Genomic DNA, 57,671 nt, shown 5'->3' on the forward strand with positions numbered 1-57,671 from the left:
TCGGAGATCTCTTCGAGCTTCTCGAGCCTTTTGATGTACGTTTCGAGCGTTTCACGGCGCGCGCCCGGTCTTGCTGCAGACAGCGCATCAGCTGCGCCGACCAGCATAGCGATGACCGAAGTCGCTTCACAGTCGCCGTGATGCGAGGCGATACTGTTAATGACCACCGGATGCTCCTTGTACTTCTTGGCGATCTCAACGCCAATCTCGACGTGAGAGCCTTCCACTTCGTGATCCAATGCTTTCCCGATGTCATGAAGGAGACCGGCACGTTTCGCCAATGTCACGTCTTCTCCGAGTTCTCCTGCCATCAGTCCGGCGAGGTAAGCCACTTCCATGGAATGCTTGAGCACGTTTTGACCGTAGCTTGTACGGAATTTGAGTCGGCCCAAAATTTTGATCAAGTCGGGGTGAAGTCCGTGTACGCCGGTTTCGAACGTTGCTTGCTCCCCGTATTCGCGGATCCGCTCGTCGACTTCCTTGCGGGACTTCTCGACCATTTCTTCAATGCGGGCCGGATGGATTCGTCCGTCCGCTACAAGCTTCTCAAGGGAAGTTCGGGCGATTTCCCGACGAATCGGGTCAAACCCGGACAGAATGACGGCTTCCGGCGTGTCGTCGATGATCAAATCGATACCGGTGAGCGTCTCCAGCGCCCGGATATTGCGGCCTTCGCGGCCGATGATCCGGCCTTTCATCTCTTCATTCGGAAGCGCTACGACCGATACGGTCGTTTCGGCCACATGGTCGGCCGCACAGCGTTGAATAGCGAGAGTGATGATTTCTCTGGCCTTTTTGTCGCCTTCTTCTTTGGCTTGCTGTTCGATTTCCTTGATCAATTGAGCGGTTTCATGGCGAACTTCCTGCTCTACGTTGGTCAAAATGATTTGTTTGGCATCGTCCATCGTCAACGCAGAAATTCGCTCCAGCTCGGCAACTTGATCTTTATAAATCTGATCAATTTGCGTTTGGGTTTCTTCGATTCGTTTCTCCTTGTTGGCGACCTGCTCCTCTTTTTTCTCAAGAGATTCTAATTTTTTATCCAGCGATTCCTCTTTTTGCAACAATCGTCTCTCTTGTCGTTGAGTTTCATTTCGACGGTCACGAATGTCTTTTTCAGCTTCGGTTCTGAGCTTGTGAATCTCGTCTTTCGCCTCCAGAACCGCTTCTTTCTTCAGTGCTTCTGCCTCTTTACGGGCATTTTCCTTGATCTGCTCGGCAGCATGTTCAGCACTGGAAATCTTCGCCTCTGCAAGGGACTTGCGGATAAAATAACCGATCCCGAAGCATAGAGCACCAACAACGAGAACGACTATGATCCAGATGACTGTCATAGGCATCCAGTTCACCTCCTCGTTGTTTCTCCAAGGGGTAAGCTTGGGATAATCAGGTTGTTTAATCCATTCTACAAGCGCTAGTAAAAAGTAAAAATTGGCGATTTTACTTTGTTCGAATCTCCCTCGGGCTGTTCAGGAAGATTCTGTGTATCGCATTTACATGATTATTTTATCTTTTGACAAAGAAGCTTGTCAAGGTGTTCGGTCCGAATGAATCGATATTCCGCCCGTCGCATGATTACGTTTTCCATATTTGCTAAAATTGCTCTTCCTCCGGGAACATCTCTTCGTCCCAATCCCCCTCCGGTCCTTTTCGAGGCAAACGCGCCAGCACTTTGCTAACGACCGTTCCCGGATAGCCCCGACGCTGCAAGAAACCGGCAATTTTCCGCCTTGCCTTCACCGGATCTTTCTCCAACTCCGAACGATACCGTTTCGAGGCAAGACTGTATGCCATCGCAAATTCAGTTTCTTCGTCCACCTGCTCCATCGCCGCTTGAATATGATCTTTTCGAATTCCTTTTTGCTGCAGCTCCTGCTTGATCCAATGCCGCCCTTTTTTTTGCGATTCGAGGCGCTGTTTGGCGAGCTGTTCGGCAAATTGCTCGTCGTTCAAGTAGCCTTCCTTCGCCAGACGCTCAACCGTCGATGCCGTGATTTCCGGCGTGTACCCTTTTTGCTTTAGCCGGGCCTTCATTTCATGTTCGGAGCGGAGCCGGCTGGACAGCAGACGGATCGCATCCAAATAAGCTTTATGCGCTTCGTCCTCGGCCAATATCTGCTCAAGTTGCGCCGCTTCGACGGCTTCGCCTTTGAGCAGCCTGTGCTTGATCATCAAGTCCTCATGGACCGAGAACGCAAAGGTCTCGTCGATATAAATGTTATAACGGTGCGGCCCCCTGCGCTGCCGTTCCACCTTCGTAATCAGCCCTGATTGAAGCTGCGGCCTTTCCTGCTCGGTCATGAATCCAAGTACCTCCCTTGAAAATGGCAAAGGCACCTTTAATCTGGATTAAAGGTGCCGGAACGTTTATTCTTGCTCTTCAAACAGCGCCAATTCTTCGTCTTCTTCGTCGTCATCCGTATTCGGCCCTACTACCGGAATCAGGTTGCTATTCTCGCGAATTTTCTTCTCGATGACATCCGCAATATGCGAGTTTTCCTTAAGGAACTGCTTCGCATTTTCACGTCCTTGGCCGAGACGGTCGTTATTGTAAGAATACCATGCGCCGCTCTTCTGGATGACATCCATCTCGGTGGCGATATCGACGATACTGCCTTCCCTGGAAATGCCTTCGCCGTACATAATATCGATATCCGCTTGCTTGAACGGAGGCGCTACTTTGTTCTTAACGACTTTGATCCGGGTCCGGTTACCGACCATATCATTGCCTTGCTTAATCGTCTCTACGCGGCGTACGTCAAGCCTGACGGACGAATAAAACTTGAGCGCGCGGCCCCCTGGAGTCGTTTCCGGGTTGCCGAACATAACGCCGACCTTCTCGCGCAATTGGTTGATAAAGATAGCGATCGTTTTTGACTTGTTGATTGCCCCGGACAGCTTCCGCAGCGCCTGCGACATAAGGCGGGCTTGCAAGCCGACGTGGGAGTCCCCCATCTCGCCTTCGATTTCGGCCTTCGGTACGAGAGCCGCAACCGAGTCGATGACAATGATGTCGACCGCGCCGCTGCGTACCAGCGCTTCCGCAATTTCCAGCGCCTGCTCGCCCGTATCGGGCTGGGAGAGAAGCAACTCGTCGATGTTGATGCCAAGCTTGCTCGCATACAACGGGTCCAGCGCGTGCTCCGCATCGATGAACGCCGCGGTGCCGCCGATTTTCTGAACTTCGGCGATGGCGTGAAGCGCTACCGTCGTTTTACCGGACGATTCCGGTCCGTACACCTCTATAATTCTACCTCGCGGAAATCCGCCGATACCCAGGGCAATATCCAAGGCCAGCGATCCGCTCGGGATCGTCTCTACCTGCATGTGGGTCGATTCGCCCAATTTCATGATCGAACCTTTCCCGAATTGCTTTTCAATTTGACGAAGGGCATTTTCCAAGGCTGCGCGCCGATCTGACAAAAGAATCACGTCCTTTTTGATTTATCTGCTGATACCATATTACCGTGTTTTAAATCGGCTGACAAGCATTTTTCCGAACATACATTCGCTTGCTTGGCAAAAGAAAAACCGTAACACGTTTGGTTCAAAATGTTACGGTTCTTCCGCTAACATCTATTATACTTTATTCTGGGTATTCTGGCAACTATGATTTTATCGTTTTCCACAAATGATAGAGTGCGCTTTTCGCTGCCCGCAGCTTGATCGTTTCGCGGTTGCCGGACAGCTGGAGCTTGACGGCAAAGACTTGACCGCTCCGGTGCGCGAGACCTACGTAGACCAAGCCGACCGGCTTGTCTTCCGTCTCGCCCGGCCCTGCGACGCCGGTAACCGATACGGCAACGTCCGCTTCCAGCAAACGAAGCGTATTGCGCGCAAGCTCCGCCGCGGTCTCCTCACTGACGGCACCCGGCGCGTCCGGTCCTTCCAACAGCTCCATCGGCACGCCAAGCAGCTTATGCTTTAATGCCGAGGAGTAGCAAATGACGCCGCCCAAAAATGATTGCGAGCTCCCCGGAACGGCTGTCAGCAGATCGCTGAGCAGGCCCCCCGTGCAGCTCTCGGCTACGGCCAGCTTTTGCCCGCTCTCCGCAAGCATATGCAGCACCTGCTGCTCCAGGGTAAGGTCCTCCGCCGCGTAAATATGCTCGTCCAGCCGGCCCCGGATTTCCGCTTCCAGCGGACGCAGTCTGGTCATCGCCTCGTCAGGCGAAGAAGCGCGCGTCGTAAGCCGGATCGCCACCTCGCCCTCCTTGGCATACGGGGCGATGGTCGGGTCCGTCTGGGCTTCGATTAAATCGATCAGGGCATGCTCCAGTGCCGACTCTCCGATCCCCGCGAACTTCAGCATGACCGAGTAAAGCGGCTGCACGTGATCCATCTTGGACTCAATCCAAGGCTTGGCATACCCGTCGAACATCGGCTTCATTTCTTTGGGCGGGCCGGGCAGCAAAATGTAATGTGTACCCTCGTGCGTCACCGCAACGCCTACCGCAAGCCCCGTATCGTTCGGCAGCGGATCGCTTTGCTCCAGCATCAGCGCCTGCCGCGCATTGCTTTCCACCATCGGGATGCCCCGCCGCTGGAACATCTCGGTCATCTTATTCATTGAAGGCTCATGAATGACAAGCTTTTGCCCGAGCACCTCGCCCAGCATGTCCTTTGTCAAATCGTCCTGCGTCGGTCCGAGTCCGCCCGTGCAAATAATGAGATCCGCACGGCCCTTGGCGAGATGCAGCGACTCTTTGATCCGCGAGACGTTGTCGCCGACGACCGTCTGGAAATAAACGCCCACGCCGATATCCGCAAGGCCTTTGGCTAAGTACTGCGCATTCGTATTTACGATTTGTCCCATCAGCAGCTCGGTGCCGACGGCTATGATCTCAGCTCTCACGGTACGCCTCCAAACAGCACAAAAACAATAGGCTTTCCCTACTGTTTTTGATCGCTAAAATTAATGACATGCTTGTTTTTGATAAAATAGTCGAAGCCCGAATAAATCGTAATGATAGCGGCAATCCAACTGGCCACGATATCAAAGCGGAAGTTGATGAACGCAAACGGAAAATTGTTGATAAGCAGTGCGATAATGGCCGTAATCTGCGCCGCCGTCTTCCATTTCCCCCATTTGCTGGCCGCTATGACGGACCCTTCGAGCAAAGCGATTTGCCGCAAGCCGGTGACGGCGAACTCGCGGCTGATGATCACAATGACGATCCAAGCGTCAACCTTGTTCATTTCAACGAGCGAGATCAATACGGCAGACACCAAAAGCTTGTCGGCCAGCGGATCGAGAAGCTTGCCCAAATTGGTGACAAGCTTCCGTTTTCTGGCGATATATCCGTCCAAACTGTCGGTGCTGGCGGCTATGATAAAGATCAGCGCCGCGATAATCTGGTTGTACGTAATGCTGAACTGCTCGATGCGAATGTGCGGAAACTTAACGTTGACGAGCAGAAATAACATGATGATCGGAACCAGAAATATTCTCACCAGAGTGATCCGGTTGGCCAGATTCATGCCACGACCTCCCCGGACAAGTCAAACTCGAAGGAGTGGGTAATGCGAACCTTGGCAATTTCGCCGATTTTGAGCTCCCCGCCGCCGACAAACACTTCCCCGTCGATCTCGGGAGCATCGTACTGCGAACGGCCGACGTAGACGTCGTTGCGCCCGTCGTATTTTTCGATCAACACGTCGATCACTTGACCGATCCGCTCGCCGTTGCGCTCGTTTGCAATTTCGCGCTGCAGCTCCATGAGCACGTTCGAGCGGTATTCTTTGACATCGTCCGGCACTTGGTCCGGCAGACGGGAAGCCGGCGTATCTTCCTCCTTGGAATAAGTGAACACGCCTAGACGGTCGAATTTCACTTCGCTGATAAACGATTTCAGATTCTCGAAATCTTCTTCCGTTTCTCCTGGGAAACCGACAATAAGCGACGTGCGAAGCGATACACCCGGAATGCGGTCACGGATTTTGCGGATCAGTTCCCGTGCGTCCCGCTGACGTCCCGGACGCCGCATCCGCTTCAAGATGCTGTCTTCACTATGCTGCAAAGGCATATCGACGTATTTGCACACTTTAGGGTTGTTCGCGATGACGTCGATCAGCTCGTCCGTAAAGAAGCCGGGATACGCGTAATGCAGCCGCACCCATTCGATGCCCGGCACGGCGCTTACCCGGTTCATCAGCTCCGGCAGCATGAACGTATCGTACAGATCTGTCCCGTAGTTGGTCGAATCCTGCGCGATCAGGCTGATCTCCCGGACACCCTGCGATGCCAACTGGGCCACTTCGTCAAGAATCGATTCAACGGAACGGCTGCGGAACTTGCCCCGCATGATCGGAATGCTGCAGAACGTACAGGCGTTGTCGCAGCCCTCCGCAATTTTCACATAAGCCGTATAGCGCGGAGTCGCCATTCGTCTCGGCAGCTTTTGCTCGTAGTTGAACACCGGATTGCCGACCATTACAGGCTTGCGGCCGACCAGCGCCTGGTCGATAATGTCGTTGATATTATGGAAATCTCCGGTGCCGACGATTCCGTCGATCTCCGGCATCTCCTTCATCAACTCTTCCTTATAGCGCTGGGTCAGACAGCCCGATACGATCAGCGCCTTGAGACTGGCCGTCTGCTTCAGCTCCGCCAAATCGAGAATCGTATTGACCGATTCCTCTTTGGCCGCGTCGATAAAGCCGCATGTATTTACAATAATGATGGTCGCTTCTTCTTTATCGTTCACCAGGGAATACCCGCGCTCATGCACAAGCCCGGACATGATCTCCGAATCGACCAGGTTCTTCTCACATCCTAAGGTAACCACTTTCACTTTCTCTGTCATGTCTAGAATCCTCCACCATGGTTAGTACCTTTTACTACTAAACGGTTTGGTTCAAGTATAATATACCGTGTGAAAAGGTGTCAAAAGCAGCAAAAATACCTTACGGACCCGTTTCCGTAAGGCAGCCGAACCGTTCTTTGGCCTTACCTGAAATTGATAAACTGAAGATCGAGCGAAAGATCCGCCTTCCGGAGCAGCGCCATCACCTGCTGCAGGTCGTCTTTGCTTTTTCCGGTTACCCGAATTTGGTCCCCTTGAATCTGGCTTTTCACCTTCAGTTTGGAATCGCGGATCAGCACGTTGATTTTTTTGGCGTTGTCTTGATCGATCCCCTGCTTGACTTTAATCCGTTGACGCACCGTACTGCCTGCGGCGGGCTCGACCTTGCCGTAATCCAAATTTTTAAGCGATATGCCGCGCTTCGCCATCTTGGACTGCAAAATGTCCAATACGTTTTGAAGCTTGAAATCGTCGTCGGAGATGACCATCAGCTCTTCTTTCTCCAACGAGATGCTGCTCTTGCTTCCTTTGAAATCAAAGCGTGTCGCGATCTCCTTTTCCGCCTGGTTTATGGCGTTGTTCATCTCCTGAAGATCCAGCTTCGATACGATATCAAACGAGTTTTCACTGCTCACAAAATCCGCTCCCCTTTCATATCTAAATTCCACGCCCTCTATTGTAACAAAAAAGACACCCTCAGCACAAAGCTTTCGCGTGTCTTGAAGCCGTATTGTTCGAATGCGCCGAAAACTTAAGCGTTGTCGCTATCGGCCTTTCGGCAAAACATGTCAAGAAGACCCAACAGGATGTGGGCCAAACCGAAACCAAAAAATGCCGTAGCCCCAAGCATCCGGCGTCAAATACAAGCCGAGCATGCTGAACAGGACGCCAAGCCCGGCAACCATCCAATTGGCAGTTATGTGGCACATCCTTCAGGCAAAAGTTAACAGATGTATACGATGTCCAGTATTTCCGTTTTGCCGGCGGTTTATGCTATGACTTTTGAATATCGACTTGAATTTTTTTCACGTTCGGCTGATCGCCTACGACAACCGGCGAGCCGTTAACGCTCAACTCGACGGCATTGGCTTTTCCGAAAATCAAGAAAGCCGTATCGGTCAACTCCCACGTTTTCGTTTCCCCGTTTTTGAACGTCATGGAGTCGATCACCGTTTTATTCGGGCCAGGCGGCGAATCGACTTCGACCCAGCAGGAATCCCCGGTCACTTTCATTTCGATTTTCAGCTTATCCGTACCCGTAACTGCGTAATAATCGGTTCCCCGCTCGCTTTTGACCAGCTTGACCTCCGTCGTCGGAGGCGGTGTCGGGGGCGGCGTAGGCACCTGCACCGGCTTGTTATCCACAAGCGCTCCATTCGTTCCGTTAGCTCCATTCGCTCCGGCATTTCCGGGATCGGGCTTCTGGGCGGCGGGCTCGACCTTTTCGGTAATTTTCTTCGGCAAATCTTTGGTCGCATCATTTGTGTTGCCGGTATAGCTTTGGCTCATGTAGTAATAGATGACCCCAAGAATAAGCACGATGAAGGAAATGACCATCACATTGGACGCCCACTTCCCGAGCCATTCTGTATTGCGGGTGGTCCGCTTGGTGCGGATCGGTTCGATTTGCTCCGGCTCCGGTTGCGGGATGACATTCTGATACATGTTCAATACTTCATTCGGGTCTAGCCCCACCGCTTCGGCATAGCTCTTTATAAAAGCCCGGACGTAAAAATTCCCGGGCAGCACTTTATAGTTGCCGTCCTCAATCGCTTCCAGATACCGTTTGCGAATCTTGGTTGTTTCCTGCAAGTCATCGAGAGATATTTTCTTTTCGACTCTGGCTTTTCTTAGCAATTGACCCAGATCGGACACGTGGTCACCCCTTTCCGACGCTCAGAACCTGGACAGGGCATTAATATTCGTCAAATCCGGCAGTGAACGTCTCGTATGTAATTTCTTCGTCCGGTGTATTTCTAAGCTCCACGATGCAGTCAAAATGATCGTAGGTGTACTGCGATTCCCGGATGAAAATATCCGGATGCTCGATCACCTTGGTGGAAGGCATCGCCATTATTTCCTGCAGCAGCATATGATGCTTTTCGTTGGAACGGAGCGTCGAGACGATCCCGTCGATAATAAATACGTTGTTCGGATTCATTTCATCCTCGGAAAGCTGGCTGCGCACGGTTTGGCGGAGCAAGGTCGAAGAGACGAACGTCCACCGCTTGTTGGAGCAGACGCTTCCGGCGATAATCGACTCGGTCTTGCCGACGCGAGGCATCCCGCGCAGCCCGACGACATGGTTGCCGTCACGTTTGAACAGCTCGCCCAGAAAATCGACCAAAAGTCCCAGTTCGTCCCTGGTGAAGCGGAACGTTTTCCGGTCATCGGAGTCCCGCTCGATATAGCGGCCGTGACGGACGGCAAGAATATCGACCAGCTTGGGCGGGCGCAATGCCGTTATAGTTATATTATCCACTTTTTTCAACATTTTACCCATTAATTCAACTTTTTCTTCATCGTTCGTCTGCAAAAGCATGCCGCGGGTACGGTTATCTACCCCATTGATGGTGACGATATTGATATCGAGCATCCCCATCAGGGAGGCGATATCCCCGAGAAGCCCCGGACGGTTTTTGTGGATGCGGTATTCCATGTACCACTGCTTGATTTCGTTTGATTCGATTATCATCCGTCGTTCTCCGATCCTAGGTTTGTGATTGGTTACAAAAGAATTCTACAATATTCGATAAAATCCTCCCCGTTTCAGGGCATAAAGTCACAAATTTTTATTGATTTTCGCTTCGGCGTCCGAATACGGCTGAATCCCCGGCGTCCATGCTTTTTTGGCCAACATGTCTTCGATGGACGCAAGAATTCCTCCCCACTGCAGCTCAATGCCGGTAGAGGCCATATTGATCACCGGAACCTGCATAGTCTTCAATTTCTGTAATTGCGCCGCTTCCAGCGGAGCGAATACTGCGATCCACGCGGGCCCATGACTGTGTACCTGGAATTGAAACTGCGTATACCAGCCTTCGGCGTCGGCCAAATTGATATATTCCGCTTCTTCGGAAGGCGCCCATTCGGACGGAATCGGGTAAGCCGAAGTCGTCACCCATTCGATCGCCCGGCCATTATCAAGCTGCAGCCCTACCCATTCGCTCCATTCCTTCCGGAACCGGTCCTCCGGGACCAGCTTTACCATGATGTTGCTTCCGCCTACCACCGGGGATTGCCTCGCCAGTTGGTCGTCCAGCATCACCCACTTACGTTCCGGGATGCCCGCGGCGGCCGGAAGCGTATTTTGTACTAAATTATGTCCGGCAACAAGGATATAGTCATAAGATCTGGTTTTAATTTTGGACAGCTGCTCTTCGGTCAGCGCGGTCGTATTGTCCATCCATTCGAAGGCCGTCTGCTTTTTATCCCGCCAATTGATGAGTGCCGTTTGCAGGGCGGTTTTCACATTGTCCGGCATTTCCTGCCCCGTTACGACGAGAATCGACGATTTTGCTTGAAGCAAGGCAGGATCGATCGCCGGGATGTTCTTGCCGCAGCCGCTAAGCAAACCTAGAATGCCTATTCCTACAAACAAACGTTTCAGCTTCTTCACTTGCGGTTCAACCTCTTTCTCCCGTTCGTCTATACCAGTATATAAGAAAACCGGCCGCGAAGCCAATGCGGCAAGCGGCCGCAGCAGGAAACAAGAGAAAAGCCTCCCTGGAAAGGAGGCTCATGTAAAATTCCGGATAATTAATGATGTGCTTTAGCCAGTTTGACCATTGCCCGTGCCAGGACCTTGCGCTCTTCTTCGTCGCATACGTCCCACAGATCTTTCAGTACGCGTTCTTCTTTATTTTCCGGATCGATTTTGTCAGACAAAAATTCACCGATTTGAAAAGCCAGCTGCGAGATGGTCTCTTCCGTCATCCCTGCCCGTTCCGCTTGCTCTACACGCTCTCCCAAAAATTCTTTCCAACGATCGAACACCTTGAGCATCGTAGCCATGTATGCATCCTCCTTATCGAAATGAATGTCGTTACGACGTTAATGTTTGCATTTCGGTAAGGATTTATACGGGCCGTCAGGTCAGCCAGCCCCCGTTGGGACTGATGATTTGACCCGTGATGTAGCCGGATTCGGGAAGCGCAAGGAAGTAGACAAGCGACGCGATTTCATCGGGCTTGCCGAAGCGGCCGACGGGAATATCGTTCTCGATCATCTCTTTCTCCCGCTCGTCAAAGCCTGCCATCATCAACGTATCGACCGCGCCGGGAGCGACGGCGTTCACGGTGACCCCGGAAGGGGCAAGCTCCTTCGCCAACGCCTTCGTAAAAGCATTGATGCCGCCCTTGGCGGTCGAATAGGCGACCTCGCAGGAAGCGCCGGAGATGCCCCAAATTGAGGATACGTTGATGATTCTGCCGTACTTTTGACGGATCATCGCCGGCATAAATTGACGCGTCATCAGAAACGCGCCCTTCAAATTAATGTCCATGATTTCATCCCATTGGGACTCCTCCAGATCGGAGAACAGGCCATAGTGGGAAATGCCCGCATTGTTGACCAAAATATCCGGAACGAGATCGTGCTGCGCCAGCTTTTCCTGCATCCGTTCGATCTGCTCCCTCGACCGCAGGTCTGCCGTTACCGTTAACACGCGGCTACCCAGCTTCATACAGCTGCGGGCCGTTTCGTTCGCCCCTTCGTGCGAATTCAGGTAATGAATAACTACATTCATGCCGACCGAAGCAAAGCGGCAGGCGATCGCGGCGCCAATCCCGCGGCTCGCCCCCGTGACGAGCACCGTTTGCTCCGGAAACGGCTTGCAATGACTAGGTTCCATTCGCTTCACTAGTCACAATGGAAGCCGCCAGACGGCTCCAATCGAAATGCGCGCGCAGCCGCTCGTTCACATCTTCCAAGGTCAGCTCTTCATACACCGGCAGGATATCGAACAAATCGATTCCCTTAAACCGGTACTTCGTAAATTCATTGGCGATCGCTTCAGGCGAATTGAGTTGGCGCAGGAAAGCGCCGATTTTTTTCTTCTTGCTGCGCTCGAAATCGGCGGAGGCAATGCCGTCCGTTTTTATCCGGTCGATTTCTTCCTGCACGCGGCCGATCAAACGTTCGGGGTCTTTCGTATCTCCGCCGATCACTGTGAATGCATAATTTTCGGCAATATTATACTCGGAGCCGAAGCTGTCGGAAATCAGCTGCTCGTCGTACAGCTTTTGATAAATCGCCGAGCTGGGGCTAACCAGCACGTCAAGCAGCACCTTCATAGTCAGCTCCCGCTTCAGCAGCTCCCGCCCCCGCAAAGACTGGCCCGGCTCCTTGCAGCCGAACAAACACTTGGGCAGCGAGACCGGCAGCACGGTCACTTTGCGCGCGGCCTTCACTTGGTGCGGCTCGTCTTCAAAAAAACGATTGATCGATCCCTGCGGCCTGAACGTTTTCCCCGCCTGGTTCTGTTTGACGAGTTCCATAATTTCTTGCGGGTTGACCCCGCCTACGACAAACAAGCTCATATTGCTCGGATGATAAAACGTATGGTAACACTCGTACAGCATTTCTTTTGTAATTTCAGCGATGGATTCGATCGTTCCGGCGATATCGATATGTACCGGATGCTTATGGTACATCGTTTCGATCAATCCGAAATACGCCCGCCAGTCCGGATTATCCCGGTACATATTGATCTCCTGACCGATAATGCCCTTTTCCTTCTCAACGTTCGCATCTGTAAAATACGGATTTTGCACAAAGTTAAGCAGCGTCGACAAGTTGTCCTCGATGTGCTCGGTCGCGGAAAATAAATAAGCCGTGCGGTCGAAGCTTGTGAACGCATTGGCGGAAGCCCCTTGGGCAGCGAACACGGAAAAGATGTCCCCTGTCGGCTCCTCGAACATCTTGTGCTCCAAAAAGTGCGCGATGCCGTCGGGCACTTTGCGCCGCGCTTCGCCTTCGACCTGAAAATCGTTATCGATTGAACCGTACTTTGTCGTAAAGGTGGCATACGTTTTCTGGAAGCCTTCCTTCGGTAAAACAAAAACGCTCAGTCCGTTCGGAAGTTCTTCGGCGTACAGCGTTTCCTTCACATGCGGATAAGGGATCGTGCGCATTTATTGCCCCCCTTTGTTGTCACGTAAAAAATATATCGTATCCAGTTGCACCTGGCGGGCCATCCGGCGGATCTGCTCTTTGTCCGTTTGCTCCACCGCTTCGATCAATGCCGGAACCGTACGATCGGCGCCGGACAGACGGTTGTTGAAATCGAAAGCGATCAACTCGAAGGCCGAATCCTGAAGCTCGCGCAAATGTCCCGTAATCATCGCTTTCGTCTGCTGCAGCTCCGTATCGCTGATTTGCCCCTCTTCCATCGCTTTCAGCTGCTCCTTAATAATCGAGACGGCCTTCTCGTAATTTGCGATTTCGATGCCCGATTGGATCGTCAGAATTCCTTTGTGCCCGTCCAAGCGGGAGGAGGCGTAATAAGCCAAGCTCGCCTTTTCGCGGACGTTGGTGAACAGCTTGGAATGCGGATATCCTCCCAAAATACCGTTATAGAGCAGCGCCGAAGGGTACGAATCGTCCGCATACGAGGTTCGCACGCGAAGCCCCATATTCAGCTTCCCTTGATTGACATCGAGACGCTCGACGACTTCCTTTACTTGACCGACACTGCGGTGCTCGGCTCTGAGTGAGTAATCCGAAGATCGTTCCTTTCTGGCAGCAAAATAGCGCTCGATTAAGGGCAGCACCTGTTCCAGATTCGTATTGCCTACCACATAAATATCAATCGGCGACTGCCGCAGCAGGGCTTCATACCGTTCGGTTAAACCTTCAGCCTCAATCGAAGGGATACGGTCGATTGCGCCGAGCGGATGGAGCCGGTAAGGCTCGTTGCTGCACATTTCGGCGATGCACCGTTCCGCAGCATAGCGGATTTTGTCGTTAACGATGGATTCCAACCGCTTCTGCAGCGTCGTTTTCTCGGAATCGATATATTTGCGGACCAAGGTTCCGCCTTCCATCGCCGGCTGTGTAATCGCCTCACCCAAAAATTGAATGGCTTGATCAAGCAGCGGCTGCGGACTGGAAACGAAATCGTCCTGAATGACATCCATGCGGAATTGAAGCATCTGGTAATCCCCGCGCTTGTACACGTCAAACCCGAATCCGGCCCCATACAAATCGTCCAGCTTCTCGCGAAACTGCTTCGTTTCCGGGTAGGCCTTGCTGCCGCGCCGCAGCACAAAAGGAATAAGCGCGTTAGGCGTAACCGTATCCTCCTGAAGCGGACTGCCCACATAGACCGATAATGCATAAGTTTTGAACTGCTCCGTCGGCAGCACGTGCACACGCACGCCCTGCACCGTTCCCCGTTCGAATTGTATTTGCTTCAAAGACGAAACAACTCCTCTCATCATCATGGCTTCACTTCCGCCTTCCCGGGTATATTCCATTATATTCCTCTATAAACAGAAGAAGCAACCGTGAAGATGGTTACTTCTACTACATGCGCTATTTGCAAAAAATATGTTTGCCAATTTGTTTGACTTGCGGACGGGACCAAATCCACTTGGACGTGGCCGTTACCGGGTTGAAATAATAAATGCATCCGCCGGAGGGGTCCGACCCGTTCAGCGCGTCTTGAACCGCCTTGCGGGACGTTTCGTTCGGCGTCAGCCATATTTGTCCGTCCGCTACGGCCGTAAACGCTCCAGGCTGGAAAATGACGCCCGAGACCGTATTTGGAAAGCTTGGCGATTTGACGCGATTGAGAATAACGGCGGCAACGGCGACTTGGCCGATATACGGCTCCCCGCGTGCCTCGCCGTGTACCGCATTCGCCATCAAGTTCAGGTCCTCTTCGGAAAGACCGAGCCGATTGGAACGCGGTATGCCAGCGTTCGCCGGCGGCGCAACGCTTTCAGGTGCGACTCCGCCTTCGGCGACTTGCCCTCGTCCGGCACCTGTTACCCAAGGAGGCAGCTCTTCGGCTTTCGCCTTCCATCCTTTCGTCGCTTCCCACAGCTTCAGCTTCGATTTGTCCCCGGCGATGCCGTCGACCTTCAACCCGAATTCGGACTGGAACCATTTGAGCGACTTTAAGGTCTGATAGCCGAAATCGCCATCCACTTTGCCGTAATAAAACCCGAGATGCTTCAAACGGCCTTGGAGCTCGTAGACGTCGGCTGTGCCGGACGCTCCGTAGCGGATTTCGTTCTTGCTGAATGTCTGCTGCACCTTCAGATGCTGCTTGAGCTGAAGTCCGGCGAACAGAATAAATACCAGGCCAAGCGTAATGAAGATCAATCGTTTATTCATTCTGGCAACCTCACCTTTCCCGCCTTCGTTGCGGCAACCTTTTTAAGGTTATTATGAGAAAGGGAGTCAGCTTCTATTCAGCCTAAACTGGGAATCGCTGGGCCTGGATAATACATTCGGAAGCCGCTCAGGAGCTCATTCGGTTCATTTGATACTGCTCAAGCGACATCAAGACTTCACGCGGCTTGCTGCCCTCGTACGGACCTACGATGCCGCGCGCTTCCATCGTATCGATCAACCGGGCGGCACGCGTATAACCGACGCGCATGCGGCGCTGAAGCAGGGATACGGACGCTTGCTTCGCTTCAAGAATAATTTGGACCGCCTGATCGTACAATTCGTCCTCAAACGTTTCCGTCTCTTCTTGCTTATCTTCGACATGCGGAACCATGTCTTCCACGTATTCCGCCTGCCCCTGGGTCCGGACGAAGCCAACGACCGCTTCCACCTCCTGATCGGAGAGGAAGGCTCCCTGAACCCGGACAGGCTTCGAAGCGCCCATCGGCAAGTAAAGCATATCTCCACGGCCAAGCAGCTTCTCCGCGCCCGCAGAATCAAGGATTGTCCGCGAGTCTACCTGCGAGGAGACGCCGAAAGCGATCCGCGACGGAATGTTCGCTTTGATAACGCCGGTAATGACGTCGACCGACGGCCGCTGCGTAGCGATGATGAGGTGGATGCCTGCCGCACGCGCCATCTGGGCAAGGCGGCAGATCGCATCCTCCACGTCGTTGGCCGCAACCATCATCAGGTCGGCCAACTCGTCCACGATGACGACGATATAAGGCAGCGGTGCCCCCGTCTGCGTTTCTACCAGCATCGAGTTGTAGCCTTCGATATTGCGCGTCCCGCTTTTGGAGAAAAGCTCGTACCGCTTTTCCATCTCCACGACGACTTTTTTGAGCGCAAGCGAGGCCCGCTTCGGATCGGTTACAACCGGAGCCAGCAGGTGCGGAATGCCGTTGTAAACGTTCAGCTCGACCATCTTCGGGTCGATCATCAGAAATTTGACTTCATCGGGCTTTGCTTTATAAAGAACGCTCGTGATGATCCCGTTAATACAAACGGATTTCCCCGAGCCGGTCGCCCCTGCGACGAGCATGTGCGGCATTCGTGCGAGATTGCCGACGATCGGCTGCCCGGAAATATCGCGTCCCAGCGTGATGGACAATTTGGACGCCGCGTCCTGAAAGGCCGGGCTTTCCATAACTTCGCGCATCGTGACCACGGATACCTCGGTATTCGGCACCTCAATCCCGATGGCGGACTTGCCCGGAATCGGCGCTTCCATACGGATATCCTTTGCAGCCAGAGCGAGGGCGATATCATCCGTCAAGCTGACAATGCGGCTTACCTTCACGCCGACGTCCGGCTGAATTTCGTAACGGGTAACTGCAGGGCCGCGGACGACCTCCAGCACCTTTGCTCGCACGCCGAAGCTTTCGAGCGTCGCTTCCAGCTTGCGGGCAACCGCCTTGTAATCCAGCGAGTCGCTTCCTTTGCCCGAAGCGGGCTTGGCCAGCAGCTGCAAGGAAGGCAGCTCGTACGGGATAGCGAGCGGTTTGTTTTTAATGTCAAAATCGTCCGCACCTTCCGCTCCTTCTTGCTCCTTAGCCACCGGATCAGGTTTGGGGTCTGCGGCATTCTCAGCGGAAGCGGGGCTATCGGATGTGCGCGCCGCTTCCTGATGAACCTGCTCTTGAAAATCGCGGATAACCGGGATTGCCGGTTCATGATCTTCTTCGTAAGGGATATGCTGCTCCGGGAAGTCCGAATCGTTGTCGTATGAATCCTGCCCCGCCGAATAGACCGTGACCGTTTCTTCTTCCTTTTCCGGTTGAACGCGCCCCTTTTTCGGCTTCCCCTCCGCCTTGTTCTTTTCCTGCGTTTCAGACGGATTAAGCAGCTCGAAGAACAGACTGCGCATTTTTCCCGGCTTCCGTTCCTTGCGCTCCGGCTTCAACGTCTCTTCGTCGAACTCGTCCTCCGGCGGCGGCACATAGACCGCTGCGACCGACGGCTTCTTCTTGCGCTGCGCGCTCGCGGCGGCCGCCTTCGCGCGGTTTCTTTCCAGCAGCTTGCGCTTTATGTATTGGCCAAGCAGCGTCTCGGCAAACGGCTTGCGCCCGCTGAATTTGTTCATGATATCGCCGACTGACAATCCCGTAATGAGAATGAATCCTACGACGAACAGCGTGTATTGAATTAGACGGGCGCCCAGGTTGCTGAACAAAAAGTGCAGCACCGCATAGAGCACCGCCCCGATCATTCCCCCGCCGACGCCGTCGGTCAAGATCGCCATTCCTTTTTCCGTCGGATCTAGTCCGTCTACCATGCTCGCCCAAGTTTGGGACAGCACTTGGCCTTCCGTGAAATTCCCTTTCGGGTAAAGCTGCGAGAACAGGCTGATATGGCTCATCAGCAGCAGCGACAGGATGATCAGAAGCACCCCGAGCTTGCGGTGCGTCCGCCACACCGGCCATTCCCTTTTCATCATCGCGTACAATCCGGCGTATATAAACACGAGCGGAATGAGAAAATCCCAAGTTCCGATCACAAACCGAAACAGATAGGTCAACGAACGGGCTACCGAACCTTCACGGGATAAAGCGATGATCGAAAAAATCAAAATAACGATGCCGTACAGTTCAAATTTGAGATTTGATTTGATTCCCTTGCCCTTTTTCCTTTTCCTGGCCAAGGCCGCTCACCCCCGAGCCTTCATTATACCATAAACTGGGGTGAAGCTAAACGAAGAATGCGAAAATATATTCCCCTCCAGAAAATCAGGAGCGAGAAATCGTATCGATCAGCTCTATTCGCCGGCTTCCCGTACCATCGGCTGAAACTCGATCATTCGTCCGGGAGCGTATTGGGGGTTCAAAAAATCCTGCGGGTTGCAACTGATCAGACGGACGATCTTTGCCTGTTGTGCGTTGACCGGCTCAACCTGCATCCTGACCCCGTTCATTACAATATCGACGGTAGACGACTTCATCGCTTCGATTCCTTCGTAGACGGTTTCCAGCGGCAGGATCGAATAATGAATCATTGGATCATGCCTCCTCCATTGCCGGCGCGCCGCTCGTCGATCAGGGCGTTGAGCTTGCGGATGGCTTCCCCAATGCCCCCCAGCGAATCGATGAGTCCGTATCTCACGGCATCCGCACCGATGACCGTCGTACCGATGTCGCGCGTGAGCTCGCCCGTTTTGAACATCAGTTCTTTGAATTTTTCTTCGTCTACCCGGGAATGCCGGGTGACGAACCGGATAACCCGCTCCTGCATTTTGTCCAAATATTCGAAGGTCTGGGGAACGCCGATCACCAGACCGTTCAGACGGATCGGATGAATGGTCATCGTCGCCGTTTCGGCAATGATCGAATAGTTGGCCGAGACGGCAATCGGAACTCCGATACTGTGCCCTCCGCCGAGTACAAGCGTTACCGTCGGTTTGGACAACGTAGAGATCATCTCGGCGATTGCCAGCCCGGCTTCCACGTCTCCGCCTACCGTATTCAAAATAATAAGCACGCCTTCGATTTTCGCGTTCTGCTCCGCGGCTACAAGCTGCGGAATCAAATGCTCGTATTTGGTCGTCTTGTTTTGCGGCGGCAGAACGATATGGCCCTCCACCTGCCCGATAATGGTCATGCAAAAAATGTTGGATTCAGTGGTAGGCGCGGCTGTCTGCCCCAACTGCTGAATCGCATCGACCGTTGCGCTTTTGCGTCCTTCTTCCGTCGTCGGCGCTTGGGGCGGCTGCACCGGCTGCTGCTCTTGTTTATCATTGGATTGCATGAAGAACATCCCTCCGTTAGCTGAAATGTCCTTGTTAGTATGGTGCACCCGTGCAAAACTATGCGGGTCCGAGCACGGATATACGAAAAAAGACCGCGTAACCGTGAGGAGATTTCCCCCGCTTACGTGGTCTTTGCAAAAAACGCTTCTTATACACTCTATCCTCAAGTGAGTTCGTATGACTGGTGGGAAGTTTTACACTTCCATGATGATTGGCAAAATCATCGGTCTTCTTCGGGTTTGCTCATATAAAAATCGGCCGAGTGCGTCTTTGACATGGGTTTTGAGTGAAGCCCACTCATTGACATTTTCGTTCATTAAGCGATGGAGCGTGCTTGTCACGATCCGGTTCGCTTCTTCCAGCAGTCCTTCCGACTCCCGTACGTATACGAAGCCGCGGGAGATGATGTCCGGACCGGACAGAATCGTCCCGTCCTGCTTACTGAGCGTTACGACGACGACCAGAATGCCGTCTTGGGACAACAGCTTGCGGTCGCGCAGCACGATGTTGCCTACGTCCCCGACACCGAGACCGTCGATGAGAACGTTGCCTGCCGGTACTTTGGAACCTTTGCGGGCAACGCCGTCCTGAATTTCCACCGTATCGCCGTTATCGACGATAAAAATATCTTCGCGGGCGATGCCGACCGATTCGGCAAGCATCCCGTGCTGGCGAAGCATCCGGTACTCCCCGTGAATCGGGATAAAATATTTCGGACGCATGATATTCAGCATCAGCTTTAATTCTTCCTGGCTGCCGTGTCCGGATACGTGTACCCCTGTGATCGAGCCAGGCCCGTAAATGACATGTGCGCCTATGCGCATCAATTCGTCCACCGTACGCCCTACATACCGTTCATTCCCGGGAATAGGCGTAGCGGCAATGATGACGGTATCGCCCGGCAAAATGTCCATCTTGCGATGCGTGGAGCGGGCCATCCGGGTCAGCGCCGACATCGGCTCGCCCTGGGACCCTGTAGATAAAATGGCTACACGATCGGCCGCGAGTTTGTTCACTTCCTCCGGTTCGATCAACATGCCATCCGGAATACGCAAGTAGCCCAGTTCGCTGGCGATGCTCACGACATTCACCATGCTCCGCCCGATCACGGTCAGCTTGCGGCGGGTCGATTCGCACGCGTCAATGACCTGCTGAATCCGATGAATGTTGGAGGCGAAGGTCGCGATAACGACACGCTGCTTCGCTTTGCGGAATACGTCTTCGATTTCCGCGCCTACGCTGCGCTCCGAACCGGTATAGCCCGGACGCTCCGCGTTCGTACTATCCGATAACAGTGCAATGACGCCTTTGCGGCCGATCGCTGCCATTTGGTGAAGATCTGCATACTGCTCGTTAACCGGCGTCTGGTCGAACTTGAAGTCGCCGGTATGAACCACGTTGCCTTCAGGCGTCTCCAAGCATACCCCTACCGAGTCGGGAATACTATGGTTCGTCTTAAAGAGCGTTGCCGTCATGCAGCCGAGCTTCAATTCCGATTCGGCCGTAATAACGATCCGTTTCGTTTCCCCGAGCAGATTCGCTTCCTTCAGCTTCATCTCGATCAGACCCATCGTCAGCCTTGTTCCATACACCGGAACGTTCAGGTGCTTAAGAACGTAAGGCAAACCGCCGATATGATCCTCGTGGCCGTGTGTAATGACGATTCCGCGCACTTTATCGCGATTTTCCGTTAAGTAAGAAATATCGGGAATGACGATATCGATCCCGAGCATATCTTCCTCCGGAAATTTCAATCCGCAGTCTACGACTACAATATCGTTCGCGTATTGAACGACATACATGTTCTTCCCGATTTCACCCACGCCGCCCAGGGCGAAAATCGTTAATTTGTCTATATTTTTCTTGGACAAGTAACTAAACCTCCTCAATGTAATTGACGACGATTTCCATATGATTATTCAAAACCAAATTTTAACCGCACCAGTCACTTGACATCATTATACATGAAAAAAATGACTCTTTACAAGTGAGCCGGTCAATCGGCCATCCACCTTGCGTAAAGCGTATTATTCCCAAAACAAAAAAACCGATGCCGCAAAGGCACCGGTTGTCGTAAAGCTTAGGCAAAAAGCGAAGAGATAAATTGTTTTTCTTGTTCCGTGACGTCCACGAGCGGCAGGCGAACCCCGCCCACGCGCAGTCCTTTCAGGCTAAGCGCATGCTTGACCGGAGCCGGGCTCGGTACGCGGTGAGGGCATAAGAACAGCCCGCGGAATATCGGAAGCAGTTGACCATGAAGCCTCGCCGCCTCTCTTACTTCGCCCTGCAAATAGCAATCGATCATCGTTCTCATTTCTTTGCCGATCACATGGCTCGCAACGCTGACAATTCCCCGCGCTCCGACCGCCAAAGCGGGGAGCGTGGCGCTGTCGTCGCCGCTGTAGACAAGAAAGCCCGGGGCGGCACCGGTAATGATCTGCGTCAACTGGTCCGTATCCGTGCAATCCTTCGTCGCAACAATGTTCGGAATGTGCGATAAACGAATCGTCGTTTCCGGCTCGATATTGACACCGGTCCGTCCGGGCACGTTATAAAGGATGATCGGGATGTTAACCGACTCGGCAATGGCTTTGTAATGCTGATACAATCCTTCTTGCGAAGGCCGATTGTAGTACGGCGCTACCAGAAGCAGCGCATCGACACCAAGCTTTTCGGCCGCTTGCGACAAATGAATGGAATGAGCGGTATCGTAGCTGCCGGTCCCTGCAATAATTTTGCAGCGGCCGCGCGCATACTTTACGGCCCTTTGAAAACTTTCGAGCTTCTCTTCTTCCGTTAGTGTAGGAGATTCGCCGGTTGTGCCGCAGATAACGAGACTGTCGCTTTGCTGCTCTTCGATCAAGTAGTCCATCACGTTCTCAAATTGCGTCCAGTCGATGTTAAGCTTGTCATCGAACGGAGTAACCATGGCGGTTATCATTGTGCCAAAATCCACGTGTTGTCTCCCCCTAAAACATTATGCGTTATCTATGGAGCTCGAATTTGCGGTGCAGCGCACGAACGGCTTTGACCATGTCGTCACCTTGCACCAATACCCAGATGGTCGTATTCGAATCGGCAGATTGCAGAATTTGGATGTCTTCTTCCGTAAGCGCTTCGACAATGTGGGCCATAATACCAGGTACGCCGTTCATTCCCGCCCCGATGATCGAAACTTTTGCGCAGTTCGGCGTGATGTGCGGCGTATAGCCCATTCCTTGAAGCGTTTCGGCTGCCCGCTCCGCCTCATGATCAAAGACCGTGTACACGACGCCAGACGGGTTGACGTTAATAAAATCGACGCTGATTCGCTGCCGCGCCATCGCTTTAAATACGTTAAGCTGCAGATCGTAGCTGCCTTCCTGAGGCGCTACCCGAATTTGCGAGATATTCGGCACGTGAGCGATGCCCGTCACAAACCGGTCCTGCACGGCGCCCGATTCGCTCCGAAGCGCATCGGCATGCGTAACAAGCGTTCCTTTATCCTTGGAAAACGTGGAGCGCACCCTTACCGGAATTCCCGCATTCATAGCGACCTCTACCGCTCTGGGATGAATGACCTTCGCGCCTAAATGTGCCATGTTGCAGATTTCCATATAAGAGACGACCGAAAGCGGTCTTGCTTCTTCCACGATCCGCGGATCTGCCGTCAAAATACCGCTCACATCGGTGAAAATTTCGACAAGCTCCGCATTTAAAGCCGCTCCAAGCGCGGTAGCCGACGTGTCGCTTCCGCCCCGGCCGAGCGTCGTGAAATCGCCTGTCGCCGTCTCGCCTTGAAATCCGGCGACGATGACGACATTCCCCTGCTCCAGCAGTTCGAGCATACGCCCTGGCCGAATCGTCACGATTTGAGCATTGCCGTGTTCGTCATTCGTTAAGATTCCCGCTTGCGCGCCGGTTAAAGCAACGGCTGGAATCCCCTCGGCGTTCAGTAGACTGCACAGCGTAGCGGCCGAGATGAATTCGCCGCAGCATAGCAGCATATCCCGTTCGCGCGCAGGCAGCTTATTTCCATTTTGCCCAATCCAATCCAGTAGCGTGTCCGTTGCGTAAGGTTCCCCTCTGCGACCCATAGCCGAAACAACAACAACCGTTTTGTATTCTTGGTTCAAAGCATCTTGGATGTGTTCAATAACGTGTGTTCTAGCCTCGGCTGTGGAAAGAGATGTGCCTCCGAATTTTTGCACCAAGATCCTCATGTGATCTCTCCCCTTGTCCATGTGCCATAGTTAATAGCAAAATTCTGGCTTCCTGAGTGTCTCAGAAAGCCAGTTTAGTTCCATTTATTGCTGCTCGATCGCGATGTATTCGGCAATTTGAACGGCATTCCAAGCCGCTCCCTTGAGCAGGTTGTCGGATACGATCCACAGATTGAGGGCTCTCGGGTTGCTAAGATCGCGGCGAATACGGCCGACGAACGTTTCCAGCTTACCTGTCGCATCCGTAGCCAGCGGATACAGCTGTTCGGCAGCGTTATCCTGTACCACGATCCCTGGTGCGTCAGCCAGCAGGCGTTTCACCTCTTCGATGTCGAAATCTTGCTTAAGCTCGACATAAACCGATTCGGAATGGCCGTAAACGACCGGAATCCGCACGCAAGTCGCGGTGACTTCCAGCGTTTCGTCGCCCATGATTTTTTTCGTTTCGTTGATCATTTTCATTTCTTCGTAAGTAAAGCCATTGTCCACAAATTTGTCGATTTGCGGAATAGCGTTGAATGCGATTTGATGCTTGACCGGCAAAGAGCCTACCGGCAAAATTTGCGGCTCCACTGCGTTTCCTTCCAGCACTTCGCGAGACTGGCGAAGCATCTCGTTAATCGCGCTGGCGCCTGCGCCGGATACGGCTTGGTAAGTGGAAACGATGATGCGGGAAATGCCGAAACGGTCGTAAAGCGGCTTCAGCGTTTGCACCATTTGAATCGTAGAGCAGTTCGGGTTGGCAATCACGCCTTTGTGGTCGCTGACTTTGTCGATATTTACCTCAGGCACGACAAGCGGCGTTTCCGGGTCCATCCGGAACGCGCTGGTATTGTCGATACATACGGTTCCGTGCTTGATCGCCTCCGGAACCAGTGCCCGGCTGACGTCGCCTCCTGCACTGAACAGGGCAATGTCCACGCCTTTAAAGCTGTCCGGCGTTGCTTCTTCAATCGTCACTTCACGGCCTTTGAACTGAAGTTTCTTGCCTGCGGACCGGGCCGAGGACAAGAGCTTCAACTCTTGAATGGGGAAATTCCGTTCAGCCAGCAAACGGAGGATCTGTTCTCCTACGGCACCTGTCGCGCCTACTACTGCGACGTTAAACAACTTTTGATTCGACATGTATTGTCCTCTCCCCTAAAGATAAATGATAAAAAATGCAGGATCAGTAATGAAACCGTTCAATCAGCATCGGCTGCAGCTGCTTGCCCTGAAGGGCCGCCTCGCAAGCTTCCATAATCAAATCCATGCGCGCCACAAGCGAATTCGGCTTGACCGTCGGCGCATCCTGTCCGAACGGGACGAAATAAATGTTTTTGGTAATCAGAAGCTTACCGATATTCGTGGCGTTCAGTCCCAATCCGTCATTTGTCGAAATCGCCAGCACGAGTGGTCTCCCGTTGCGCATCTGCGCTTTGGCCGCCATCAGCACGGGACTTTCCGTCATGGCGTTAGCAAGCTTGCTGGTCGTATTCCCGGTACAGGGAGCAATCACCATTATGTCGAGGAGTTTCGAAGGACCGAGCGGTTCTGCATCTACAATTGAAGAAATAATATCATTTCCTGTGATCTCTTTCAACTCTTTTTGCCAATTTGCCGATGTGCCGAAACGCGTGTCCGTGGTCATGATTGTATTGGATACGATGGGCACGACTTTGGCCCCGGCATCGACAAAGCGCCGGATTTGCGGCATCGTTTCTTCAAACGTGCAATGAGAGCCGGTCAATGCGAAGCCCACCGTCAATTGATCCCAATTCATTCCCCGTTCCTCCTTCGTCTTGCGTCCTCCATGATGATGCGGGTTATCGTATCGCCAATGATGCGCCCGGCCGTCTTCGGGGCGACAATCCCGGGCAGCCCCGGCGCAAGCATCGCCTTCACCCCGCGTTTTTCGGCATAGCGGAAATCGGTTCCGCCCGGCTTGGAGGCAAGATCGATAATAATCCCGCGATGCGGAATATTGGCGATGACTTGAGCGGTGACCACCATGGCCGGGATGGTGTTGAACAGCAAATCCACTTGGGATACGTGGGAAATAAGCTCTTGCGTATAAAAGGGGTTCATTCCCATCTCGATCGCGCGAGCAAAATATTCCGGCTTGTTGACGCCTACCCTGACCTTCGCGCCCATGCCTTGCAGCGTGCGGGCAAGCGTTGCTCCGGTTCTTCCGAAGCCAAGCACCATGGATTCCGAGCCGTGAATGGTGATATCCGTGTTCTGAATCGCCATCATCACCGCGCCTTCGGCTGTCGGAATGGAGTTGTAAATCGCCACATCGTCACGGTCGAACAATTCGATCAGCCCGATGCCTTCGTTCGAGCATAATTCGCGTAAGTAAGGTTTGGCCATGCCCGTAAAGACGATGGCATGTTTCGGCAGAGCAGCTATATGTTCATGGGTAAGTCGCAATTCCTTGGATGAAAACAGACTGTCCACATTTCCTTGATCGTCCGTTCCAACGGCAGGCAAAATGACGGCATCCAAAGCCACAAGCGCTTCGGGCGTCAATTCTGCTTTGGTAATCCCGCTTGAACCGTTCTGCAAATTATCAAAGCCGAACAAGACGACGGATGCGTCGAGTTCGGAGCATTTATGAATCACTTCGAGCTGTCTGGCATCGCCGCCGATCAACGCTACTTGAATCCCGGTCAGCATTCATTCTCACCTCTTTCCATGTCGCTCTCGATAAATCATCTTATGCGACAGCCCAGAGATGGGTTCCAGCAGATCAAGCCCCAAACGACGGCGGCATGCATCGTTCGGCGGCCAACAAAAAAGCGCTCTTCCGTCAGGCCGAATTGCCGGCCTGACGAAAAGCGCTTTGATCGTCCGTCTTCCTTATTTTGTTCCCGTATGCCCGAAGCCACCCGCTCCGCGTTCCGTCTCGTCCAGTTCGCTTACCTCGGTCAGCGTAATAAGCGGCACCGTCTGGAACACCATTTGCGCGATGCGCTCGTTACGGTTGATGGTGAATGTTTCTTTGCCATGATTGATCAGCAGCACCTTGACTTCGCCGCGGTAATCGGCATCGATCGTGCCCGGCGTGTTCAAGGATGTGATCCCGTGTTTAAAAGCAAGCCCGCTTCGCGGACGGATCTGGGCTTCCAGCCCTGCCGGCATGGCAAGCGCAAATCCGGTCGGAATGAGCGCCCGTTCGCCCGGCCCGAGATCGACCGGCTCGCTTACGGCCGCATACAGGTCGAAGCCGCTGGCCAGCTCGGACATTTTTTGCGGCAGCGCGATATCTTCATTCCCCGGCAGCCGTTTAATTAACACTTCGATTCGTTCAGACAAGCTGATCCCTCCTAAATCCGGCGATGGCATCATTCGTCTGCCCGACCATAGCCAATGCAAACGGAACGGACAGCATCTCCGCCGTCAGCGCTTGAACTTGCTCCATCTCCACGCTTTCGATACGCTGTATCATTTCATCCAGATTGTAATGCCTGCCCAGCATCAACTCGTTTTTCCCGATCCGGTTCATCCGGCTGCTGGTGCTCTCCAGGCTTAAAATCAAGCTGCCCTTCATCTGTTCCTTGCCCTTCTTCAGCTCGGTCGGGGTCAATCCCTTCTCCTTGATGTCGGCCAGCAGCTCAAGTGTCACCTTAAGCACTTCTTCGGTCTGCTTAGGCGCCGTACCGGTATAGACGGTAAACAGCCCCCCGTCCTGGTAGGAAGAATGATAGGAATATACCGAGTAGGCCAGCCCGCGTTTCTCGCGGATTTCCTGGAATAACCGGGAGCTCATGCCGCCGCCGATCGCATTGTTCAGCAGGATCATCGCATACAGCCGGTCATCCTTCGCAGCCAGCCCCGGCAGCGATAAGCAAATATGGTTTTGCTCGGTTTTCTTCTGATGGTACTCGGAATCGCTCCGGAACGCCAAAGGCTCAAGCGAGGCCTGCGAGCCCGCATTCGCAAAGCTGCCGAAATGCTTCTCGATCAAGCCGACGACATCGTCGTTTATGTTGCCGGCGATGCTGATGACCGTATTGGCAATCGTATACTGCGACTTCATATACTCCTTGAGCGTATCGGAGGTCATCGCCGCCAGATTGCTTTGCGTGCCGATGATGGTACGTCCGAGCGAATGCCCGCCGAAAGCGGCCCGGGCAATCAGATCATGCACCATATCGTCTGGGGTATCTTCATACATCGCGATTTCTTCATAAATAACATTTTTTTCTTTTTCCAATTCCATCTCATCGAAGACCGAACCGAAAAACATATCGGAGAGCACTTCCACCGCGAGCGGCAGATGCTCGTCCAGCACCTTGCAATAATAGCACGTGTACTCCTTGGAAGTGAAGGCGTTCACGTTGCCTCCGATGCCGTCGAAAATTTCGGCGATATCTTTGGCGGTGTATTTGTCCGTGCCCTTAAAGAGCATATGCTCGATAAAATGCGAAATGCCGTTGTTCATCTCGTTTTCGCTGCGCGATCCGGTTTTGACCCAGATGCCGAAAGCAACGGAGCGGCACGTCGGAATTTTCTCGATGACGAGCCGCAGTCCGTTGGTTAATGTGTATTTGTCCAAACGCTTTAAGCCTCCTCGGTACGGCGAAGTCTTGATTCCCCTGCACAGGTATAACATTCTGATATTACCATTATTGTCCGGCGGACTCAACCTTCGGAACGCGCGCGGGCGAGATTACCTCGCTGACGGTGCCCAAAGACAGCCCTTTGGCCCGGATGGCGCGTATCATGCCCAGCAGCGCGGCGCTGCTCGAAGACGTAGGATGCATCAGGATCAGCGAGCCGGGCTCGATCCGTGTAGCGACTTTATGCACGATGGAAGACGGCTCCGGCTTTTTCCAATCTACCGTATCGATCGTCCACAAAATGGTGCGCAGGTTCATCTCATGCGCGACGTCTACAGTCATTTGATTGTAATCGCCCGAGGGCGGCGCGAACAGACGGTTCTGCACGCCCAATTCCTGCTTCAGCATCGTCTCGGTCTTGCTGATCTCGGCAGCGGTTTGCGTCCGGCTGAGCTTGCTCATGTCCCGGTGAGAGTAGGCATGATTGGAGACTTCGTGTCCTTCCTCCATAATTTTGCGGGCAGTCGGAATATTTTTTTTCAGCCACATCCCGTCGAAAAAAAAGGTCGCATGCACCTGCTCCTTACGGAGAACGTCCAGCATTCGCGGCAAATACTCGTCGCCCCACGCCACGTTGATCATGAGCGCTGCCATCGGCTTCGCCGGGTTGCCCTTGTAGATCGGATTCGGTCCGAGCTGATCCAGATTGACTTGAGGCGGCACTTCGCGGAACACGAGCTGCAGCGTTGCAGGAAACGACTGCCGCTCCGCCAGCTCCAGCGACTTCTCGACATCGACCTCAAGCCCGTTGTATCCCGGTATCGCTTTCCATACGCGGTCGATCTTGGCGTTCACCGGCGGGATATTGCGCTTCGCCGCCTCGGCCTTGATTCTCTCAAGCACTCTGGCCCGCCGTTCTCCCCCATCGTCACTCCATGCCCTAAGCGACAGCAGAGAAGACAGCGTCCGTACATCGTTTGCAGCCCGTTCATGACTGTTCTTCTCTCTGGCATGCTGTACGAATCGGTCGACCGCCGGAGAGAACTGCAAGCCGAGCAGCAGAGCTCCAAAGCATAATGACGCAGCTAACCATCGTTTGCGTTTCATGCCCATTCTCCTGTCCACACCTGTTTGTCCCCATCTTATGCCCCGCAGGACAGGTTTAGACCAACGTAGAGAGAGCGCCGCGGCTGAAATCTGGATTTTCGGGCAAACAAAAAAGAGACAGACTGCTCTGGCTCTTTCTGCATGCTCGCTTGAAAAGTCAAGCGTTAAATTAGGTTTGGGCTGGCACTTGTGCCGTTAATACCGCTTTACGCGACAAATTGACGCGGCCTTGGTTGTCGATCTCCGTTACTTTCACGGTAATCGTATCGCCGATCTTGACGACATCTTCCACCTTGCCTACCCGCTCGGTCGACAGTTGGGAAATGTGCACCAAGCCTTCTTTGCCCGGTAAAATTTCGACGAAGGCGCCGAACTTTTCGATCCGCTTCACGGTGCCGAGGTACGTTTCCCCAACGATCACCTCGCGGACGATGCCTTCGATGATTTGACGCGCTTTTTCGTTCATCTCGCTGTTGGACGAAGCGATGAAGACGCGGCCATCCTGCTCGATGTCGATTTTTACGCCGGTTTCTTCGATGATCTTGTTGATGATTTTGCCGCCTGCTCCGATGACATCGCGGATCTTGTCCGGGTTGATCTGCATCGTGACGATTTTCGGCGCATAAGGCGACAGGTCCGATTTCGGCTGCGAAATGCGATCCAGCATTTTGTTCAAAATGTGCATGCGGCCTTTTTTCGCCTGCTCCAACGCGTCCGTCAAAATGGCCCGGTCGATGCCGTCGATTTTGATATCCATCTGCAGAGCGGTAACCCCTTTGGCGGTACCTGCCACTTTAAAGTCCATGTCGCCAAGGTGGTCTTCCATCCCCTGGATGTCCGTCAAGATCGAGTAATGCTCCCCGTCTTTGATCAGACCCATAGCTACGCCCGCTACCGGAGCTTTGATCGGAACGCCTGCATCCATCATCGCCAGCGTGCTCGCGCAAATGCTCGCCTGCGAAGTCGAGCCGTTCGATTCCAGCACCTCGGAAACCAGACGGATCGTATACGGGAAATCGGCTTCGGAAGGAATAACCGGCTCCAGCGCACGTTCGCCGAGCGCCCCGTGTCCGATTTCGCGCCGTCCCGGCGCACGCAGCGGTCGGGCTTCGCCTACGCTGAACGGCGGGAAATTGTAATGATGCATAAATCGCTTCGATTCTTCCAGGTCGAGACCGTCGAGAATTTGCACGTCGCCAAGCGCTCCGAGCGTACATACGCTGAGTGCCTGCGTTTGGCCGCGGGTAAACAAGCCGGAGCCGTGCGTACGCGGCAGCAGGTTGATGTCGCATTCGATCGGTCTGATTTCATCGAGCCCGCGTCCGTCCGGACGAACTTTATCATGCGTAATCAAGCGGCGCACTTCTTCTTTCACGATATCGTACAGCGTTTCTTTGACGTCGGCCATTTTCTCCGGCGTTTCGGCGTAGACCGCGGCAAAATGCTCTTTCGCTTCGTTATTGATCGCGTCGATCGCATCTTGTCTTGCATGCTTCTCCGGAATTTTGACCGCTTCCACCAGACGGGCTTGAGCGAACTCGCGAACCGCTTGGTTTACGTCGCTATCGACGCTGTGAAGCTTAACTTCCATTTTCGGCTTGCCGACTTCCTGCACGAATTGGTCCTGTACGGCAACGATTTTGCGGATTTCGTCATGACCGAACATGATCGCTTCCAGCATCACTTCCTCCGGCACTTCTTCCGCACCGGCTTCAACCATCATGATAGCATCCTTCGTGCCTGCCACGACGAGGTGGATATCGCTTTTTTCCGACTGCTCGAGGGTCGGGTTAATGACGAACTGCCCGTCCACCCGTCCAACAATGACGCCGCCCACCGGACCGTTAAACGGCACGTCAGAAATGCTGAGCGCTGCGGAGGTTCCGATCATGGCCGCAATTTCCGGCGCGCATTCCTGATCCACACTCATGACGATCGCAACGATCTGCACGTCATTTCGGAAGCCTTCCGGAAACAACGGACGAATCGGACGGTCCGTCAACCGGCTGGACAAAATCGCTTTCTCACTAGGGCGTCCTTCCCTTTTAATAAAGCCTCCGGGGATTTTACCTACCGAATAAAGACGCTCCTCGTAGTTCACGGTTAGAGGGAAAAAATCCAAATCTTTCGGCTCGGCGGAAGCCGTTACCGTACAAAGTACGACGGTTTCGCCGTAGCGCGCAACGACAGCCCCGTTCGCCTGCTTCGCCAGACGTCCGGTTTCCAGAATCAACGGACGTCCGCCGAGATCCATCTGCACTTGTTTCTCCATATTCAACCTCCTCAATTTTCATTCAAAGCTTTTGAAATTTCATACCCGGATTTCATTATGTACAATTAATCGCTCGAAGCCGGGATCCCCGCACTACCGCCATTGCTTGGCGACCAATCGGGCAGACTTGCCGCCGGATCGCCAAAACGCCGGTCTTCCTTAACCATTCTGCATATTAGTCAGTATTTCCTTCTTTTTATGAAAATAGTAACCCAAAAGAAGTGCGGCCTCCTGCAATGTGCGACAACGATCAGCCCTACTCGAACAAGCTGCCAAACAAGGCTATCCCGATATTTTAAAAAAGCAACCCCGCAGCCCGTGCATCCGTACGCCAGGCGTTCCGGCGTGCACAAAGGACAAACGTGGTTGCTTTAGTTGTAAGGCTGAATTAACGGCGCAGACCGAGTTTTTCGATCAAAGCGCTGTAACGTTTGACGTCTTTGTTTTTCAAGTACGTCAGAAGCTTACGGCGTTGGCCGACCATTTTGAGCAGACCGCGACGAGAATGATGATCTTTCTTGTGCGTCTTCAAGTGGCTGGTCAGGTTTACGATGTTTTCCGTAAGAATTGCAACTTGTACTTCTGGAGATCCAGTGTCGCTTTCATGCGTTTTGTGCGTTTGGATCAGTTCCTGCTTGCGTTCTTGTGTCAATGCCATGATTGAGTCACCTCCGAAAATAATAAGTATATCCCCTGTGGCCCAGAGACCGATGGAGTACTCGATTCTCCATGCCAAGGTTCATGCGATGTCCTGTATTCCTCATGCGATGCATGTTGAATCGACAACGTTTCATAGTATACCATAGTTTGTTTATAAAAGTAAAATAAAATTACGAGTTTTGAATCGTTTTTCGAGCCGCAAGAATCGAACGCGCTTGATCCGCATCTTGACCGATCTGGGAAATCAGCTCTTGAACCGAAGCGAATCTCCGTTCTTCGCGAATAAACGCCAGCAGTTCCACCTGTACGTTCTCTCCGTAGATCGTTTCGTGAAAATCGAACAAATGCGCCTCCAGCGCAGGCTGCGTCAGGCCGGTGACGAAGGTAGGCTTCACCCCGACATTCATGACTCCGCCTACTTTGCAGCCCCCGACAGTGACCTGTACGGCATAGACGCCATTGGCCGGAATAACGTAAGGCTGGCTCACCTCAAGATTCGCGGTCGGGAAACCGATGGTACGGCCCCGCCCATCTCCGTGCACGACCGTCCCTTCCAGCCGGTAAGGCCGGGCAAGCAGCGCATTCGCTTCAGCAATATCGCCGCGAAGCAAGCATTCGCGAATCAACGTGCTGCTGACTTTCTCGCCGTTCCTGTGAAACGGACGAATCACCTCGACCGCAAATCTCCCCTTGGCCAAATCGCACAGCGTATCCGGCGTCCCTGCGCCCTTGTAGCCGAAGGTGAAGTCAAATCCGACGAAAACCGTACGGACCTTCATCGGCACAAGCATGTGCTCGACAAACTGTTCGGGCGTTACGCGCATAAACGATTCGCTGAAATTCACGACATAGGTCGCATCGACCTGAAGCTGCCGCAGCAATTCCTGCTTGGCCGCGAGCGGCGAAAGCAGCTTGGTGTATTTGTCCATCCCAAGCACTTGTCTGGGATGCGGATGAAACGTCATGATGGCAGCCGGCAGTTGAAGCTCGGCCCCGCGCTCGACCGCCCTCCGAATCACTTCCCGGTGACCGAGGTGAACGCCGTCGAAATCCCCGATCGCCAGCACCTTGGCGGAGTCGTCCGGACGGCCGTCCTGCGGCAGCGGATACGATAGCTGTACCGTTTCCATGATGTATCCTTCACCTACATTTCTTTGGTGCGTTTGACCGCTCAAGCTCAAGAAAATATTTTAACCGGCAGCAGCAATCCCAGCTCCGAATCCCATTCAAAAAGCCCGACTAACGCGCCCGTTTCTTCCGTGAAGCAGGCGACCGCCCGCTCGCCGTTGGACGAAAAGGCGTTTAATGCATCCTTCTGCCCCTCACTGACGCGAATTTTCTGACCCTGCAGCGCCTTCTGTGCTTGAACGGAAGAAAGCCGGACGGCCGGCAAATGGGCAACCGCCTGCTCCATCGGAATCAACCGCCCGGCAAGCTCTCCGTTTTTGTGAAGAGCTTCGATCTGTTCAAGCGTCAGGCATCGTTCCGGCCCGATATGTCCGGTCGAGGTTCGCACCAGCTCCGCCATAACGGCTGGAACGCCGAGAGCTTGTCCAATATCTGCACACAGCGTACGAATATACGTTCCCTTGGAGCAGTTAACGCGAAACTTGACTTGCGGATAATCTCCCGACCAGTCCGTCTCCAGCACATCGATGCCGTAAATGGTAACCGTCCGGGACTTCCGCTCCACTTGAACGCCCTGCCGCGCCAGCTCATACAATCGTTTGCCATCTACCTTGACGGCAGAATACATCGGCGGCACCTGTTCGATGTCGCCGATAAAGCGTAAGACCGCCGCAGTCACTTGTTCCGGCGTCAACCGTTCTCCAAGGCGCTCCACCTGCTCCAGCACTTCCCCCGACAAGTCCTCCGTATCGGTAGCAAGTCCCAAAAGCAGAGTCGCTTCGTACGCTTTCGGCAGCTCCTGGATGTACTCGACAAGCCGGGTCGCCCTGCCGATGCAAAGCGGCAGGACTCCTGTCACTTGAGGATCAAGCGTTCCCGTATGGCCGATCCGCTTGATTCTAACGATGCGGCGCACTTTAGCCACCACATCGTGGGAAGTGAAGCCTTTCGGCTTCCATACGGGCAAAATGCCTTCCAATTCCGTTGTCATGCGAGCGCCATCCCTACTTCCCGAACGACTCGCTCAACCGCTTCGGACATCGAACCGCGAATCGTACAACCGGCTGCTTTGACATGCCCGCCGCCTCCGAATTTTTGCGCAAGTGCCGCGACATCAGCCAAGCCTCCGGAACGGAAGCTGACTTTAACGATTCCGGGCTCTTTTTCCTTAAACAGCATGCCGACTTCAACCCCTTCGACATTGCGGGCATAGTTGACGAGTCCGTCCATATCTTCGCTGGATGCATCGGTAGCCGACAAATCGTCCAAAGAGACGGACAGCCAGGCAACCTTGTTGTCATGGGCAAAGGACAACGTATTGAGACTTCGCTTCAGCAAGGATACCTGACCGAGCGTCATCGTTTCGAGCAGCCTTTCGGCAAGCTCGTGCCCCTTCACACCGCGCGCCAGCATATCTGCCGCGATCTGCATCACTTTCGGCGTCGTATTGGAATAACGGAAACCTCCCGTGTCCGTCAGTAAACCGGTATAAATACAATCGTTCAGCTCCGGCGTGAACTCCAGGTTTAGCTCCAGCGCCAGGTCGTACAGCACTTCCACGGTAGCCGCGGCATCGGAACGCACGAGATTGACGGTTCCGAAACCGTCATTGGTGGCATGATGATCGATGTTCAGCAGCTTCCGCTCCGGCTCGAAGCATTCGCTTACCGAGCCGATGCGTCCGAAATCCGCGCAATCGACCGAGATCACCGCCACAAACGTGCGTTCGGGCGGAGCTTTCTCATATTCGATGACCGAATAAGGCCCGGCCATATACATGAACTTTTCCGGGATCCGGCCTTCGTTGATCAGTGTGAAACGTTTGTTTAACGACTGAAGCATCCAAGCGACCGCAAACGTGGACCCGGCGGCATCACCGTCGGGTTGCACGTGAGATACGACCAGAAAATCATCCTGCTCGCGGATAAACCCGGCCGCCGCTTGAAGCTGAACGGCATATTCCGCTGCGGTCATGCTTCCGCATTCCCATCGTTAATTTGGTGAATGAGCGTTTCGATCTTGCTGCCGTAATCGATCGAGGCATCGAATTTAAACAGCAATTCCGGAATTTTGCGCATCCGAATTCGTTTGCCGAGCTCGGAACGGATAAAGCCGGTGCCGCGGGCGAGTGCCTTCAGCGTTTCTTCCTTCTGTTCGTCGCTGCCAAGCACGCTCAAGTATACTTTGGCCTGGGAAAAATCATTCGTCACATCGACGCCGGTCACGGTAATGAAACCGATGCGCGGGTCTTTCAGTTCGGATTGAATGATCTGGCTTAATTCCTTCTTGATTTGTTCCCCGACTCTGCCCACGCGAATTTTTGCCATAGCGGATCACCTCTCTACAGTTTCCATAACGAAGGCTTCAATCGTGTCTCCCTCTTTAAGATCATTAAAACGCTCCAAAGATATACCGCATTCGTAGCCTTGGGCCACTTCTTTCGCATCATCCTTGAATCGTTTCAGCGAGTCGATCTTGCCTTCGAATACGACGATTCCGCTGCGGACAATCCGTACTTCGGCGGAGCGGACGATTTTGCCGTCCGTCACCATGCAGCCCGCAATCGTGCCGACCTTGGACACTTTAAAGATGTTGCGGACTTCGGCATGCCCGATAACGACTTCTTTATATTCCGGATCGAGAAGCCCCTTCATCGCTTGCTCGATTTCTTCCATGACTTTGTAAATGATGCTGTGCAGACGAATATCGACTTTTTCCTGCTCGGCCGTGTTTTTCGCTTGCGGCTCCGGACGGACGTTAAAGCCGATGACGATCGCATTGGAAGCCGATGCCAGAATAACGTCGGACTCGGTGATAGCCCCTACGCCGCTATGCAAAATTTTAACGCGCGCGCCTTCGACGTCGATTTTTTCCAAGGAGCCTTTGAGCGCCTCGGCAGAACCTTGAACGTCCGCTTTAATGATGACGTTAAGATCCTTAACTTCGCCTTCTTTAATCTGTTTGTACAGATCGTCCAGCGTAACGCGGGCGTTTGCTCCCATCTCGGATTGACGCAGTGTGATGGCACGCTTCTCAGCGATATCTCTCGCTTTGCGCTCGTCCTCGAAGACCAGGAATGGATCGCCGGCTTGAGGCACTTCGGTCAAACCGGTAATTTCCACCGGCGTCGAAGGCCCGGCTTCTTTCAGCTTGCGTCCTTTGTCGTTCATCATGGCCCGCACACGTCCGAAGCAGACGCCTGCGACGAAGCTGTCGCCAACTTTAAGCGTTCCGTGTTGGATCAAGATGCGCGCCACCGGCCCTTTGCCTTTGTCCAGCTCGGCCTCGATGACCGTACCTCTAGCACGCTTGTTCGGATTGGCTTTAAGCTCCTGAACTTCGGCGACAAGCAAAATCATATCAAGCAGATTTTCCAGCCCGATCCCTTGCTTCGCGGAAATGTTGCAGAAAATCGTATCGCCGCCCCACTCTTCAGGAACAAGCTCGTATTCGGTCAACTCTTGCTTCACCCGGTCCGGGTTCGCATCCGGCTTATCGATTTTGTTCACCGCAACGATAATCGGCACTTTCGCCGCTTTGGCGTGACTGATCGCCTCTACCGTTTGCGGCATGACGCCGTCATCGGCAGCAACCACGATAATGGTGATATCCGTCACCTGTGCGCCGCGGGCACGCATGGACGTAAACGCTTCGTGACCCGGCGTATCAAGGAACGTAATCTTTTTGTTGTGAGTTTCTACCTGGTAAGCGCCGATATGCTGCGTGATACCGCCCGCTTCGCCTTCGGTTACGCTTGTCTTGCGGATTGCATCAAGCAGAGTCGTTTTTCCGTGGTCGACGTGACCCATGATGGTCACCACTGGAGGACGCTCCATGAGATCCGCTTCTTCGTCCTGTTCTTCGAATTGTTCGAATTTGTCTTCCTCGACCGGAATTTTCAGCTCGACTTCCACACCGTAATCGGATGCAAGCAGTTGGATCGCATCCAAATCAAGCTCCTGATTGATAGTTGCCATAACGCCAAGGAACAGAAGCTTCTTAATGACTTCGGAAGCATCCTTATGCAGCGCTTTGGCCATCTCGCCGACAGTCATCGTTCCACGCACGATAATTTTCTTCGGCGTATTATCGATTTTCGGTTTCGGAGGCTCCTGATTCCTGCCGCCCCGGCCTTGGGCTCTGCCGCGGTTTTGTTGGCCTCTTCCGCCGCCTCGGTTATCTTCAAAACGTTTATTATTATTATTCGGTTTCGATTTCTTCGCGCCTCTGTTGGCTGCCGAATCGTCTACATCCATACCGATAGTAGCTGCCGTCGGCTTCGGAGGAATGGACGCCTGGCGGTTGCCGCTGTTATTGCGCTGCTCGAAGCCGCCGCCTCTGCGTTGATCTGGGCGCTGGCCCTGTTGACCTCCGCCTTGACCTCCACGATTGCCACCGCCTTGGCCCTGACCTTGACCGCCGCGATAACCGCCGCCTTGGCCTCCTTGACCCTGGCCTTGACCGCCGCGATAGCCGCCGCCTTGGCCTCCTTGACCTTGGCCTTGACCGCCGCGATAACCGCCGCCTTGGCCTCCTTGACCTTGGCCTTGACCGCCGCGATAACCGCCGCCTTGGCCTCCTTGACCCTGGCCTTGACCGCCGCGATAACCGCCGCCTTGGCCTCCTTGACCCTGGCCTTGACCGCCGCGATAGCCGCCGCCTTGGCCTCCTTGACCCTGGCCTTGACCGCCGCGATAGCCGCCACCTTGGCCTCCTTGACCTTGACCTCCACGATTACCGCCGCCTTGGCCTCCTTGGCCGCCGCGATTACGATCATTTCCTTGGCGATCGCCCTGGCGGGACTGTCCTTGGCCTTGACGGCTTTCGCCACCTTGACCTTGCGGTCTGTTTTGTCCCTCACTGTTGTTTTGCTTAGGTGTAGCCGATTGTACTTGCGCCGTTTGCGGGCGCTGTTCCGGTTTCGGCTGTGCCGCTACGGTTTGTTGTTTGGATTCCGGACGATTGGACGGCTTATCCCCTGTTTTGGCTCCGCCTTCGCTCCGCTTTGCTGCTGCATTGGCTTTAACGTCTCTGAAAAATTTCTCTACACTCGACACCGCATCATTCTCCATTACGCTCATATGATTGTTGACCGGAATATCCAGTCTTTTTAAAATTGTGATGATCTCTTTACTGCTCATATTTAAAGATTTGGCATATTCGTACACTCTGAGTTTGTCTTTATTGTTGTCTTGTTTGGTCAATACCGTCCACCTCCGTACGATCTAACTGCTTCAACAACATCCGCGCAAATCCCGCATCGTTTACCCCAATGACGACTCGCGCTTCTTTACCGATACTGGCTCCAAGCTGATCCCGACGGCCGTACTGATGGATAGGAACTTGATAATAAATGCACTTATCGTTCACTTTCTTGAAGGTGCCTGCGGAAGCGTCCTCGGCCACGATCACAAGCTTCGTTTCGCCGCTTCGGACCGATTCGATCACCATATCTTCACCGGTAACCAGCTTTCCCGCCCGCATGGCGAGCCCCAGATTCGAGAAAAATTTGTCGCTATTCTTGTTCATCATCCACCGCGTCTTTTCCGGCAATAAATTCGTCTTCCACTTTAATAAAATCCTGCTCGAGAGCGTCGTAAATATCCGGACTGACCGACGATTTCAGTGCGCGATCCAGCGCACGCGATTTCTTGGCCAGCTTGAAGCAGGATAGTTTACCGCACAAATAGGCGCCGCGGCCGGCTTTTTTTCCCGTCAAATCGATGAGCAATTCATCATTCGGCGTTTTCACCACGCGGATTAGTTCTTTCTTAGGCATCATCTGCTGGCAGGCTACGCATTTACGCAGAGGTATTTTTCTTTGTTTCATCGGATCATCCCCCTCCCGCATGGCCGTCAGACCGATGTCTGCGAATTAATCGATACTGACGGAATCCTGGTGCATTTCTTCAGCATATGTCTTCGGTCGGCCGTATTCCTGCTCGGCTTGCGTCTCGCTCTTAATGTCGATTTTCCAGCCGGTCAGTTTGGCGGCCAGCCGCGCATTTTGCCCTTTAATGCCGATGGCAAGCGACAGCTGATAGTCCGGCACGATGACCCGGGCCATTTTCTCGGCTTCGAACACTTGCACCTCCAGCACCTTGGACGGGCTGAGCGCGTTGGCAACATATTCCTCCACACTTTCCATCCAACGGACGATATCGATTTTCTCGCCCTTCAGCTCGCCGACGATCGTTTGCACGCGCATGCCCTTCGGCCCGACGCAAGAACCGACCGGATCAACTTCCGGATTGCGGGAGTATACGGCGATCTTGGAACGGAAGCCGGCTTCGCGGGCGACGGAACGAATCTCGACGACCCCTTGGAAAATTTCCGGAACTTCCAGCTCGAATAACCGTTTCAGCAGCCCCGGGTGCGTACGGGACAAAATGATCTGCGGCCCCTTGGTCGTATTTTCGACCTTGGTGATATACGCTTTAATGCGGTCTCCGTGCTTGAATTTGTCGGTGGGCATCAGTTCGTTCAACGGCATGACCGCTTCGATTTTGCCCAAATCGATATACAGGTTGCGCGTGTCTTGACGCTGCACGATGCCGTTGACAATGTCTTCTTCTTTATCGACATAGGCATTGTAGATCAGCCCGCGCTCCGCTTCGCGGATCCGCTGCGTGACGACCTGTTTCGCCGTCTGAGCCGCGATACGGCCGAAATCACGAGGAGTAACCTCAATCTCGACGATGTCGTTCAGCTGATAGTTTTGGTTCATTTCTCTTGCAGCGAAGAGCGAAATCTCCATCCGCGGATCAAGCACGTCGTCGACAACCGTTTTGCGGGCGTATACTTTGATGAGACCCGTATGGCGGTTGATGTCCACGCGCACGTTTTGCGCGGTATTAAAATTGCGCTTATAGCTCGAAATCAGCGCTGCTTCAATCGCGTCGATCAGCACGTCTTTGGCGATGCCTTTCTCCTTTTCGATTTCGTTTAGCGCTTCGATAAAATCCATGTTCATTTGAATGGAGTTCCCCCTCTCATAAAATACGAGCCGCCCGACGCATTGGCAGATCGAGCCTAGAATTTGATGGCGAGTCTGGCGCCGGCCACTTTGTCACACGGGATTTCGTGCTTTTTCTTGCCGACCTCGACGACAACCGTTTGTTCGTCGTACGACACAAGCGTGCCTTCGAATTCCTTCAAACCGTTTACCGGCTCGTACGTCGTTACGAAGACATGCTCGCCAATGGCTTTACGATAGTCCTGAGGCTTCTTGAGCGGACGCTCCGCCCCGGGTGAAGACACTTCCAGGAAGTAAGCCGATTCGATAGGGTCCTTCTCGTCCAGCTTGGCGCTGAGGTATTCGCTGATGCGGCCGCAGTCATCGATATCGATGCCGCCTTCTTTATCCACATATACCCGCAAAAACCAGTTGCCGCCTTCTTTTACATATTCGATGTCGACCAGCTCAAATCCGTTTTCGTCCAAAAAGGGGCGAACCAGCTCTTCCACAGTGGATTTGATGTTTGTGCTCAAACGTGCGTTCCTCCTTAATCTGGTAAAAAGCGATTGAAAGTAGTTGGTTGGACGTTAAAAGGTAAATTCGTTAAAGCTTCGTTCAGTGCGCGCTGCCGGGAAATCGCGATTGGCTGATACTCAGACACGTTTTACCCCGAGCCTTCAATTTTGCCTGGTAGAGGTAAGGATCGGGGCAAAAAACTCACAATCCCATACCCCTAAAATCCAAAATCCGTTCAATCCAACGTCTTCACTCCACGTCCGGGCCAGCTTAAACGGCTGACCGCTTAGCGCACATTTGCGCCGAACCAACGCTTTACTCGCTTCGGGGCCTTATACAAAATGTAAAGAGTGGGTTTCCCCACTCTTTGGTCACGAGATATTACATTGCTACCGAAGAAGATTATACCATAAGTAAAGAGATCATGCAATAAGGCGTAAAAAGGCGCCTGAGGAAGCAAAGAAGACTTTTTCGGGATTCTAAAACAGCGAAAGTTGGTTCGTCTCCGGAAGGCCGCGAAAACAGCCCATGCCGTTAAGAATTTCGACGATCGTCTTCGACGCCTTGCTTCGGGTCTGAAAGTCCTCAATCGATAAGAACGGTCCGTCGTTTTTGGCGGCCGCGATATTCTTCGCCGCGTTCTCCCCGATCCCCGCAATGGCGGAAAACGGCGGAATAAGCGAGTCGTCTTCGATAAGAAACTTTGTCGCGTCCGATTTGTACAAATCGATCGGCTTAAACGAAAAGCCGCGGGCCGTCATCTCCAGCGCCATTTCGAGAATGGAGATCATGCTCTTCTCTTTCGGCATCGCCTGGAACCCTTTTTCCTCAATTTCGATCAGCTTGCGCAAAATCGCGTCGTAGCCTTGGCACAGCAGCTCAATCTCGAAATCCTGCGCACGGACGGAAAAATAAGTCGCATAGTAAGCAATAGGGTAATAAAGCTTAAAGTATGCGGTGCGCACCGCGGAAATAACGTAAGCGGAAGCATGCGCCTTCGGAAACATGTACTCGATCTTTTCGCACGAATCGATATACCACAGAGGAACGTTATGCTTCTTCATATCTTCTTTCCACTCGTCGGTGAGCCCTTTCCCTTTCCGCACGCTCTCGGTGATTTTAAATGCCAGCCCCGCGTCCATACCCGCTTTATAGATTAAATACAGCATGATATCGTCGCGGCACCCGATCACCGTCTTAATCGTGCAGATGCCTTTTCGGATCAGCTCCTGCGCATTGCCGAGCCAAACGCCGGTTCCGTGGGAAAGACCCGAAATTTGCAGCAAGTCCGCAAAGCTGGACGGCTTCGCTTCCTCAAGCATCTGACGCACGAACTTCGTCCCCATCTCCGGCACCCCGTAGGTCGCCACCGGCGTCCGGATCTGCTCCGGCGTCACGCCGAGCGCGTCCACAGAGTTAAACATGCTCATGACTTTCGGATCGTTCATCGGAATGGTCGTCGGATCGACACCTGTCAAATCCTGCAGCATCCGCATCATGGTTGGATCATCGTGTCCCAGAATATCGAGCTTCAGCAAGTTGGCGTCGAAGGCGTGATAATCGAAATGCGTCGTTTTCCACTCGGCGCTTGTATCGTCGGCCGGATACTGCACCGGAGTGATATCGTCGACGTCAATGTAATCCGGTACGACTACGATTCCGCCGGGATGCTGGCCGGTGCTTCGCTTTACGCCCGTGCAGCCGGAAGCCAGCCGGTTCAACTCCGCGCCGCGCCACTTTTTGCCCTGGTCTTCTTCATATTTCTTTACAAAACCGAATGCCGTTTTTTCTGCAACCGTACCGATTGTACCCGCCCGGAACACGCTTTTTTCGCCAAACAGCACTTTGGTATAGTTGTGCGCGTGCGGCTGGTATTCGCCGGAAAAGTTCAAGTCGATATCGGGAACTTTGTCGCCCTTGAAGCCGAGGAACGTTTCGAACGGAATGTCCTGGCCTTCCCCTTTCAGCTTTTCCCCGCAGTTCGGACAGTTTTTGTCCGGCAAGTCGAAGCCGCTGGGGATCGATCCGTCGAGAATCCATTCGCTGTGCTTGCACGATTTGCAAATGTAATGAGGCGGCAGCGGATTAACCTCGGAAATGCCGAGGAACGTCGCTACGACCGAGGAACCGACCGAGCCCCGCGAACCGACGAGATAGCCGTCGGCGTTCGACTTCTTTACGAGCCGCTCGGAGATCAGATAGTTGGCCGAGAAGCCATACTTGATAATCGGCACGAGCTCCTTCTCCAGTCGCGCTACGATAACCTCCGGCAGCGGGTCTCCGTAAATCTGCTTCGCCGTATCGTAGCAGGTGTTGCGGATCTCATCATCCGCCCCTTCGATAATCGGCGTGAACAGCTTGGTCGGAAACAGCTCCAACTCCTCGAACCGGTCGGCCAGCTCCGACGTATTTTTCACAACGACCTCGTAAGCCGTTTCTTTCCCCAAATATTCAAATTCTGCAAGCATTTCTTTCGTTGTGCGAAGGTGGACGTCCGGCTTGCGGATATCCTTAAGCGGGCTGAAGCCGGTAATCCCGTGAATGGTGATGTCACGGTATATTTTTTCCCGCGGATGCAAATAATGCACGTTGCCCGTCGCAATAACAGGCTTGCCAAGCTTGCGACCGATTTGGACAATTTTGCGGTTGGCATCCTCCAGCTGTGCCGGGCTGCCAACCAAGCCTTTGTCCACCAAGTGCATGTTTACGCCAATCGGCTGAATTTCAAGCACGTCGTAAAATTCTGCGATCATTTCCGCTTCTTCAACCGATTTGTTCAGCACCGTTTCGTAAAACTCGCCCTTTTCGCAGCCCGAAGCGATGATCAAGCCTTCGCGCATTTCCTGCAGCTTGCTCTTCGGAATGCAGGCAACCCGATGAAAATACTGCGTATGCGAAAGAGATACAAGGCTGAACAGATTTTTTTTGCCAACCATATCTTTGGCATAAATGCAGCAATGGAACGGCCGCTGCGTTTTAAGGTTTTTGCCGACCTCGTCGTTCAAACGCGCCAGCTGCTTATAGCCGCGGTCCCCTGCTTCTTTCAACAGGTGAAACAGTACGTGCCCAAGCGCAATCGAGTCGTCGATCGCCCGGTGATGGTTGTCCAAGCTGACTTTGAATTTATCGGATAGCGTGTTCAGCCGGTGGTTTTTAAGCGTCGGGAACAGCAACCGGGCAAGCTCAAGCGTATCCAGCACGGGATTGGTCACTTCGGGCAAACCGAGCCGTTTGCAGTTCGCTTGAATGAACCCGATATCGAATCGCGCATTGTGCGCTACCAGAACGCTGTCTCCAACGAACTCGATAAACTTGGGCAGCATGTCCTCCAGCTCGGGCGCACCCTTAACCATGTCGTCCGTAATGTTAGTGAGCTGCTGAATGTTATATGGAATCCGCTCATGCGGATCGATGAACGTGGCAAAACGGTCGATTTCTTTACCGTCCTTCATACGGACACCGGCAAGTTCGATAATTTTGTTGCTGGTGACAGACAACCCTGTAGTCTCGATGTCGAAAATAACGTATTCCGCATCGGTGAGATTAATCTCCGTCGGATTCATAACGACCTGTACGGAATCGTCAACAACGTTGGCTTCCAAACCGTAGATGACCTTGATGCCGTTTTTCTTCGCGGCCTTATACGCTTCCGGGAAGCATTGAATACCGCTGTGGTCGGTCACCGCAATCGCTTTATGGCCCCATTTGGCCGCCGTTTTGATGTATTGGTCGACCGGCGTGATTCCGTCCATGGTGGACATCGCAGTATGAAGGTGAAATTCCACCCGCTTCTCTTCCGCATCGTCCTTACGGTCCGGCGGTGCGACGATTTCATTGACGTCGGATGGAATCATCACAAGCTCGGGGATCTGCATAAACCGGTCGTACTCAACCCGGCCGCGCAGCTTCAGCCACTTGCCGTTCGTGATCAGGCTGTAAATTTTAACATCTTCTTTCGTTTTGGCAAACGCCTTGACCATGATCGAATCAGAAAAGTCGGTAACGTTGAACATGAACAGCGTGCTGCCATTCTTAAGCTCTTTCGTGTCCAGGCCGAAGACCGTACCTTGTACCGTAACTTTCTTCTCTTCGTCCCTGACGTCCTGCAGTGGAACGGCCGGATCTTTAATGTCGTAACCGACCATGAGCTTCAGCTCCGCATCCTGCTGCGCCTCCGCTTCGTTCTCCGCCTCCACGGCCGTCAAGATATTGATCGTCACTTCTTTCTCTTCCTGCTCAATCTGCTTCGAGAATCTCTGCAGCTCTTCTTCCCGAGAATCGCTGACCGCATACTTTACATGAAAATCGACGCCGAAAAATCTGCTGAAATATTGTTGAATCAGTCCGCCAATATTTTTTTTCTTAGCCAATTCCAAGCCGATCGTATCCAACAAATAAAGCGTAAGCACATTCCCGTTCGTTTCAATTTTGGCCTTGGTCATCCAGCCGTTAATCGATGCCGCTTCCCGCTGCACCCATTCGAGAAACATGCTCCAGTATTCGTGCGCTACTTCTTCCGGCTTCACATCCGGCGTGTATTGTAACACGAAACGAATAGCTGCGATGTGCGAGAACTTGTCTCGGATCATTTTGCAGAAGGAACGGTAAATATCTTGCGGCACCACTTGAGTTTTGACGATATGAAACGTCCATTCCCTGTTTTTGCGGCTCGTTTCCACTTTATCGATATACCCGTCCGAAAAAAAAGACCGAACCACATCCGCCGGTACACTGGCCTGCTGCATCAGCATTTCAAAGCGGTCCCGTTTCAGCGCCGTACTGTCATTGCTCATGGTGCTCCTCCCCCGTAAAACGATGAAAGGGGCAAAAGGAGTGTTGCTTTCCCGTTGCCCCTTATGTAAAAGGTTAGGCGTTTGTTCAGCTAAGTGGAAAAGTTTGTTTCTACTGGCCGAGTCGGAAAAGTATTACCACTCCACCGCTCTTGAAATCAAGTTGCCATATCCTATAAAAACCTACAAGGTAGCAACTTGATTTCAAAGGCGGCCGTTTCACTCTCCGTGGCAACACTTTTCCTAGGGCTGTGAAAACAATACTTTACAATCAAAAGCAAACACAAACTCCTATTTACATGGCGTTAGTAGAAAAGATGATGTTAATACGATTTGCCGAAGACGACGGTGTGCTTGGCGTCTTCGCCGCAGACGAGACATTTGGGCTTGGATACGCCCGGCTCAAACGGAATGTTGCGGCTCGTAGCGCCGGCCTCTTCTTTGACCTGCGCTTCGCAGGCTGCGGATCCGCACCAGCCCGACAACGCGAAGCCGCGTTTTTGCTCGAGGAACGATTTCAGCTCGTCCACCGTATCTGCTTCAGTCATACTTTCGTCGCGGAACCGCTTGGCTCGATCATACATTTCCTGCTGCGTTTCCGTCAACAATTTTTGCACTTCTTCCACAAATTGGTCTTGCTGGACGACACGCTTCTCTCCGGTAATCCGGGACACTAAGACCACTTGCCCGTTTTCCATATCCCGCGGTCCCAGCTCGACGCGAATCGGTACGCCGCGCATTTCATATTCGTTAAATTTCCAACCCGGACTTTGGTCCGGACGATCGTCCACTTTCGCGCGTACGCCAGCCTGCTTCAACTGGGCATACAGCTCGTCTACGCGGCCGACAACCTGCTCTCTCGTCTTCGGAGGGCCGATCGGAATCATGATGACTTGCGTCGGTGCGATCTTTGGCGGCAAAGCTAAGCCGCGGTCGTCGCCGTGGACCATGATCAAAGCTCCGATGAGACGGGTACTTACGCCCCAGGAAGTCGTATGGCAGAACTGATGCTGGTTCTCGCGATCCAAATATTTGATATCGAATGCCACGGCGAAATTCGTGCCCAAATAGTGGGAAGTCCCCGCTTGTACTGCTTTGCCGTCCTTCATCATCGCTTCGATGGAATACGTATCGACGGCGCCCGCGAACTTCTCGGAAGGCGTCTTCTGGCCCATAATAACCGGAATTGCTAAGAACTCTTCGGCGAAAGAACGATAAATTTCAAGCATCTGCATCGTTTCTTTGCGCGCATCGGCCTCGTCCTCATGAGCCGTATGGCCTTCCTGCCATAAAAATTCGCTTGTGCGCAAGAACGGCAGCGTCCGCTTTTCCCAACGGACCACGTTGGCCCACTGGTTGATCAAGAGCGGCAGGTCGCGGTAAGAATTAATCCACTCCGCGTACATGTGACCGATCATCGTCTCGGACGTCGGGCGAATCGCCAGCCGCTCTTCGAGCTTCTCGCCCCCTGCTTCCGTTACCCACGGCAGCTCCGGGTTGAACCCTTCCACGTGCTCTTTTTCTTTTTGGAAAAAGCTCTCGGGAATGAACAGCGGAAAATAAGCGTTGCGGTGTCCCGTTTCCTTAAAGCGGCGGTCCAGCTCCCGCTGAATATTTTCCCAAAGCTCGTACCCGTCCGGTTTAAATACGATGCATCCCCGGACCGGCGAGTAGCTCATGAGATCGGCCTTTTTAATGACATCAATATACCAGCGGGAGAAATCCTCGCCCTGCGGCGTAATCTCTTTCACAAACTGTTTGTCTTGCTTTTGGTTCGACATCGTTCTGTTTTCCCCCTACGGACGGCAATTCGTTATCCTTTAATCAAACGTAATATATCGTTATAAGTGACGGCGATCATAAGCAGCATCAGCATCGCAAAGCCGACAAAATGCACCATGCTTTCCCTGCTCGGATCGACAGGCTTGCCGCGGAGCGCCTCCAGCAGCAAAAACACAAGCCGGCTTCCGTCCAGCGCCGGGATCGGCAGCAGATTGAACAGTCCCAAATAAAGACTCATAATAGCCATCCACGAGATGTATTGGGCAAACCCTGCGCTAGCCTGCTCGCTTGTAAATTCGACGATCCTCACCGGACCACCCAAATCGTCCATTTTTACCTGAAGCGTCGCCAGCTTGCCAAAACCGTCCATGATGATGGTCGTTGCGGAAGCAAGGCTGTGCCAACCTCCGGTAAATCCTTCCAGCGCCGTGGCAGGCCGCGTTTCGGTCAGCAGCGAGACGCCGACGCGAATCACGCCGTCTTTGTCCATGAGCGGAGTCACTTCTTTACGGATCTGCTCCTTGTTGCGCTCAACGATCCAGACCATCGGTTTATTCGGAGATTGTTGAATCAAATTCGTCAACTTGCTGCGGTCGGAGCCGATTTGCACATGATCCACCTGAAGGATAATGTCCCCCGACTGCAATCCCGCTTTCTCCGCAGCGGAAGCCGGAACGGTTTCCTGAATTTTCACCCGGTTGGGCACTCCTGCAACGAACACAAAGGTTACAAAAAGCGCCAACGCAAGAATAAAATTCATCAGCGGTCCGGCAAAGATAGCCATCGCGCGCTGTCCTACCGTCTTGCTCCCGAACTGGCGGTCCCACGGGGCAATCTGGGTTTCCTTTTCCTTAGTCACCATCATTGCCTGAGGATGAATCGAATAACGTTCAATCTCCCCGTCGACATCCAGACGGACGAACAAATCTTTCTCCAGATCGATCTGCTCGACGACACCTTCAATCGCATCCCGGCGGCTTTCGAACTCATTCAAGTAAATGTGCGTAACCTGATTGTCCTCCAACTGCACGGCGATCCGCTGGCCCTGATTGATCTGAACGATTTCCGGATCTTCTCCGGCCATTCGGACGAAACCGCCGATTGGAAGAAGCCTAAGCGTATACCGTGTTTCTCCGCGCTTGAAGGAGAGAAGCTTGGGACCGAAGCCGATAGCGAATTCGCGAACGAGAATGCCCGCGCGCTTGGCAAAGTAAAAATGTCCCCACTCGTGAATCGTAACTAGAACAAAAAACAAAAGAACAATTTGAAATACGTTCTGGATGTTAGCCAATGGGTGTACGGCCTCCTTAAGTCGCAAATGTTCATATCCAAGTTATGGGCAAATGTTATTGGCTGCATGAAAAATCGTCCGAAGCCTTCCTTTAAGATTAACATTAATCTCAAAGGGAATACAAGCCGGGACTCATGATATGAACATATGAGCGGCTTCGCCGAAAGATGCCCTGGCGTCGCATCTTTAAACGGCCCAGTTTAGTCCAAGCTCCTCGCCTGTTCCCTGGCCCACTGATCGATCTCCAAAATGGCGGATAAATCCGGGGCCGGGACCGGGGAATGCTTGTCCATGACCTTGGCAATCACCTCTTCGATGGCCAGGAATGAAATTCCCCCTCTTAAGAACCGTTCGACCGCAACTTCATTTGCCGCATTATACACGGTAGGCATGGAGCCGCCCGTCCGTCCGCTTTCGTACGCCATCCGCAGACACGGATAACGGTCGAAATCCATCTCGCGAAACTGCAGCTTCCCGACATCGGATAAACGCAAACGTTCGGAAGGCGTCGCCATCCGGTCCGGATAAGTCAGCGCGTACTGAATCGGCACCCGCATATCCGGCATCCCCAATTGGGCGATGATGCTGTAGTCTACGTACTCGACGAACGAATGGATAATACTTTCGGGATGAATCAGCACCTCAATTTGGTCGTACGGCAAACCGAACAGCCAGTGGGCTTCGATCACTTCCAGCCCTTTGTTCGCCATCGTCGCCGAGTCGATCGTGATTTTCGCGCCCATCGACCAATTCGGATGCTTGAGCGCATCTTCAACAGTTACATGAGCAAGCTCTTCCCGGGTGCGGTCGCGAAACGATCCCCCGGAAGCGGTTAACGTAATTTTATGTACGCGTTCCCGTGATTCTCCGTTCAAGCATTGGAATATGGCGGAATGCTCGCTATCAACCGGAAGCAAAGCGACGCCGCGGCGCTGCGCCAATTCCGTAACGAGATGCCCTGCGCTAACTAACGTCTCCTTGTTGGCAATACCGATGTGCTTGCCCGCTTCGATCGCGGCCAGCGTCGGCTTAAGTCCTTGGCTACCGACAATCGCGGTGACGACTAGCTCGGCATCGGTGCCTGCCGCAATTTCGTGCAGCCCCTCTTCACCGTATAGCACCTGAACGTCCGATTTCGTTGCCGCACGCAGCTGCTCCGCCGCTTCCTTCGTCGCAACGGATACTTTGCGGGGACGAAAGCGCTCGATTTGCTCGAGCAAGAGCGGGATATTATAACCGCCAGCAAGCCCTTCCACCTCGAAACGTTCCGGGTAATGCGATATGACATCCAAGGTCTGAGTCCCAACGGAACCGGTCGACCCTAGAATACTGACTTTTTTCACCAACGTTCACCTCGGGGCAATATTTATACGTGCGGGAGCAGAGCCGCTAAATGGAGGAAGGGAAACACGATCAGCCAGCTGTCGGTCCGATCAAGCACGCCGCCATGTCCCGGCAGAATCGTTCCCGTATCCTTGATGCCCTTCACCCGCTTATAAGCGGATTGAATCAAGTCGCCCATCTGACCAACAATCGCAATAACGAGGCCGATCCAAATCGCTTGCGCAAAACTAAGCAGGTCCGGACGGTACCAGGCAAAGCCGAGTGCAACGACAATGGACAACGCCGTGCCGCCAATAGCTCCCTCGACGGATTTTTTCGGACTAATGGTAGGCCAGAGCGGTGTTTTTCCAATCATCGATCCGGTAAAATATGCGCCGGAATCCGTTGACCAAATGCACAAAAATACGAGCAGCGTCCAATAAAGCCCGTTCTCAGCCAACCAGCGCGTCTCCACCATGTAATGAAAGCCGATACCGACGTACACCATGCCCAAAAATGCCGTAGTCACATGATCGATCGTAATTTTATTCTTCGAAATAACGGTAACGGCCAGTAAAATAAACAAAAACAACCAAATCAAGCGCTCCATCGAAATCCCTGCCTCCTGCCAAGGTATGACAAGGCCGATCACTCCTAGAGAGCCTAAAATCGAGATCGCTTTGTTCTTATTAAGACCGTTCATCCGCAAAAACTCGTCGTATCCGATCAGCGACAGGGCCAGGATTAAACCGGCAAACCAATAGCCTCCCAAATACAACAGGATGAAAAAGGCGAGCCCTGCCACGACTCCTGTGACAATTCGCTGCTTCAAATCGATTCCTCCATCGTTTATGCTGGCAGACGGACATAAACCGAACTGCCCCTACCTGTTGTCAACGGCCGCTATAAACCGCCGTATCTCCTGGCGCGGCGCTGATATTCCCCGATAGCGTCGTAGAAATGCGGCTCTGTAAATTCAGGCCAGCACAAATCCGTAAAATAAAGCTCTGAATAGGCTAACTGCCAGAGCATAAAGTTGCTGATCCGAAGCTCTCCGCTGGTGCGTATTAGCAGATCGGGGTCCGGGAGCGGATCGGTTAACAAATATTTGGAGAAAAGCGCCTCGTCCACTTCGTCCGCGGCCACTTTATTTTCTTTCATATCCTGAGCGAGCCGCTGAATGCCCTTAAGCATTTCTTTACGGCTTCCATAATTCAACGCAAAGTTCAAAATGAGGCCGGTATTATTTTTCGTTTGATCGATCGCGTCCTGAACCGCTTTCAGCGTAAAGTCAGGCAGATCTTCCTGCCAGCCCGTCATACGGATCTGGACATTATTTGCAATCAGCTCGTCGATTTCTTTCGGAAAAAATTCCATCGGCAGCTTCATCAAGTAGTCGACTTCTTCCTTCGGTCTCTTCCAATTTTCCGTGGAAAAAGCATACATAGTCAGCACCTTCACACCGATGCTGTTTGCGGCCATCGTAATTTTTTTTACGTTTTTCATACCTGAATGGTGGCCTGCCACCCGCGGCAGTCCCCGCTTTTGTGCCCATCGGCCATTACCGTCCATGATGACGGCCACATGGTTCGGAATGTTGTCCGCATCCAGCTTGAGAGCGGTTTGCTCTCCTTCCGGCTTGCTTCCAAACCATTTTTTGAATGACATCATGTCTGAATCCCCCATCAGGAAAGACTAAAAGCCCCCTCGAATAAGGGGGTCTTTACCGGTTACACTTCCATGATTTCTTTTTCTTTGGCAGCCAGTACTTTATCGACTTCCGCGATATGCTTGTCCGTAAACTTCTGGATGTCGTCCTGATGACGGCGGGACTCATCTTCCGAAATACCCGTCTTCTCCAGTTTTTTGATATCGTCGTTCGCGTCGCGGCGGATGTTGCGGATCGCCACTTTCGCTTCTTCGCCGAACTTGCGCGTCATTTTGACGAGCTCGGAACGGCGCTCTTCCGTCAAAGCCGGAATGACGATACGGATCGCGCTGCCGTCGTTGGATGGCGTCAATCCGAGATCGGATTTCATAATCGCTTTTTCGATAGCGGCAACCGAGCTTTTGTCCCACGGCTGAATCATCAGCGTGCGGGAATCCGGCGTATTAATGTTCGCCAGCTGGTTGACCGGTGTCATAGAACCGTAGTATTCGACTTGAACGCGATCCAGCAGGGCAGGAGTCGCACGCCCCGCACGAAGCGAAGCCAGCTCCTTCTTCAGCGCGCCGATCGCTTTTTCCATGCGTTCTTCCGCACTTTTTTTAATAGATTGCGGCATAGATTACACACTCCCTTTTACGATCGTGCCGATCTTCTCCCCAACTACGACGCGCTTGATATTGCCGCTTTCCGTAATCGAGAAGACGACCAGCGGAATATTGTTGTCCATGCATAAGGAGGATGCGGTCGAGTCCATAACGCCAAGGTTTTTGTTAAGCACTTCGAGGTAGGTCAGCGTTTCGAATTTTTGCGCGGTGGCGTCTTTGAACGGATCGGCGGTGTAGACGCCGTCGACTTTGTTCTTCGCCATCAAGATCACTTCCGCTTCGATTTCGGCTGCTCTAAGCGCCGCGGTCGTATCCGTCGAGAAATACGGATTGCCCGTTCCTGCCGCAAAAATGACAACCCTGCCCTTTTCCAAGTGCCGGATCGCTCTTCTGCGGATGTACGGTTCTGCAACCTGCTGCATCGTGATGGACGTTTGTACTCGTGTCGGTACGCCGATCGTTTCCAGCGCATCCTGCAGCGCCAGCGAGTTCATCACCGTAGCCAGCATACCCATGTAGTCTGCGGTTGCCCGGTCAATGCCTTTTGCGCTTCCGGCAATGCCGCGCCAGATGTTGCCGCCGCCAACGACGATGGCGACTTCCACCTGAAGATCCACTACTTCCTTCACCTGCTGGGCGATGGACGAAATCATCTCGGAGTCGATGCCGTAACCTTGTTGTCCGGCTAACGCTTCTCCGCTTAATTTCAAAATGACTCTTTTATAAATCGGACGTTCCAAGCTCCAACCCCTCCATTTCGATCAGACCGCTAAAGCTTTCTTTTAAAAAACAAGGAACACAGCGTGTTCCTCGTTACCTTGCATTTATCTTGTTGGATTACAGTTTAACTTGGGACATAACTTCTTCAGCGAAGTTTTCTTGTTTCTTCTCCAGGCCTTCTCCGAGCTCGAAACGAACGAAGCGGCGGATCGACAAGTTTTCGCCGATCGTTGCGATGTTTTCTTTCAATACTTCTTCTACAGTTTTGTCCGGGTCTTTTACGAAAGGCTGCTCAAGCAGGCAGTATTCCTCGTAGTATTTCGCCAGACGGCCTTCGACGATTTTCTCGACGATTTTTTCCGGCTTCCCTTCGTTCAGCGCTTGGTTCGTCAAGATTTCGCGCTCTTTATCCAGCGCTTCTTGCGGAACTTCATCACGGCGCAGGAATTTCGGGTTGGAAGCTGCAATGTGCAAAGCAACGTCGCGAACAAACGTTCTGAACTGCTCGTTTTTCGCAACGAAGTCGGTTTCGCTGTTCACTTCAACCAATACGCCGATTTTGCCGCCGGCGTGAATGTAGGACTCGATCATGCCTTCCGTTGCGATCCGGCCTGCTTTGTTAGCTGCCGCGGAAAGACCTTTTTCACGCAGAATTTCGGCTGCTTTTGTCAAGTCGCCATTTGCTTCTTCCAATGCTTTTTTACAATCGAGCATGCCTGCTCCTGTTTTATCGCGCAATTCTTTTACTGCTGCTGCACTAACTGCCATGATTTGGCCTCCTTGGAATGTATTATGTATTCCCAAAAAAAGGGCGGTGAAAGGATTTTGCACCTTTAAACCACCCTTTCTCGTATTCAATGCATTAAGCTGAAGTCTCTTCGCCTTGGTGAGCTTCGATAACCGCGTCCGCAATTTTAGCCGTCAGCAATTTCACGGCACGGATTGCGTCGTCGTTACCCGGGATCACGTAGTCAATTTCGTCCGGATCGCAGTTCGTGTCTACGATACCAACGATCGGAATACCAAGCTTGCGTGCTTCCGCAACGGCAATGCGCTCTTTGCGCGGGTCGATGACGAACAGTGCGCTTGGCAGACCTTTCATATGGGAGATGCCGCCCAAGAATTTCTCAAGACGATCTTTTTCTTTGCGAAGAATAATAACTTCTTTTTTCGGCAGCACTTCGAACGTGCCGTCTTGCTCCCATTTTTCCAGCTCATGCAAACGGTTGATCCGTTTTTGGATCGTTTGGAAGTTAGTCAGCGTACCGCCGAGCCAACGTTGGTTGATGTAGTACATTCCGCAGCGCTCAGCTTCTTCTTTAACCGAATCCTGAGCTTGCTTTTTCGTACCTACGAACAAGATCGTGCCGTTCTCTGCGGCTACGGACTTGACGAAGTTGTAAGCTTCCTCAACTTTTTTGACCGTTTTTTGCAGGTCGATGATGTAAATTCCGTTTCTTTCGGTGAAGATGTATCGATCCATTTTCGGGTTCCAACGACGGGTTTGGTGACCGAAGTGTACCCCAGCTTCGAGCAGCTGTTTCATGGAGATAACTGCCATCCTCACGCACCTCCTCTAAATTGGTTTTTGTGGTTTCCTCCGCCGATCGCATCTCCCGGTAAAACTCCTTGGCCAAGACGCTTGAAAGCATCTGCCGAAGCCAGTGGGAGCACCATTACCGGAATTAACCGACGTGTGGTTTTTAACACCGAAAATTACTATACCATAACTGACAACCGTATGCAACACCCGCGGCAGTTCGATGAAAAAAGACAAAGTCAGACCCCGCCCGCCCGAGTCTGATCGTTTTAAGGTGTCGTTAAATTGGTTATAACTTGCGTCAGCTCTTGGGACCCCTTGAATACATGCGCGCCCGAGATGATTTTGTCGTTCATCTGCTTTTGTTTCATCGTATCTACAAAGGCATTCCGGTCGGCAATAACGCCGCTCTGCTGCAGCAAATCAGCAACTTGGGCCGCAGTCATGCCTTTGGAGACATAAATGTACGTTTCCTTATCGGGCACGGCAGACTGCGGTTGTGCGGCTTGCTTGTCTCTCTCTTCTTTTAGCTTCTGCGCAATCAAGGCATCGACCTGCGGCTGGTCGTACAGCTTTTGACTTTTGTCGTACACATTAAAATAGGTAGAAGCAACTTCCTTAAGCCGGACGCGGTCCATTTCCTCGGGCGCCTGTCCTGCCGCGGGCTGCTTGGGAGCGGCGCTGCTCGATGGAGCAACCGCATTCATCAGCTGAAGCAGAACGGCACCCAAAATCAAACCGGTGCCGAGCCCGTACAGAAGCGATTTGTTCTTAAGCATTGGACCGTTCCTCCTGTTTGGCAAGCTGCAGGATCAGACTGATTTCCCCTTTGTTCATACCCAGCTTCTTAGCGATATAGTCCGTCGATTTGCCGGACTCGTACAATTCGAACAGCTCGCCGTAACGCTCCTTCATATTCATCGCAGCTTTGTTCGCTGCTACCGGCTGCGCGTCGGGTGCGGCGGGCTCTGTATAGGCCGGCGGTACCGCGGCCCCGGCGCTCGCTTCCAACGCCTCTCGCGGCTTCGACGCGTCTCCTTGAAGGGACAGGCGCCGCTGCTCCTCCGAGAACGTCAACCTGCCCAGTTCGTGCCGCAGCTCCTGACATTGCTTTTCAAGCGTTTCCACACGCGAGGTCAGTTTAGCCGCCTGCTCCTCGTAAGTTTGTTTCGTCCCGGAGAACAGCTCGATCAGCGCTTTGTTCTGCTCCTCAAGCTCCATAGCCAAGTGATCCATCGCCTGTTCCATCTCTTTGACAATGGCACCGTCGGGCTTGGCCGTTCCTTCAGATTTTCGCGGGATAATCTTTGCATAGACCACGATTAGAAGCCCGACCAGCACGATGTATACCCAAGGTTGGTCCAATTGCATTCACCTAGTTTCACAACATAATAGTTATAAGGTCAAGTCGATATGATGCCCCTTGAACGGATGCTCCGGTCCGGTGCCGCCCTGCGCCTGTTTGGCTTCCTCGGCCGACTTCTTGGCCTCCCCGCCCCCTCGGGAGTCCCGTTCGCCCGAACGGCCCGACTGATCGTCTTTGATCGAAGCTTGGCCGGTTTCCTCCATCTTGGCGCTGACCTGACGCTCTTTTATCGTCGACTTCTCGTTGGAGCTGTTCAGCATGGCCTGGTCTTCCACTCGCTTTTGCACCATTTGATGCTGCTTCAAACCGGCTTCGTCGTTCTTATGAAGTGCAAACTGCATTTCAACCGGTTTCATGCTCACCGGCATCCCCTCCTTCGAACTGTACGCGTACGTCAGCCTTTATACGATAGGAAGCATCGCGATATCTCCGTCGATCAGTTGAAACCTAACGCGGGGAGAAGTATCTTTAATGAATTTGGTATATCGGCCGATCACGATTTTCGTTCCGCTGTAGGCGTTGGCAATGACTTCGACCTTTGCTTTTTCCGAGTCCTCAAGCGATCTCTCAATTTCCAGCATTCGCTCTCTGGAGCTCGCAATTTCTTCCGTAACCTGTTTCTTGGTATGGTTCAGCTTAACCCGCATCGCCACTTTGTCCGGCCCAAGCTGCCCCGTGGCTGCCAATTGGTCGAGCAGCACAAGCGCCTTATCCGTCTTATCCAGGTTCTCGCTCAAAGCTCTTTGCTGGATACGAAGCTGCTGAAGCTCGTTGCGGAGCTCCGGCAAGACCCCGACTTCGATGACCGTAGCCGTCGACATAGAGTTACCGATCGTCCGGGCAATGACTGCGTCGCCCGCTTGAATCATTCCTCCGACAATCAGTCCCTTGGTGCCTTTGCATACAACTTGATTTCCCGCGCGTACTTGAGAATGCATAATGCTTTGGCTGACCAGCACTTCTTCTCCCGCTGCGACATTGGCATCCTGGATGAAAGAGCTTTTTACCCGTTTTCCGGCACGAATCGTTCCTTTGTTATGCCCAAGGATTCCCGCGCTGATCTCAATGGAGCCAGCTGCCTCCAACTCTGCGGCGTCCACGCTACCTGTAATGCGGATATCTCCCGCCGCTTTGATGCGAAAGCCCGGCAGCACGTTGCCGCGGATGACGACGGACCCGACAAAATCAATATTTCCGACATTATAGTCGACATCCCCGTTCACTTCAAAGATCGGAAAAACATTGATTTTATCCCGGTCCGTCTTGGTGACCATTCCGTCAATGGCTGCATAAATGGCCGTCTGCTCCGGGTCGGTCACGACATTTTTGCCAAGCTTGAGGCGCGCATCCTTCCCGTCCTTCGCAAAAAGCGTTTCCCCGGTTACCGCGCGTCCCGGGACGCCCAAGGCGGCCGGAATTTTTTGGGCGATCAACTGCCCCTTTTTCACGTTATGGATCGTTGTCACTTCTTTATAATCGACCTTGCCGTCCTCCAGCTCGGCCGGGCGTTTGGATTTGTCGTCCAAATCGTACATCATCTGGACACGCCCGTCCTGACCATTCTTCGGCGCATCGCCTTCGGCGATCACCGTCTGAGAGAAGAAGAACGCCTTTGGATCGTCTACAATCGCGGCGATTTTCTCCTCATCTATGCCGTATACGATGTGATACGAGGCAATCAATTCCATAAGCTGTCCTTTGGTAACGCGGAACGAATCCTCGCAATTCGCAAACTTGAGGTAAGCGAACAGCTTGTCGTCGGACAACGAAATATCCATATAATAGCTGAGCGGCATCGCCAGATCGGCCATCATTCTCCCCACTTTCCGACCCCTTAGTCATAAAATAGCTGCGACTTATGACGGCTCAAAGAACCTTTTAACCGCAGAATCGCTTTTGAGTGCAGCTGTGATATTCTGGATGGGGAAAGATTCATGACTTCGGCGATCTCGCTTAAAGACAATTCTTCGTAATAAAAGAGGGATACGACGGTCCGCTCTTTTTCCGTCAACCGTTCGATAGCTTTAGCTAACGTTTCCTTTAAATATACTTCATTTACTTTGGATTCCGGACTTTTCACCTTTTCGTCAATTAACAAAGAAAGCCGTGTCTCCGAATCTTCCTCCCGGATAGGATCGTCGATCGAACAGACGGTCGTCACTGCGATCTCCTGTACCATCTGTTGAAATTCCTGTTCGCTGACATCCAGATAAGAGCTGATTTCACTATCGGTTACGGAACGCAAGT

53 protein-coding genes (2 of these 53 running past the window's edge) are annotated in these 57,671 nt (G+C 52.9%); all 53 read right to left on the reverse strand.

The window, feature by feature from the left end:
• Nucleotides 1-1,340 carry the 5' portion of a ribonuclease Y gene (gene rny, locus NI000_RS01065; protein WP_108534252.1) on the reverse strand. Its footprint begins 205 nt before the window's first position, so 1,340 of the gene's 1,545 nt are visible here — the first part of the coding sequence; it begins with the start codon at nucleotides 1,338-1,340; the stop codon falls past the left edge of the window.
• A 253-nt stretch (nucleotides 1,341-1,593) separates the two neighbouring features.
• Nucleotides 1,594-2,301 carry a RecX family transcriptional regulator gene (locus NI000_RS01070; protein ID WP_253406921.1) on the reverse strand — a complete coding sequence of 236 codons (708 nt, stop codon included), beginning with the start codon at nucleotides 2,299-2,301 and terminating at the stop codon, nucleotides 1,594-1,596.
• A gap of 66 nt (nucleotides 2,302-2,367) precedes the next feature.
• Complete coding sequence (gene recA, locus NI000_RS01075; protein WP_301292178.1) at nucleotides 2,368-3,423, reverse strand: recombinase RecA; 1,056 nt, start codon at nucleotides 3,421-3,423, stop codon at nucleotides 2,368-2,370.
• A gap of 184 nt (nucleotides 3,424-3,607) precedes the next feature.
• Entirely contained in the window at nucleotides 3,608-4,855 is a 1,248-nt protein-coding gene (locus NI000_RS01080; protein ID WP_253406923.1) for a competence/damage-inducible protein A, read from the reverse strand.
• A 38-nt stretch (nucleotides 4,856-4,893) separates the two neighbouring features.
• Nucleotides 4,894-5,481 (reverse strand): CDP-diacylglycerol--glycerol-3-phosphate 3-phosphatidyltransferase, encoded by a 588-nt coding sequence (gene pgsA, locus NI000_RS01085; protein WP_253406926.1) that lies wholly within the window; start codon nucleotides 5,479-5,481, stop codon nucleotides 4,894-4,896.
• On the reverse strand, nucleotides 5,478-6,806 hold the full coding sequence (gene rimO / locus NI000_RS01090; protein ID WP_253406927.1) for a 30S ribosomal protein S12 methylthiotransferase RimO: 1,329 nt from the start codon (nucleotides 6,804-6,806) through the stop codon (nucleotides 5,478-5,480). The genes pgsA and rimO overlap by 4 nt, the downstream gene beginning before the upstream one ends.
• A 143-nt stretch (nucleotides 6,807-6,949) precedes the next feature.
• Nucleotides 6,950-7,441: a YajQ family cyclic di-GMP-binding protein gene (locus NI000_RS01095; RefSeq protein ID WP_253406928.1), complete on the reverse strand. Its 492-nt coding sequence runs from the start codon at nucleotides 7,439-7,441 to the stop codon at nucleotides 6,950-6,952.
• A 358-nt stretch (nucleotides 7,442-7,799) separates the two neighbouring features.
• Nucleotides 7,800-8,681 (reverse strand): helix-turn-helix domain-containing protein, encoded by an 882-nt coding sequence (locus tag NI000_RS01100; RefSeq protein ID WP_253406929.1) that lies wholly within the window; start codon nucleotides 8,679-8,681, stop codon nucleotides 7,800-7,802.
• 40 nt (nucleotides 8,682-8,721) lie between these two features.
• On the reverse strand, nucleotides 8,722-9,501 hold the full coding sequence (locus NI000_RS01105; RefSeq protein WP_054975388.1) for a DUF3388 domain-containing protein: 780 nt from the start codon (nucleotides 9,499-9,501) through the stop codon (nucleotides 8,722-8,724).
• Nucleotides 9,502-9,588: 87 nt separating this feature from the next.
• On the reverse strand, nucleotides 9,589-10,425 hold the full coding sequence (locus NI000_RS01110; RefSeq protein WP_253406930.1) for a hypothetical protein: 837 nt from the start codon (nucleotides 10,423-10,425) through the stop codon (nucleotides 9,589-9,591).
• 140 nt (nucleotides 10,426-10,565) lie between these two features.
• Nucleotides 10,566-10,820, reverse strand: a complete 255-nt coding sequence (locus NI000_RS01115; RefSeq protein WP_054975389.1) for a DUF3243 domain-containing protein — start codon at nucleotides 10,818-10,820, stop codon at nucleotides 10,566-10,568.
• A 76-nt stretch (nucleotides 10,821-10,896) separates the two neighbouring features.
• A complete protein-coding gene (gene ymfI / locus NI000_RS01120; protein ID WP_253406931.1) occupies nucleotides 10,897-11,658 on the reverse strand; it encodes an elongation factor P 5-aminopentanone reductase in 762 nt (253 codons plus the stop codon).
• Complete coding sequence (yfmH, locus tag NI000_RS01125; protein WP_253406933.1) at nucleotides 11,648-12,940, reverse strand: EF-P 5-aminopentanol modification-associated protein YfmH; 1,293 nt, start codon at nucleotides 12,938-12,940, stop codon at nucleotides 11,648-11,650. Before yfmH ends, ymfI begins: the two co-directional genes overlap by 11 nt.
• Nucleotides 12,941-14,245, reverse strand: a complete 1,305-nt coding sequence (gene yfmF / locus NI000_RS01130) for an EF-P 5-aminopentanol modification-associated protein YfmF (protein WP_253407414.1) — start codon at nucleotides 14,243-14,245, stop codon at nucleotides 12,941-12,943.
• Between the two features lie 97 nt (nucleotides 14,246-14,342).
• Entirely contained in the window at nucleotides 14,343-15,149 is an 807-nt protein-coding gene (sleB, locus tag NI000_RS01135) for a spore cortex-lytic enzyme (protein WP_253406935.1), read from the reverse strand.
• 127 nt (nucleotides 15,150-15,276) lie between these two features.
• Entirely contained in the window at nucleotides 15,277-17,850 is a 2,574-nt protein-coding gene (locus NI000_RS01140; RefSeq protein WP_253406937.1) for an FtsK/SpoIIIE family DNA translocase, read from the reverse strand.
• A 114-nt stretch (nucleotides 17,851-17,964) separates the two neighbouring features.
• Nucleotides 17,965-18,201, reverse strand: coding sequence for a YlzJ-like family protein (locus NI000_RS01145; protein ID WP_253406939.1), 237 nt, complete (start codon nucleotides 18,199-18,201; stop codon nucleotides 17,965-17,967).
• Nucleotides 18,198-18,950 (reverse strand): ClpP family protease, encoded by a 753-nt coding sequence (locus tag NI000_RS01150; protein WP_253406941.1) that lies wholly within the window; start codon nucleotides 18,948-18,950, stop codon nucleotides 18,198-18,200. The genes NI000_RS01145 and NI000_RS01150 overlap by 4 nt, the downstream gene beginning before the upstream one ends.
• A gap of 195 nt (nucleotides 18,951-19,145) precedes the next feature.
• Nucleotides 19,146-20,822 carry a ribonuclease J gene (locus tag NI000_RS01155; protein WP_253406942.1) on the reverse strand — a complete coding sequence of 559 codons (1,677 nt, stop codon included), beginning with the start codon at nucleotides 20,820-20,822 and terminating at the stop codon, nucleotides 19,146-19,148.
• 209 nt (nucleotides 20,823-21,031) lie between these two features.
• The gene (gene dapA, locus NI000_RS01160) at nucleotides 21,032-21,907 is read right to left on the reverse strand and encodes a 4-hydroxy-tetrahydrodipicolinate synthase (RefSeq protein ID WP_253406943.1); all 876 of its coding nucleotides are present in this window, start codon (nucleotides 21,905-21,907) and stop codon (nucleotides 21,032-21,034) included.
• Between the two features lie 28 nt (nucleotides 21,908-21,935).
• The gene (dapG, locus tag NI000_RS01165) at nucleotides 21,936-23,153 is read right to left on the reverse strand and encodes an aspartate kinase (RefSeq protein ID WP_253406944.1); all 1,218 of its coding nucleotides are present in this window, start codon (nucleotides 23,151-23,153) and stop codon (nucleotides 21,936-21,938) included.
• A gap of 84 nt (nucleotides 23,154-23,237) precedes the next feature.
• Entirely contained in the window at nucleotides 23,238-24,278 is a 1,041-nt protein-coding gene (locus tag NI000_RS01170; protein ID WP_253406945.1) for an aspartate-semialdehyde dehydrogenase, read from the reverse strand.
• A gap of 43 nt (nucleotides 24,279-24,321) precedes the next feature.
• On the reverse strand, nucleotides 24,322-24,915 hold the full coding sequence (locus NI000_RS01175) for a dipicolinate synthase subunit B (RefSeq protein ID WP_054975400.1): 594 nt from the start codon (nucleotides 24,913-24,915) through the stop codon (nucleotides 24,322-24,324).
• Nucleotides 24,912-25,811, reverse strand: coding sequence for a dipicolinate synthase subunit DpsA (dpsA, locus tag NI000_RS01180; protein WP_253406946.1), 900 nt, complete (start codon nucleotides 25,809-25,811; stop codon nucleotides 24,912-24,914). Before dpsA ends, NI000_RS01175 begins: the two co-directional genes overlap by 4 nt.
• Before the next feature lie 183 nt (nucleotides 25,812-25,994).
• Nucleotides 25,995-26,450, reverse strand: a complete 456-nt coding sequence (gene dut / locus NI000_RS01185) for a dUTP diphosphatase (RefSeq protein ID WP_253406947.1) — start codon at nucleotides 26,448-26,450, stop codon at nucleotides 25,995-25,997.
• A complete protein-coding gene (locus tag NI000_RS01190) occupies nucleotides 26,443-27,693 on the reverse strand; it encodes a M16 family metallopeptidase (RefSeq protein WP_253406949.1) in 1,251 nt (416 codons plus the stop codon). Before NI000_RS01190 ends, dut begins: the two co-directional genes overlap by 8 nt.
• Before the next feature lie 70 nt (nucleotides 27,694-27,763).
• Nucleotides 27,764-28,804 (reverse strand): polysaccharide deacetylase family protein, encoded by a 1,041-nt coding sequence (locus tag NI000_RS01195; protein ID WP_253406951.1) that lies wholly within the window; start codon nucleotides 28,802-28,804, stop codon nucleotides 27,764-27,766.
• Between the two features lie 169 nt (nucleotides 28,805-28,973).
• Nucleotides 28,974-31,076: a polyribonucleotide nucleotidyltransferase gene (gene pnp, locus NI000_RS01200; RefSeq protein WP_253406953.1), complete on the reverse strand. Its 2,103-nt coding sequence runs from the start codon at nucleotides 31,074-31,076 to the stop codon at nucleotides 28,974-28,976.
• Nucleotides 31,077-31,464: 388 nt separating this feature from the next.
• Nucleotides 31,465-31,734, reverse strand: a complete 270-nt coding sequence (gene rpsO, locus NI000_RS01205) for a 30S ribosomal protein S15 (RefSeq protein WP_010491237.1) — start codon at nucleotides 31,732-31,734, stop codon at nucleotides 31,465-31,467.
• 172 nt (nucleotides 31,735-31,906) lie between these two features.
• Complete coding sequence (locus NI000_RS01210; protein WP_253406955.1) at nucleotides 31,907-32,866, reverse strand: bifunctional riboflavin kinase/FAD synthetase; 960 nt, start codon at nucleotides 32,864-32,866, stop codon at nucleotides 31,907-31,909.
• A gap of 47 nt (nucleotides 32,867-32,913) precedes the next feature.
• A complete protein-coding gene (gene truB, locus NI000_RS01215; protein WP_253406963.1) occupies nucleotides 32,914-33,855 on the reverse strand; it encodes a tRNA pseudouridine(55) synthase TruB in 942 nt (313 codons plus the stop codon).
• A complete protein-coding gene (locus tag NI000_RS01220; protein ID WP_253406965.1) occupies nucleotides 33,852-34,838 on the reverse strand; it encodes a DHH family phosphoesterase in 987 nt (328 codons plus the stop codon). The genes truB and NI000_RS01220 overlap by 4 nt, the downstream gene beginning before the upstream one ends.
• Nucleotides 34,835-35,191: a 30S ribosome-binding factor RbfA gene (gene rbfA / locus NI000_RS01225; protein ID WP_036676353.1), complete on the reverse strand. Its 357-nt coding sequence runs from the start codon at nucleotides 35,189-35,191 to the stop codon at nucleotides 34,835-34,837. Before rbfA ends, NI000_RS01220 begins: the two co-directional genes overlap by 4 nt.
• A 6-nt stretch (nucleotides 35,192-35,197) precedes the next feature.
• Nucleotides 35,198-38,068, reverse strand: coding sequence for a translation initiation factor IF-2 (gene infB / locus NI000_RS01230; protein WP_253406966.1), 2,871 nt, complete (start codon nucleotides 38,066-38,068; stop codon nucleotides 35,198-35,200).
• Nucleotides 38,046-38,393 carry a YlxQ family RNA-binding protein gene (locus tag NI000_RS01235; RefSeq protein WP_025850713.1) on the reverse strand — a complete coding sequence of 116 codons (348 nt, stop codon included), beginning with the start codon at nucleotides 38,391-38,393 and terminating at the stop codon, nucleotides 38,046-38,048. Before NI000_RS01235 ends, infB begins: the two co-directional genes overlap by 23 nt.
• A complete protein-coding gene (rnpM, locus tag NI000_RS01240) occupies nucleotides 38,380-38,694 on the reverse strand; it encodes an RNase P modulator RnpM (RefSeq protein WP_010491249.1) in 315 nt (104 codons plus the stop codon). The genes NI000_RS01235 and rnpM overlap by 14 nt, the downstream gene beginning before the upstream one ends.
• A gap of 45 nt (nucleotides 38,695-38,739) precedes the next feature.
• Nucleotides 38,740-39,837, reverse strand: coding sequence for a transcription termination factor NusA (gene nusA, locus NI000_RS01245; protein ID WP_054975410.1), 1,098 nt, complete (start codon nucleotides 39,835-39,837; stop codon nucleotides 38,740-38,742).
• Nucleotides 39,838-39,896: 59 nt separating this feature from the next.
• On the reverse strand, nucleotides 39,897-40,355 hold the full coding sequence (gene rimP, locus NI000_RS01250; protein WP_054975411.1) for a ribosome maturation factor RimP: 459 nt from the start codon (nucleotides 40,353-40,355) through the stop codon (nucleotides 39,897-39,899).
• A 462-nt stretch (nucleotides 40,356-40,817) separates the two neighbouring features.
• Complete coding sequence (locus NI000_RS01255) at nucleotides 40,818-45,131, reverse strand: PolC-type DNA polymerase III (RefSeq protein WP_253406968.1); 4,314 nt, start codon at nucleotides 45,129-45,131, stop codon at nucleotides 40,818-40,820.
• Between the two features lie 320 nt (nucleotides 45,132-45,451).
• Complete coding sequence (gene proS / locus NI000_RS01260) at nucleotides 45,452-46,909, reverse strand: proline--tRNA ligase (protein WP_253406970.1); 1,458 nt, start codon at nucleotides 46,907-46,909, stop codon at nucleotides 45,452-45,454.
• Nucleotides 46,910-46,941: 32 nt separating this feature from the next.
• Complete coding sequence (gene rseP, locus NI000_RS01265; protein ID WP_253406972.1) at nucleotides 46,942-48,201, reverse strand: RIP metalloprotease RseP; 1,260 nt, start codon at nucleotides 48,199-48,201, stop codon at nucleotides 46,942-46,944.
• A 200-nt stretch (nucleotides 48,202-48,401) separates the two neighbouring features.
• Nucleotides 48,402-49,544: a 1-deoxy-D-xylulose-5-phosphate reductoisomerase gene (locus NI000_RS01270; RefSeq protein ID WP_253406974.1), complete on the reverse strand. Its 1,143-nt coding sequence runs from the start codon at nucleotides 49,542-49,544 to the stop codon at nucleotides 48,402-48,404.
• 23 nt (nucleotides 49,545-49,567) lie between these two features.
• Nucleotides 49,568-50,356, reverse strand: coding sequence for a phosphatidate cytidylyltransferase (locus NI000_RS01275; RefSeq protein ID WP_253406976.1), 789 nt, complete (start codon nucleotides 50,354-50,356; stop codon nucleotides 49,568-49,570).
• A 71-nt stretch (nucleotides 50,357-50,427) separates the two neighbouring features.
• Nucleotides 50,428-51,195 carry an isoprenyl transferase gene (locus NI000_RS01280; RefSeq protein WP_253406978.1) on the reverse strand — a complete coding sequence of 256 codons (768 nt, stop codon included), beginning with the start codon at nucleotides 51,193-51,195 and terminating at the stop codon, nucleotides 50,428-50,430.
• A gap of 59 nt (nucleotides 51,196-51,254) precedes the next feature.
• Nucleotides 51,255-51,809, reverse strand: coding sequence for a ribosome recycling factor (gene frr / locus NI000_RS01285; protein WP_054972307.1), 555 nt, complete (start codon nucleotides 51,807-51,809; stop codon nucleotides 51,255-51,257).
• A 3-nt stretch (nucleotides 51,810-51,812) separates the two neighbouring features.
• Complete coding sequence (gene pyrH, locus NI000_RS01290; protein WP_010491262.1) at nucleotides 51,813-52,538, reverse strand: UMP kinase; 726 nt, start codon at nucleotides 52,536-52,538, stop codon at nucleotides 51,813-51,815.
• 97 nt (nucleotides 52,539-52,635) lie between these two features.
• Entirely contained in the window at nucleotides 52,636-53,286 is a 651-nt protein-coding gene (gene tsf, locus NI000_RS01295; RefSeq protein WP_010491263.1) for a translation elongation factor Ts, read from the reverse strand.
• A gap of 94 nt (nucleotides 53,287-53,380) precedes the next feature.
• Entirely contained in the window at nucleotides 53,381-54,079 is a 699-nt protein-coding gene (rpsB, locus tag NI000_RS01300; RefSeq protein WP_025850723.1) for a 30S ribosomal protein S2, read from the reverse strand.
• A 248-nt stretch (nucleotides 54,080-54,327) separates the two neighbouring features.
• Entirely contained in the window at nucleotides 54,328-54,837 is a 510-nt protein-coding gene (locus NI000_RS01305; RefSeq protein WP_253406981.1) for a hypothetical protein, read from the reverse strand.
• Nucleotides 54,830-55,423 (reverse strand): hypothetical protein, encoded by a 594-nt coding sequence (locus NI000_RS01310; RefSeq protein WP_253406983.1) that lies wholly within the window; start codon nucleotides 55,421-55,423, stop codon nucleotides 54,830-54,832. The genes NI000_RS01305 and NI000_RS01310 overlap by 8 nt, the downstream gene beginning before the upstream one ends.
• A gap of 30 nt (nucleotides 55,424-55,453) precedes the next feature.
• Nucleotides 55,454-55,786 (reverse strand): hypothetical protein, encoded by a 333-nt coding sequence (locus tag NI000_RS01315; protein WP_253406985.1) that lies wholly within the window; start codon nucleotides 55,784-55,786, stop codon nucleotides 55,454-55,456.
• 39 nt (nucleotides 55,787-55,825) lie between these two features.
• A complete protein-coding gene (locus NI000_RS01320; protein ID WP_253407415.1) occupies nucleotides 55,826-57,235 on the reverse strand; it encodes a DUF342 domain-containing protein in 1,410 nt (469 codons plus the stop codon).
• Between the two features lie 23 nt (nucleotides 57,236-57,258).
• Nucleotides 57,259-57,671, reverse strand: partial view of a FliA/WhiG family RNA polymerase sigma factor gene (locus NI000_RS01325; protein ID WP_251602969.1) — the 3' portion only. 370 nt of this gene lie beyond the right edge of the window; only the last 413 of its 783 coding nucleotides appear in the window; its start codon lies off the right edge, out of view; it ends in the stop codon at nucleotides 57,259-57,261.

The sequence above is a fragment of the Paenibacillus tyrphae genome, assembly GCF_024158745.1.
Taxonomy (GTDB): domain Bacteria; phylum Bacillota; class Bacilli; order Paenibacillales; family NBRC-103111; genus Paenibacillus_G; species Paenibacillus_G tyrfis_A.

Excerpts from the sequence above, each read along its gene's own strand:
- NI000_RS01280 (WP_253406978.1), bottom strand. The coding sequence starts at position 51,195 with ATGATGTCATTCAAAAAATGGTTTGGAAGCAAGCCGGAAGGAGAGCAA.
- NI000_RS01305 (WP_253406981.1), bottom strand. The coding sequence starts at position 54,837 with ATGCTTAAGAACAAATCGCTTCTGTACGGGCTCGGCACCGGTTTGATT.
- NI000_RS01255 (WP_253406968.1), bottom strand. The coding sequence starts at position 45,131 with ATGAGCAATGACAGTACGGCGCTGAAACGGGACCGCTTTGAAATGCTG.
- rbfA (WP_036676353.1), bottom strand. The coding sequence starts at position 35,191 with ATGGCAAAAATTCGCGTGGGCAGAGTCGGGGAACAAATCAAGAAGGAA.
- rpsB (WP_025850723.1), bottom strand. The coding sequence starts at position 54,079 with ATGGCAGTTATCTCCATGAAACAGCTGCTCGAAGCTGGGGTACACTTC.
- rimO (WP_253406927.1), bottom strand. The coding sequence starts at position 6,806 with ATGACAGAGAAAGTGAAAGTGGTTACCTTAGGATGTGAGAAGAACCTG.
- NI000_RS01145 (WP_253406939.1), bottom strand. The coding sequence starts at position 18,201 with ATGATTCATTATTCGATCCTGCCGCTGGAAACCGTCTACGAAGGAATC.
- NI000_RS01195 (WP_253406951.1), bottom strand. The coding sequence starts at position 28,804 with ATGAAACGCAAACGATGGTTAGCTGCGTCATTATGCTTTGGAGCTCTG.
- proS (WP_253406970.1), bottom strand. The coding sequence starts at position 46,909 with ATGTCGAACCAAAAGCAAGACAAACAGTTTGTGAAAGAGATTACGCCG.
- sleB (WP_253406935.1), bottom strand. The coding sequence starts at position 15,149 with ATGAATAAACGATTGATCTTCATTACGCTTGGCCTGGTATTTATTCTG.
- NI000_RS01220 (WP_253406965.1), bottom strand. The coding sequence starts at position 34,838 with ATGACCGCAGCGGAATATGCCGTTCAGCTTCAAGCGGCGGCCGGGTTT.
- nusA (WP_054975410.1), bottom strand. The coding sequence starts at position 39,837 with ATGAACATGGATTTTATCGAAGCGCTAAACGAAATCGAAAAGGAGAAA.
- tsf (WP_010491263.1), bottom strand. The coding sequence starts at position 53,286 with ATGGCAGTTAGTGCAGCAGCAGTAAAAGAATTGCGCGATAAAACAGGA.
- pnp (WP_253406953.1), bottom strand. The coding sequence starts at position 31,076 with ATGGAGAAACAAGTGCAGATGGATCTCGGCGGACGTCCGTTGATTCTG.
- dapG (WP_253406944.1), bottom strand. The coding sequence starts at position 23,153 with ATGAGGATCTTGGTGCAAAAATTCGGAGGCACATCTCTTTCCACAGCC.
- NI000_RS01115 (WP_054975389.1), bottom strand. The coding sequence starts at position 10,820 with ATGGCTACGATGCTCAAGGTGTTCGATCGTTGGAAAGAATTTTTGGGA.
- NI000_RS01070 (WP_253406921.1), bottom strand. The coding sequence starts at position 2,301 with ATGACCGAGCAGGAAAGGCCGCAGCTTCAATCAGGGCTGATTACGAAG.
- NI000_RS01235 (WP_025850713.1), bottom strand. The coding sequence starts at position 38,393 with ATGAACAAGAATAGCGACAAATTTTTCTCGAATCTGGGGCTCGCCATG.
- NI000_RS01175 (WP_054975400.1), bottom strand. The coding sequence starts at position 24,915 with ATGAATTGGGATCAATTGACGGTGGGCTTCGCATTGACCGGCTCTCAT.
- truB (WP_253406963.1), bottom strand. The coding sequence starts at position 33,855 with ATGACAACGGAATTGGAAGGCATTTTGCCCGTATGGAAGCCGAAAGGC.
- frr (WP_054972307.1), bottom strand. The coding sequence starts at position 51,809 with ATGCCGCAATCTATTAAAAAAAGTGCGGAAGAACGCATGGAAAAAGCG.
- pgsA (WP_253406926.1), bottom strand. The coding sequence starts at position 5,481 with ATGAATCTGGCCAACCGGATCACTCTGGTGAGAATATTTCTGGTTCCG.
- yfmF (WP_253407414.1), bottom strand. The coding sequence starts at position 14,245 with ATGAGAGGAGTTGTTTCGTCTTTGAAGCAAATACAATTCGAACGGGGA.
- NI000_RS01150 (WP_253406941.1), bottom strand. The coding sequence starts at position 18,950 with ATGCAATCCAATGATAAACAAGAGCAGCAGCCGGTGCAGCCGCCCCAA.
- NI000_RS01105 (WP_054975388.1), bottom strand. The coding sequence starts at position 9,501 with ATGATAATCGAATCAAACGAAATCAAGCAGTGGTACATGGAATACCGC.
- rnpM (WP_010491249.1), bottom strand. The coding sequence starts at position 38,694 with ATGAAACAAAGAAAAATACCTCTGCGTAAATGCGTAGCCTGCCAGCAG.
- NI000_RS01170 (WP_253406945.1), bottom strand. The coding sequence starts at position 24,278 with ATGTCGAATCAAAAGTTGTTTAACGTCGCAGTAGTAGGCGCGACAGGT.
- ymfI (WP_253406931.1), bottom strand. The coding sequence starts at position 11,658 with ATGGAACCTAGTCATTGCAAGCCGTTTCCGGAGCAAACGGTGCTCGTC.
- dpsA (WP_253406946.1), bottom strand. The coding sequence starts at position 25,811 with ATGCTGACCGGGATTCAAGTAGCGTTGATCGGCGGCGATGCCAGACAG.
- yfmH (WP_253406933.1), bottom strand. The coding sequence starts at position 12,940 with ATGCGCACGATCCCTTATCCGCATGTGAAGGAAACGCTGTACGCCGAA.
- NI000_RS01210 (WP_253406955.1), bottom strand. The coding sequence starts at position 32,866 with ATGGAAACGGTACAGCTATCGTATCCGCTGCCGCAGGACGGCCGTCCG.
- rpsO (WP_010491237.1), bottom strand. The coding sequence starts at position 31,734 with ATGGCATTGACACAAGAACGCAAGCAGGAACTGATCCAAACGCACAAA.
- NI000_RS01320 (WP_253407415.1), bottom strand. The coding sequence starts at position 57,235 with ATGGCCGATCTGGCGATGCCGCTCAGCTATTATATGGATATTTCGTTG.